Annotated in this window: 31 protein-coding genes and 1 pseudogene (1 of these 32 running past the window's edge); 21 read left to right on the plus strand and 11 right to left on the minus strand. The window is 54.7% G+C overall.

Annotated elements, in window-relative coordinates; genetic code table 11:
* The 3 genes in view from selD to KK078_RS19070 are tightly spaced (at most 58 nt apart) and all read left to right on the plus strand, a layout consistent with a single transcriptional unit that may run on beyond the window.
* Nucleotides 1-164 carry the final stretch of a selenide, water dikinase SelD gene (gene selD / locus KK078_RS19060; RefSeq protein WP_394370577.1) on the plus strand. 886 nt of this gene lie to the left of the window's left edge, so the window shows 164 of its 1050 coding nt (coding positions 887-1050); its start codon lies beyond the left edge, outside the window; it ends in the stop codon at nucleotides 162-164.
* A 58-nt stretch (nucleotides 165-222) separates the two neighbouring features.
* The gene (locus tag KK078_RS19065; protein WP_254091904.1) at nucleotides 223-813 is read left to right on the plus strand and encodes a TetR/AcrR family transcriptional regulator; all 591 of its coding nucleotides are present in this window, start codon (nucleotides 223-225) and stop codon (nucleotides 811-813) included.
* 57 nt (nucleotides 814-870) lie between these two features.
* Complete coding sequence (locus tag KK078_RS19070) at nucleotides 871-1716, plus strand: alpha/beta fold hydrolase (protein ID WP_254091905.1); 846 nt, start codon at nucleotides 871-873, stop codon at nucleotides 1714-1716.
* 33 nt (nucleotides 1717-1749) lie between these two features.
* Here KK078_RS19070 and KK078_RS19075 read toward each other — a convergent pair whose 3' ends face one another.
* Both KK078_RS19075 and KK078_RS19080 read right to left on the minus strand, forming a co-directional pair.
* Complete coding sequence (locus KK078_RS19075) at nucleotides 1750-3012, minus strand: hypothetical protein (RefSeq protein WP_254091906.1); 1263 nt, start codon at nucleotides 3010-3012, stop codon at nucleotides 1750-1752.
* A 5-nt stretch (nucleotides 3013-3017) separates the two neighbouring features.
* Nucleotides 3018-3407 carry a DUF1801 domain-containing protein gene (locus KK078_RS19080; protein WP_254091907.1) on the minus strand — a complete coding sequence of 130 codons (390 nt, stop codon included), beginning with the start codon at nucleotides 3405-3407 and terminating at the stop codon, nucleotides 3018-3020.
* Between the two features lie 103 nt (nucleotides 3408-3510).
* On the opposite strand from KK078_RS19080, the gene KK078_RS19085 reads away from it, so the two are divergent.
* A complete protein-coding gene (locus KK078_RS19085) occupies nucleotides 3511-4359 on the plus strand; it encodes an ATP-grasp domain-containing protein (RefSeq protein WP_254091908.1) in 849 nt (282 codons plus the stop codon).
* On the opposite strand, the gene KK078_RS19090 is transcribed toward KK078_RS19085, so the two are convergent.
* From KK078_RS19090 to KK078_RS19105, 4 genes are all read right to left on the minus strand, one after another.
* The gene (locus tag KK078_RS19090; RefSeq protein ID WP_254091909.1) at nucleotides 4356-4601 is read right to left on the minus strand and encodes an acyl carrier protein; all 246 of its coding nucleotides are present in this window, start codon (nucleotides 4599-4601) and stop codon (nucleotides 4356-4358) included. The two genes, KK078_RS19085 and KK078_RS19090, sit on opposite strands and share 4 nt — an antisense overlap.
* A 29-nt stretch (nucleotides 4602-4630) precedes the next feature.
* The gene (locus tag KK078_RS19095; protein ID WP_254091910.1) at nucleotides 4631-5254 is read right to left on the minus strand and encodes a TMEM175 family protein; all 624 of its coding nucleotides are present in this window, start codon (nucleotides 5252-5254) and stop codon (nucleotides 4631-4633) included.
* Between the two features lie 123 nt (nucleotides 5255-5377).
* Nucleotides 5378-6283, minus strand: a complete 906-nt coding sequence (locus KK078_RS19100; RefSeq protein WP_254091911.1) for a helix-turn-helix domain-containing protein — start codon at nucleotides 6281-6283, stop codon at nucleotides 5378-5380.
* A 59-nt stretch (nucleotides 6284-6342) separates the two neighbouring features.
* Nucleotides 6343-7107: an SDR family NAD(P)-dependent oxidoreductase gene (locus KK078_RS19105; RefSeq protein WP_254091912.1), complete on the minus strand. Its 765-nt coding sequence runs from the start codon at nucleotides 7105-7107 to the stop codon at nucleotides 6343-6345.
* A gap of 165 nt (nucleotides 7108-7272) precedes the next feature.
* Here KK078_RS19105 and KK078_RS19110 point away from each other — a divergent pair, with 165 nt between their 5' ends.
* From KK078_RS19110 to KK078_RS19130, 5 genes are all read left to right on the plus strand, one after another.
* Nucleotides 7273-7851, plus strand: coding sequence for a YdeI/OmpD-associated family protein (locus tag KK078_RS19110; RefSeq protein WP_254091913.1), 579 nt, complete (start codon nucleotides 7273-7275; stop codon nucleotides 7849-7851).
* A 231-nt stretch (nucleotides 7852-8082) separates the two neighbouring features.
* Nucleotides 8083-10671: a DUF4832 domain-containing protein gene (locus KK078_RS19115; protein WP_254091914.1), complete on the plus strand. Its 2589-nt coding sequence runs from the start codon at nucleotides 8083-8085 to the stop codon at nucleotides 10669-10671.
* Nucleotides 10672-10964: 293 nt separating this feature from the next.
* Nucleotides 10965-11360 carry a hypothetical protein gene (locus KK078_RS19120; RefSeq protein WP_254091915.1) on the plus strand — a complete coding sequence of 132 codons (396 nt, stop codon included), beginning with the start codon at nucleotides 10965-10967 and terminating at the stop codon, nucleotides 11358-11360.
* A gap of 95 nt (nucleotides 11361-11455) precedes the next feature.
* Nucleotides 11456-12646 carry a hypothetical protein gene (locus KK078_RS19125; protein ID WP_254091916.1) on the plus strand — a complete coding sequence of 397 codons (1191 nt, stop codon included), beginning with the start codon at nucleotides 11456-11458 and terminating at the stop codon, nucleotides 12644-12646.
* A gap of 116 nt (nucleotides 12647-12762) precedes the next feature.
* The gene (locus KK078_RS19130; protein WP_254091917.1) at nucleotides 12763-13239 is read left to right on the plus strand and encodes an SRPBCC family protein; all 477 of its coding nucleotides are present in this window, start codon (nucleotides 12763-12765) and stop codon (nucleotides 13237-13239) included.
* A 3-nt stretch (nucleotides 13240-13242) separates the two neighbouring features.
* Here KK078_RS19130 and KK078_RS19140 read toward each other — a convergent pair.
* Nucleotides 13243-13939, minus strand: a pseudogene (locus KK078_RS19140) (phosphodiester glycosidase family protein).
* A gap of 218 nt (nucleotides 13940-14157) precedes the next feature.
* On the opposite strand from KK078_RS19140, the gene KK078_RS19145 reads away from it, so the two are divergent.
* A complete protein-coding gene (locus tag KK078_RS19145; RefSeq protein WP_254091920.1) occupies nucleotides 14158-15342 on the plus strand; it encodes an MFS transporter in 1185 nt (394 codons plus the stop codon).
* Between the two features lie 97 nt (nucleotides 15343-15439).
* Entirely contained in the window at nucleotides 15440-16207 is a 768-nt protein-coding gene (locus KK078_RS19150; protein WP_254091921.1) for a 3-keto-disaccharide hydrolase, read from the plus strand.
* Between the two features lie 59 nt (nucleotides 16208-16266).
* Here the strand turns inward: KK078_RS19150 and KK078_RS19155 are convergent, their stop codons facing one another.
* The 3 genes from KK078_RS19155 to KK078_RS19165 all read right to left on the minus strand — a co-directional run bounded on the left by KK078_RS19155 (nucleotide 16267) and on the right by KK078_RS19165 (nucleotide 18358).
* Nucleotides 16267-16713, minus strand: a complete 447-nt coding sequence (locus KK078_RS19155) for an SRPBCC family protein (RefSeq protein WP_254091922.1) — start codon at nucleotides 16711-16713, stop codon at nucleotides 16267-16269.
* A gap of 89 nt (nucleotides 16714-16802) precedes the next feature.
* On the minus strand, nucleotides 16803-17126 hold the full coding sequence (locus tag KK078_RS19160; RefSeq protein ID WP_254091923.1) for a hypothetical protein: 324 nt from the start codon (nucleotides 17124-17126) through the stop codon (nucleotides 16803-16805).
* A 230-nt stretch (nucleotides 17127-17356) separates the two neighbouring features.
* Nucleotides 17357-18358, minus strand: coding sequence for a patatin-like phospholipase family protein (locus tag KK078_RS19165; protein WP_254091924.1), 1002 nt, complete (start codon nucleotides 18356-18358; stop codon nucleotides 17357-17359).
* A gap of 189 nt (nucleotides 18359-18547) precedes the next feature.
* Between KK078_RS19165 and KK078_RS19170 the strand changes: the two genes are divergently transcribed.
* Nucleotides 18548-19420, plus strand: a complete 873-nt coding sequence (locus tag KK078_RS19170; protein ID WP_254091925.1) for a hypothetical protein — start codon at nucleotides 18548-18550, stop codon at nucleotides 19418-19420.
* Nucleotides 19421-19504: 84 nt separating this feature from the next.
* Here the strand turns inward: KK078_RS19170 and KK078_RS19175 are convergent, their stop codons facing one another.
* Nucleotides 19505-20674, minus strand: coding sequence for a toxin-antitoxin system YwqK family antitoxin (locus tag KK078_RS19175; protein ID WP_254091926.1), 1170 nt, complete (start codon nucleotides 20672-20674; stop codon nucleotides 19505-19507).
* Between the two features lie 157 nt (nucleotides 20675-20831).
* On the opposite strand from KK078_RS19175, the gene KK078_RS19180 reads away from it, so the two are divergent.
* The 9 genes from KK078_RS19180 to KK078_RS19220 form a co-directional block, all read left to right on the plus strand.
* On the plus strand, nucleotides 20832-21161 hold the full coding sequence (locus KK078_RS19180) for an ArsR/SmtB family transcription factor (protein WP_254091927.1): 330 nt from the start codon (nucleotides 20832-20834) through the stop codon (nucleotides 21159-21161).
* Between the two features lie 44 nt (nucleotides 21162-21205).
* Complete coding sequence (trxB, locus tag KK078_RS19185) at nucleotides 21206-22147, plus strand: thioredoxin-disulfide reductase (protein ID WP_254091928.1); 942 nt, start codon at nucleotides 21206-21208, stop codon at nucleotides 22145-22147.
* Nucleotides 22148-22539: 392 nt separating this feature from the next.
* Nucleotides 22540-24255, plus strand: coding sequence for a hypothetical protein (locus KK078_RS19190; protein ID WP_254091929.1), 1716 nt, complete (start codon nucleotides 22540-22542; stop codon nucleotides 24253-24255).
* A 94-nt stretch (nucleotides 24256-24349) separates the two neighbouring features.
* A complete protein-coding gene (locus tag KK078_RS19195) occupies nucleotides 24350-31012 on the plus strand; it encodes a fibronectin type III domain-containing protein (RefSeq protein ID WP_254091930.1) in 6663 nt (2220 codons plus the stop codon).
* A 9-nt stretch (nucleotides 31013-31021) separates the two neighbouring features.
* Nucleotides 31022-32086, plus strand: coding sequence for an outer membrane protein assembly factor BamB family protein (locus KK078_RS19200; protein WP_254091931.1), 1065 nt, complete (start codon nucleotides 31022-31024; stop codon nucleotides 32084-32086).
* 22 nt (nucleotides 32087-32108) lie between these two features.
* Nucleotides 32109-33029: a hypothetical protein gene (locus KK078_RS19205; protein WP_254091932.1), complete on the plus strand. Its 921-nt coding sequence runs from the start codon at nucleotides 32109-32111 to the stop codon at nucleotides 33027-33029.
* 30 nt (nucleotides 33030-33059) lie between these two features.
* Nucleotides 33060-37676, plus strand: a complete 4617-nt coding sequence (locus tag KK078_RS19210) for a hypothetical protein (RefSeq protein WP_254091933.1) — start codon at nucleotides 33060-33062, stop codon at nucleotides 37674-37676.
* Nucleotides 37676-39733 carry a fibronectin type III domain-containing protein gene (locus KK078_RS19215; protein ID WP_254091934.1) on the plus strand — a complete coding sequence of 686 codons (2058 nt, stop codon included), beginning with the start codon at nucleotides 37676-37678 and terminating at the stop codon, nucleotides 39731-39733. The genes KK078_RS19210 and KK078_RS19215 overlap by 1 nt, the downstream gene beginning before the upstream one ends.
* 7 nt (nucleotides 39734-39740) lie before the next feature.
* On the plus strand, nucleotides 39741-43231 hold a 3491-nt coding region (locus KK078_RS19220; RefSeq protein WP_254091935.1), incomplete at its 3' end, for a SprB repeat-containing protein.

A 43231-nucleotide genomic window follows, 5' to 3' on the forward strand; every position in this document is an offset into this window, starting at 1 on the left:
TGGCCGACCCGCAGACGAGCGGTGGGTTGCTGGTGGCGGTGGCGGAAGAAGGGGTTGGGAAGTTTGAAGAGCTGTTGCGCGCGCAGGGCTTTTCGGAAGATCGCGTCAGGTCGTTTGGTGTGTTGAAGCCGCGGGATGGTGAGGTGGTCATTAGTGTGGTGTAGATATAGCAGGTGTGAGGCCTGATTTGGAAAGTTAGATACCAATTGGTATCTTCGTGGCATGCGGGATCCGGAGGCTACCAGGGAGACTATTTTGAAGAAATCGGGCGTATTGTTTAATACGCAGGGGTATAAGGCCACGTCGATCAGCCAGATCACGGATGCGACGGGTTTTACGAAGGGGGCGATCTATCGGCATTTTGGGAGCAAGGATGATCTGGAAAAGGAGACGCTGGCGTTTTTGTCCAATATCCTTTTTGAGAAGCTGCGTGTGATCATCGTGCAGGAAAAGAATGCCGTGGATAAGCTGCGGGGCATCTTTAAGTTCTTTGAATCGTATATCTCCAATCCGCCGCTGAAGGGTGGGTGCCCGTTGCTGAATGCGGCGATCGAGGTGGATGATGCCCATCCCGCCTTGCGGAAGGAGGCTGTCAAGACATTGGCGGTACTGAAGAAGTCGCTGGTAACGATCCTGCAAAACGGGATCGATCACAAACAGCTCAAACCGGATACGGATGTGGCGTTCTTTGCGACACTGATTATCGCGGCGCTTGAAGGGGGCATTATGATGAGCAAGCTGGAAGGGAATAACAACGACATCCGGAAGATGATCAAACATTTGAATGATCAGTTAGAAATGATAATGCTTTAATTTTTTTGTTCAGATAGATACCGATTGGTATCTATAGCAAAACGAAATGCAATGCTTATGAAAAAATTAATCGCCAGAACGATCGGGTTATGGATCAACTTCCTGGCCCGGGTAGCGCCGGGCCGGGCGGCAAAGTTTGGGTTCGAATTCTTTTGCAGGCCCTTCCGGGTAAAGATGACGGACAAACACCGGGCGTTCCTTCACTCTGGTGAGCAGTCTACGTTTACACACGCGGGGGAGACGATCCAGGCCTACAAGTGGGGGCGGGGTGACCGGCGGATCCTCTTATTGCACGGCTGGCAAAGCCATACGTTCCGGTGGAAGAGTTACGTCGAGGCGTTTGACAAAGAACGGTATACGATCTATGCCATCGATGCGCCGGGACACGGACTGAGCAGCGGTAAGTTTTTGACGGTACCGTTGTACAGCGAGGTTGTCGAGAAGTTTATGCAGGCAACCGGGAGCTTTGATACGGTGTTGTCGCATTCGATCGGAAGCTTTACGGCCCTCTACACGTTCTATCGGTTGCCGCGGCTGGCACCAGACCAACTTATCGTACTGGCGCCTCCGGGCGAAGCGTTGGATTTCTTTTCCTTCTATATTGGCGAGCTCCGGCTCTCGCCCAAGTCGGTAAAGCTGATCGTTGGCTATTTCGAAACACGCATAGGCCGGTCCCCTTCGTACTTCTCGGCGCCGAAATTTGCGCAGGGACTGAGCAGCCAGGGGTTGCTGATACACGACGAGGAAGATGGCGACGCGCCCGTCGAGAACTCAAGACGCATTCACGGCGCCTGGAATAATTCAACGCTTATTATTACCAAAGGCTTCGGCCATAACCTGCGATCGGAAAAGGTAGTCGACTATGTCCTGGATTTTGCCAACCACGATATCATAGCACGCTGATCGGCTGCCGTGCGCGTATCGCAAATGAGTAGGTCACTTATGCTGCAAAACTGTCTTTAGGATCATCGGCTGCTGCAGTTGGCTCTCATCTTTTAAGTTGCGTTGTTCGTCGTACGCCGACCACTGGCTGTTGGCAATGTAGTAGAACGTGTTGTTTGCGATACAACCGTTGGTGGGTTCATTAAAGGCCGGGTGCCCCTGGTCAATGATCGTGAAATTCGCCAGGGCTGTCTTCTCTTTATTGAGGCGATACACCGTAGTGCGCATAGGATTCGTGCCGTTTTGGATGGCTATCAGGCTATTCTTATACCACAGCAACCCGTCGATGCCTTTCAGCGAGACGTCTTGTGTGTTTGTGAGGAGAATCAATTTCTTTGTTTTCATTTCCAGCCGGAAGATGCCCTTCACATAATCGGCGATGAACAAATAGCGTTCATCGTCTGAGAATGTAATGCCTTGCAGGCTCCAGAGCTCGGACGAGGTAAACCAGGGGGTTAGCTTTTGTGTATTCGGATCCAGCGTCAGGATGGTGTTGTTCCAGCTGTCTGAAATGAAAACGGCTCCTTTGTCTGACAGCAGTAAATCGCCGAACACGGCGTGGTTTTTTGTGGCCATCGGATATTTGCCGAGGAGCTTTCCGGTCGCCAGATCATACTTAAACAAGGCCGACGTTTCGGTGCTATCGAAATCTTTCATCTCGGGTAACGGAGAGGAGCAGGCCCACAGTATGTTTCGCGGATCGTCGACTTTGATGCCGAGAACGGCCGTTAATCCATCCTGTGCCTCCGACGTGAAATCGGTTAACGCACCGTCGCGGAACTGCACGATCTTACGTTGGTGAACGGCCGCACCGTACAGGCCGCCGTTGCCGACGGCGACCGATTCGAGATGAAGCCGGCGATCGGGCAGGACGAAGGCCGTGTCGGAGCGGATTGTGGTAGTCGCGAGTGCTGTTTGCAGGATCAGCAATTTTTTGAAATCCTCCCGGTCGTGTAATCCTTTTAATGCGTCGACTTGAAGGTCGAAGGCTGCGTTGGTAAGGATGGCTCGCTTCAGGAACGTTACTGCTTCTTCTGGTTTGGTTGTCAGCGCGCACGCCAGGCCGCGTTCATATTGAATTCCCTGATGATTGGGATGGAGCGTGCCGGCCTGGACGATCATGTCATAAAACAACGGATAGTTCCCGGTCTTTTTTGCTTCCCGGGCCTGTGCGTAGTAATACGCGAAATCCTTCTTTTGCGCTGTGGCCGGGAGCGACGTGACGACGAGTAGTAGCAACGCAAGTACAGATCTCATGACCCTCATTTTAATCGTTCCAGTTTGCCTTTTCGCTTGATCAGGTTTTTATAGTCCCATTGTATTTCGCGTGCTTTTTTCAGCCAGCGGGCCAGGTCTCGTCTTTTGATCTGATCGGCGGCGGTATAGCGCGCTTCGGCCGCTTTGAACGTGCCTTCTTTTTGCAGGCCGTCTTCTTCGAATGACTGACCGCTCCAAAAGAGCAGCCGGATGCAGCCTTTCAGTTTGCTATAACCAACGATGGGGTTACCGTCCAGGAACCAGACAGGGTGGGCATGCCAGATCTTATTCTCGGCTTCGGGCAGGCCGCGGGTGATCTCGTGCGCAAGTGTATGGCAGATTTCCTGTTCTTCCGGTGCCTGGCTATCGTTGTACGCCTGGATCTCTTTGGTCATAAACGGTGGGTTAGGGGTGCCCTGCGGAGTAAAGACTTTTTGCTAAGATAATGCTGAAATTCCAGTAAATAGTAGATTTTTGGGGGTGAATATAGGGGGATATATGAAAACTATCGCACTACTTACCTGTGAGCGGCTTCCGGACCTTAACCCGGCTGATCAGGCGTTGATATCACTTTTTGCAGAACAGAATATCAGGGCTGTACCGGTCATCTGGAAGGCTGCGGATGTTCGCTGGACGGATTTCGCCGCATTGGTCGTCCGCAATACCTGGGATTATTACAAAGAGGCCGACGCCTTCCGGCAATGGCTGGATGCCATGGACAGAACCGGTGTGCCGATGTTTAACCCCGTGCAGGTTGTGAAAGACAACATGCACAAGTTCTACCTGAAGCGGTTCCAGGAAAAGGGTGTTACGATTATTCCGACGTTATTTTCCTCGGCCACGGCTCCCGTAAAATGGGAGACGCTGCAGACACAGGGTTGGGACAAGATCGTCATTAAGCCGGCGATCTCCGCGGGGTCTTTTCTCACGCAAACCTATGAGGCAAGGACGTTAACCCCCGAGGCCTTGCAGGAGGCCGTTGCACAAGACGACTGGCTGATCCAGCCGTACCTGCCCGAGATCACGACGGAAGGTGAGCTGTCCATGATCTTTTTTAACGGTACCTTCTCCCATGCGGTGTTAAAGAAACCGCAGGAAGGCGATTTTCGGGTGCAACGTCAGTACGGAGGCGTATACCAACGGGTAGACCCCACGCCGGAGCTGCTGGCGCTGGGGCGGCGCATTGCCACGCTGGAAAACCACCTGCTCTACGCCCGCGTGGACGGCGTAATGCTGGACGGCAAATTCCACCTCATGGAGCTGGAGCTGATCGAGCCTGATCTATATTTCGAGTTTGGAGAAGATATCCGCCGCCGCTTTGTAACGAGTGTCGTGGAAAAGATCTAGTCTATTCCTAAGTCGTAGCAGATCCGGTGTTCCAGCTTTATTTCGCCCACGGGGATTCCCGATGACTCGCTAACAATTCCGATGATGATCTTTTCAGTATCCCCTTTGTTCAGGGTTACCTTGGTATAGACACAGTCGGCGAAATCCTGAACCGTTACAATTTCGGCAGCCTCCTTGTCGGGAATGGCGATATCAAAATACTTCTCGACACGGATCACTAATTCTACGCTATCAAGTCCCATAGGCGATTGTTTAATGGATGCGCATTTTATCATCTGGAACCCAGTCGGCGCATGGCAAACGCCATCATCTGTTCGGGAAAGAGGAACGTGGCGAACATGATGCCGGAAAAGCCCAGGCAGATCCAGATGTTTATGAATGACAGTATAAAGATCGTAACCGACATGGCCGGTGCCAGGAAATAATAACGGGTGATCATTTTTAGCAAGGCTTCGGACTCGTGCTTCATCAGATCCATCCGCACGGCATGCAACCAGATAAAATACATAGACGTACCCATCAGGGCAAAGTTGAGCGCATAAACGCCTACCGCCGTGCTCTGCTGGGGTGTGTTGATATACTTCGACAGCAGGGCCGTGGCAAAGGGTGTAAACGTTACGACCAACAGCTTAAAGCCGTTCAATAACAGCAGCTTGCTGTTGTTCTTATAGATATGGTCGAACATATAGTGGTGGTTGATCCAGCACACCAGGATGGTGAAAAAGCCGATCAGGAAAGAGAGGTAGGTGGGCCAGTCGGCCAGAAGCAGATCCAACAGTTTCTGCCCCTCGGTTATGGTGGGAACGTGGATGTCGAGCACAAGCAACGTAATGGCGAATCCAAATACCCCGTCACTGAAAGATTCCAAACGGGATGTTTCTTTTGTAGTGGTCATAAGATAAACTCGGATTTAAAAATAGGAAAACCGAGCTGTTGTATAGCCTGTGTACAAAGAAATACTGGAAGATTGTTGACGGGCTTTACGGCCGCGTAGTGTACCGGTTGCCAGGCGTCTCCGTCACGCCTGCATCCGGAACTCCTTGGGAGCTACGCCCACCTTGTTCTTAAATATCTTGGTGAAGTGGGAGGGATGCTCAAACCCCAGGTCGTAAGCTATTTCGCTGATCGACTTCGGCGTGCCCCAGAGCATGGATTTCGCCTTCTCTACCAGTTGCAGGTGGATATGCTCCTGCGTGGTCTTGCCGGTATATTTATTCAGCAGGTCCGACAGGTAGTTTGGGGAGAGGTTCAGCTGTGTGGCAAAATACCTGACGTCGGGCAGTCCTTCGTTGATCAGGGTGTCTTTGGAGAAGTAGTCCAGCAGGGCGGTTTCAAATTGTTGCACGATGTCGTGGTTTACTTTGGCGCGGACCAGGAACTGCCGGTCGTAGAACCGGGTGCAATAGTTCAACACCAGCTCGATGTTGCTGACGATCAGGTCCTGCGTGTGATGGTCGATGTTTTGCCCGTACTCGCGACGGATGTTCTCGCCGCATTCGCGCAGGATCTTTTTCTCGGTGTCCGACACATGCAGGGCCTCGCGGGTGTCGTAGTGGAAATAAGAGTAGCCCTGGATCTTTTTGCTCAGCGCGGTGCGGTAAAGCAGGTCGGGGTGGAAGAACAGGCCCCAGCCTTCGTTGTAGGTGATCTTGCGCTGCGTGTGGATCGCCTGTCCGGGCGCGGTAAAGACCAGGGTGCCTTCGTCGAAGTCGTATTGCGAACGGCCGTATTTCATGGTGCCCTTGACCTGCTTGAGATATACCGCGTAAAAACCGAGCCGGTATGCTGTCTCGTTTTCGCTGAAGTTGTCGCGGGTGATCTCGTCCAGGGACAGGAATGATACCAGCGGATGTTGGGGCGCCGGCACGCTGTACAGGCGGTGCAGGTCGCTGATGGTGGCTATGTCGACAAAGGAGTTCGTCATCGCTTTGGTTTAGTAAAGATACGGTAAAAATCGGCAAGTAGCTCCGCCAGGCGCAACCGCTACAGGTACATGCCGCCGGAAACCTCGATGCGCTGTCCGCTAACCCACTTTGCGTCGTCGGAACAGAGGAATGCCACCACACTGCCGATGTCGTCTGCCTGACCGAAGCGGGGCAACGCAGTAATGGCTTTGATCATTTCTTGCACCTGGGTGCTGTTGCGCAGCCGGCCGCCGTTGAAGTCCGTGGCGATCGCGCCAGGCGCCACGACGTTGGCGCGGATGAACCGGCCGCCGAATTCTTTGGCCATATATTTTGTCAGCGTCTCGACGCCGGCCTTGACGCTGGCGTAGGCACCGCTGCCGGGATGCGTGAACCGGGTCAATCCTGTCGAGATGTTTACGATCGCACCGCCGTCGTTTATGAGTGGCAGCATCCTGGTCGTCAGGAACAACGGTGCTTTCAGGTGCACGCGCACCAGCTCGTCAAACTGTTCTTCGGTGGTCTCGGCAGTAGCGGGCACTGTAATGCCGTGGCCGGCGTTGTTGACCAGGTAGTCGATGCGTTCCTGCCCGAACGTTTTCAGGACGCTTTGCAGGGCGATAATAAAAGCGTCGTAGCGCCGTGTGTCGCCTGCGTTGAGCTGCAGGGCGGCCGCCCGGCGGCCGGTTTGCCGGATGGTTTCCACCACGGCATCGGCCTCTTCCTTTTTGCTGTTGTAGGTAATGATCACATCGTTGCCGCATTCTGCCAGGCGTACGGCGGCGTCTTTGCCCAGCCCCCGGCTACCACCGGTCACCAGGGCGATCTTTGTTGTCGATTCCATGATTGTTGTGTTTTGATGATTCAAAGGTCCGTACACGGAGGCCGTCTCGCTTATATCTATTCCGGAACGACTTATACTTTTCAACGATATCCGCGCAGACGCCCGGCACTCCTGACATAGCGCTGTCAGGTTCAGCCTGTAGGTTTGTGACGTTAGAACAGCATCATGGGAAAAGAAACAATAGATACCTTTTGCCCGGCAAGCCGGAAGGAGTGGAGACGATGGTTGCAGAAGCACCACCGTCAAAAGCAGTCTGTCTGGCTGGTGTACTATAAAAAGGGGGTTGACATGCCGACCGTTACATACACCGAAACAGTAGAAGAAGCATTGTGTTTCGGATGGATCGACAGCACGGCCAAATCACTCGGCGACGACCGTTTCATGCGGTTCTTCTGCAAACGGAAACCCAAAAGCGTCTGGTCCAAAGTCAATAAATCTCATGTGCAGCGCCTGATAGACAAGGGCCTGATGATGCCCGCGGGGATGGAGAGTATCGAGGTCGCCCGGCAGAATGGCGCGTGGGAGTCGTTGGACGATGTGGAAGAGGTCATAATTCCCAAGGACTTGGCGAAGGCCTTCCGGGAGCACCCCGGGTCAAGAAAGTACTTCATGAGCCTGAGCCGGTCGGGACGTAAGGCAATATTACAATGGTTGGTGCTGGCCAGGCGGCCGGAGACACGGGAAAAGCGGGTCCGGGAGATCGCTATGCTGGCGGCGAGAGGGATGAAGCCTAAGCAGTTTTAGCATCGATAGACGTCTGGACGTGCCATTGCCCAAAAAACAGCGCTTAACCCAATAAATCCGGTTAACAACAGCTAAACCGCCCTAAAGCCTTTGAAATGCAGAATTCTTACGAATACTATCTTATATATCCTTCATTCACCATGATGTTGATAAAAGGAAAGTAAATGAAGATATAAAATAACGCTTATATTTATTAAAGCCTTCTTTTACCCGCTTTAATATTGATAAGCTATGAAAAAGTGTTTTACTGTTCTTTTCGTGGCGCTGCTTCTAACCAGTGCCGGTTTTGCACAACAGAGCGTTACGTACACCGAGTCTACGGCCGAAATTCAAAATCCCGACCGTGGTTTTTACACACCCATTAACGGCGTCGCCAGCGCATTCACGCCGCTCACGGCTACCCAATTGGCCAACCTGCGGAACAACCCCTTCACACCCTGGCAGGGAAATTATACCGTAAGCCCCACGATCATTTTCCGGCATTATGTGTTGGCCATCTTTAAGTCGTCTGCCTTGTCTGCTTCCTTTCTTAGCGGCGTGCAGGCGGACTTTGATGCTGCCAGAACCGCCGGGGTACGTCTGATGATCCGGTTCTCGTATACCATCACCGCACCCTCGGGCTCGTGCGGCAGCTGGATCTGTCCGCCGTATGGCGATGCGCCGAAGTCTGTGGTGCTGGGGCACATCGCACAATTGAAACCGTATTTTCAAAATAACAGCGACGTCATCCTGGCGGTGCAAAATGGCTTTATCGGCGTGTGGGGTGAGCAATACTACACCGACTATTTTGGCGATGCTTCCGTGCAGGGAAAGCTGACCGATCAAAACTGGCAGGATCGCCTGGATGTGCTAACGGCGTTGCTCGACGCGGTGCCGTCCAACAGAATGGTGCAAGTGCGGTATCCGCAGATGAAGCAGAAGCTGATCTATGGTATCAACGCCCCGGTCACTTCGGCGGCGATCACGCCGGCACAGGCGTACAACGGTACGAATATAGCGCGTGTCGGATTTCACAACGATTGTTTCCTGTCGGCGACGGATGACCAGGGCACCTATTGGGACTATGGCACGTCCGCCACGTCTGCGTCGGACCAGACCACCATCCTGAAAGCATACGCCGCCAGCGACAGCCAGTATGGCGCCGTGGGCGGTGAGACCTGCAGCGATGCGTTCAGTCCGCAGAACGATTGCTCCGGCCAGGCAGTGACTGACCTGGATCTGTTGAACTACTCGTATCTGAACTCCGACTATAACAACGAGGTGAACAGCGACTGGCAAGACGGCGGCTGCATGGCCGAGATCAAACGCCGGTTTGGCTACCGGTTTGTGATGCTGAACGGCACGTTCCCGACGGCGGCCACCGTGGGCGGTTCTATCACGGTTGCCTTGAATGTAAAGAACGTGGGGTTTGCAGCGCCCTTCAACCCCAGGACACTCAAGCTGGTACTGCGCAACACCAGTACGTCGACGGTATACACGGTCGACATAACCGGTAGCGGCGCCGATACGCGGTTGTGGCTGTCGGGCCAGACCGCTGCGCTGAACAAGACGCTGACGCTGCCGGCCGGTGTTCCCGCGGGCACGTATGAATTACTGCTCCACGTCAGCGACATGAGCAACAACGGAGCGGTTGCCGCCCGGCCGGAATACAGCATTCAGTTTGCCAACACCGGCACCTGGGAGGCAGCCACCGGCTTTAACAAGCTGAATGCAACCCTTACGGTGAGTGCAGCCTCCAGTGCGCCGGCGGCCCCGGTCAACCTGACGGCCAGCGCGGCGTCTGCCTCGCAGATCAATTTGTCGTGGAGCGCGTCTGCGGGCGCGACGAGCTATAGCGTGCATCGGGCGACTGTAAGCGGCGGGCCGTATACGCAGGTAGCCAGTGGGCTGACGACCACAACGTACAGCAACACCGGATTGTCGGCAAACACTACATACTATTATACCGTCAAGGCGACGAACGCTGCGGGCACCTCGCCGGCGTCCAGCCAGGCCAGCGCCACGACTTCCGGAGGGGGTACGACCGCGATCGTGGTGGACGGCAATGCCGGTGAGTGGAGCGCAGTTCCCACGATCGCCACCAATGGCACCGGTGGACTAACAAGCCTGAAGGTTGCCAACAGTGCGAACAACCTCTACATTCTGGCGCAGGGTACTTCGATCAGTACCAATTACCAACTCTTTATCGACACCGATAATAACACTTCGGGAAGCAATGAATATACCGACAGTGACTGGACGTCGGCGGGATTCAACTTCATGGTCGAGAACGGAACGCTGTATCAGTATACCGGCACGGGCACCAACTGGTCCTGGAACACCCTGGGAGCAGTCACCGCGGTGAAGAATGCGACCGTGCTGGAAGCCTCGGTACCCCGGTCATCGTTGGGTACGCTGGCGGCGACCATACGTGTGGCCGTAGGCTCCATAAACTCCGGCTGGACAATGATCGGCTATGTACCGGCATCCAGCACTGCCGGGGCGCCGTATACGGTGGGCGGAGCACCTGCGGCGCGGACAGCAGCGCCGGTGAACGCGACGGGCTTTGACAAACAGGAGCAACAATCTTCATCGCTCGCGGTATATCCGAATCCGGCGAAGTCTGTTCTGCATGTGCAGTATAGTCTTGGCCGCAAGGGAGTGGTGTATGTGCATATGGTCAATGTACTGGGGCAGGAGGTACGCGCGGTCGATCTGGGCGTGCAAGAGGCCGGTAAGCACGAGGCGACGGTGGATGTACATGGACTGCAAGGGTATTATGTGTTGAAGGTAAGAACACCGGCCGGAATGGAAACGCAGCGGGTGAAGGTTAATAATTAATTGTAATGCTTGCGCCAGATCAAACCTATGTCTGGCGCAAGCATTAGCGCAGATGTCAACCAACGGCAAACATGTGTTAGCCGTGTGTTCGTTGTTTTTTTAAATAATTCTCTGTAACTAGTGCATGCCTTAACCAACCATAGACCCTGAAAAGAGCGTTAGCGATATTCTTTCTGCTAATCTTCCTGTTTCATGCGGGAGGGTACTACGCCGTTTTCCTGGCGTTCTATTACCATGCCGAACAAGAACTGGCCCAGCGGGCAAGCGCAGGTTATTATACCGCCGCAGACGAATTGACCCTGTCGATACCCCTATCGCTGCCCTATCCGGTGCACGAAGGCGAATATAAACGGTCGCCTCAGTCGTTCGAATACCTGGGCGAGCACTATACGGTTGTGCGGCAGAAGGTCGAAGGCAACGTGGTGCAGCTGGTGTGTGTCCGTAACGCGCGGCAAAACAAGCTGGCCCTGGCCATGACCGACTATTCAAAGACCGTTAACAATCTGCCGGGCGGTCACGCTTTGCAGGTCATTGCGAAATTCTTTAAGGACTACCAACCTACCGCCGGTCTGGTCATACCCCATGCCCTGACGGGCTTCTGTATCCAACCACCACTATCGCGGGTTCTCCTTACGTTCCCGGACGTTCATTATCCGGTCATTTCTCCGCCACCGGAAAAGCTGTCGTGATCTATTTTTTTTAGCCCGCGTGTACAGGTCGCCTTCGCCTGTGCGGATCATGCTGGCTGTAGTATTCTCAATCCTTCACGTCAAACTGCTTTTCTATGAACAACAAATTTTACATTCTGGTATGTATCGTATTGGTTTCGCTTGCTTGTATCGATGTCCGGGCGCAAGGCTGCGTGGCGGTTCGTCAAATGGGAGGTCTTAACCCGATGTCGTCGAGTGGGTATACACTTCCGAAGAACGAATTTCAGGTGGGATTGAATTACCGCTATTTCCATTCGTGGCGCCACTTCGTGGGCACCGAAGAGCAAAAGGAGCGTCAGACCACCGGCGGCGGCCACGATGCAAACGGCAAAGAGCGCGGCAACGCCGTGAATATTTATTCGCACGCCGTCGATATCAACGTATCATACGGCCTTTCCGACCGCATTCAATTGAACCTGGCAATACCCTATGTACACAATGAACGCTCACAGGTTTTGAGAACAACCGCAGGCGATACATCGCGCTATAGCGTATATGCGAAGGGCCTGGGCGATGTCCGCCTGAGCGCCAATTACTGGGTGCTCGATCCCAACCACGCCGACAAAGGGAACTTGTCCCTGGGGCTGGGCGTAAAGCTAAACACCGGTAGCCACTCCGTAGAAGACGACGCACCGCAAGCCGACGGCACCACCAAGCGCGTGGTCATGGACCAGGCGATCCAGCCCGGCGATGGCGGCGTCGGCATCTCTGTCGAGCTGCAGGGCTTCCGGCACTTGTATGGAAGGATCTTCGGCTTTGCCAGCGGATACTACCTGTTCAACCCGCGCGAAACGAACGGCTCGTTTAAGTCGGCGCCGACCGTGGTGAAGGATGCCGACGGTAATACCCTGGGTACGCTTTATGGCTACAATGAATATGCGTCACCAGATCAATACTTTGCCCGTGCGGGCTTTATGGCGTCCGTGGGCAAGGCCCGGAACCTGACGCTGTCGCTCGCTGGCCGCTGGGAAGGTATTCCGGCCTACGATGCGTTTGGCGGTCAGGTAGCATACCGACGCCCGGGCTACGTGGTGGCTGTCGAGTCGGGCATTTCCTATCGCACCGGTAAACACAGCATCGCGCTGTTCGTGCCGTATAATTTCATCAAAGACCGGATCAAGAGCGCTGCCGACATCGCACGGCAGAACCTGGCGAACTCGGTAATCACGAACGAATCGGAAAAGGTATCGGTCCAGGGCGACGCGGCTTTTGCCGACTATTCGATCAACATCAATTATACGTATAGATTGGGCCGCTTGTTTTAGACAACGGGTGGGTGTGGTGGCGGTCACGGATCGCCACCACACCAGGCACCGGCGCTAGCGGGTGTAGACGGGCAGGCATTATTATTGTCGCGCCGTTACAAGCAACCTCCGGCAAGATGAATACAACCGCCAAACGTACCGACTCCGCCGCCCGTGTCATTCACGCAACCCCCGAAGCGATCTACGCGGCCTACCTGGATCCAACAGCCATTGCAACGTGGCGTCCACCGCAGGGCATGCATTGCGAGGTCTTCGAATTTAACCCGACACCGGGTGGTAGCTTCCGCATGTCGTTTGGCTATAAAGAAACAGAACATGGCATAGCCGGTAAAACCACCGAGCATGCCGATGTCTTTCACGGTCATTTCGCGGAGCTGATTCCACATCAGCGCATTGTTGAGATAGTAGAGTTTGAGTCAGACGACCCCGCCTTTGGCGGCGAGATGAAAGTGACGACGACCCTGGTACAGGAGCGCCACGGCACGAATGTCAATGTGGTTTGTGAGAATGTGCCCACCGGCATTACGGCCGATGACCACCGGCAAGGTATACAATCGAGCCTGGCAAACCTGGCGCAATACGTTGAACGCTAAGCCCTATTCGGCCACACCGATCATTACACCGAAGTTGCCGTCCAGCTGTGTCCAGTCCTGCGCAGGTAAATAGGTGCGCGACACAAAGCCATCCAGGTACAACGCATTCCTGCAACCTTTGCTGAGGAAGAATGACGCGAAGTCATAGAAGTTCACCGGCTCTTTCGACATGGCAAAGAGCACGCGCCCGTCGCAGTATCCCCACACCGTTGCGAATGTTGAGATTGGCAGATCCTTTTTTGAAAGCGGGGTGTATCGCGCCGTCGATCAGCAACATGGGGCCTGATTGGGTCGCGAACGTAATAGTGTCGTGGGGGATAAATTGTGGTGTGGTACAGACCCCGGCGTGGTGGCGGGTAGTGGTGTAAAATACACCGTTAGGTTTCATGTAAAAGTTGCCGCCGCCGGAGAGGGTGTCCAGCCGTTGCCGGATCGTGCCGTGATCGATGAACAGGCCTTGAGGCGAGTTGTCTGGCCGGTACATGCCGGCGTTCATACCGAACACCAGTGTTTTTCCTTGCTTTCCAATATTTTGCTTTAGGTTCTGCAGGCTCTTGAGTGGTTGACCGTTTGCGTCTTTCCAGTATAACGCAATGGCATCCGGCGTCGTGGTGTAGCTGACAAGGCGGTCGTCGGCCAGTTGGGCAACTGTCACCAGGTGGCTGACTATGAGCAGCGTTGTTAGAAGTATGGTACGCATAGCTAACTATATAACAATGATCAATATAGCAAAGAACGATATTTTTTATCTGCTGGTATTACTGGCGTCGGTGGAAGTGGTATTTTCCCAGACGGTCGACAGTAAATACGTTATCGGTTTTTGAGGTCCATCGGTAGGCGCAGAATGTCCAATATGCCCTCCTGAATGTCTCAATTTACACCCGCGAAATCCCAAAGCAGTCGTAGCTTTGAGGTTATATGAAGACAGCGGAGTTTATTGCCTTGTCAGCCTGTACGATGATGCTGACGGCGTTGGGGATCGATATCATGTTGCCGGCCTTTGGCGAGCTGCGCGGACATTTCGGCCTGCCGCCGGAGTCTACCGCTCCGGCGCAGATCATTGTATTCTTTTTTATGGGGCAGGTAGCCCAGATCATTTTTGGCGTGTTGTCGGACCGTTTCGGGCGGTTGGCGATCCTGCGTATCGGCTTTCCGCTGTATATCGCCGGGGGCCTGGCGGCGGCGGTCGCACCTACGCTGACGCTGATGTACGTGGCGCGGTTCATCGCGGGCATGGGTGCGTCGGCCGTCTTTATGACAACCATTGCCGGTGTGCGCGACCGCTTTGTAGGCGACCGCATGGCCCACATCATGTCGCTCATCCTGACCATCTTTTTATTCACACCGATCTTTGCGCCGTTCTTAGGCATTGCCATCATGTCGGTTGCCTCCTGGCAGATGGTATTCCTCACGCCGCCGCTGTTTGCCGTGGTGGTGTTCTTATGGTCGTTCCGCCTGCACGAGTCATTGCCGCCCGAACGCCGCACCGCGCTGGCGTGGCCGTCCATTCGTAGGAACATCGGGAGCGTGGTCGGTAACCGTGTCTTTCTTCGGTACATGGCGGTCACCACCATACTTTTTGCAGCCCTGAGCTCGTATGTTTCCAGCTCGGAGCATATCGTTGGGGAGATCTATCATAAACCCGAATTGTTTGCGTGGATCTTTGCCGGCATTGGGTTGCTCATGTCGCTGTGTGCCTTTACAAACTCCCATCTCTCGTCGCGCTTTGGCGCGCGGCTTACGGTAAAAGGCGCCCTGATCGTCTACACCATTGTCGGCGCGCTGCTGCTCGTCGTCACGCTTGCGGCCGGCGATCCGCCCGATATGCTGGTGTTCTTTGTCGCCGTGGCGCTGATGCTGGCCATCAATCTGGCGGTTGAGCCCAATAGCAGCGCGTTGGCCCTGGAGCCGATGGGAGAGATGGCCGGCATGGCCGCCTCTGTCTACGGCACGTTATTCTTCTTCGTGGGCTCTTCGATCGGTGCTTTGATCAGTCACTTTATGGTACACAGCGTATTTCCGCTGGTGATCAGCTTCTTTGCCATCGGTGTTGTTACGCTGATCCTGGTGTTTACCGACCGCCGCCCGTCACTCCGGGGCTAAGACAGCCACGGTGATGGTCCTTTGATACCGCAGGTGGAATAAAGCATTGGAGATGGAATACATTTTCATTTACTTGAATGCATCTAAAACCTATGTTATGAAAACAACCGGAATCTCTACGCTGTTTTTTTTGATCGTGCTGACCGCTACCGTGGCCGATGCCCAGGTAGGCGTAGGCGCCAAACCCGCTAAAAAGGCTGAAGTACTTTTTGACGGCTCACGCGCCATGCTCGATGCCAAGTGGACCTATTGGAAAAGTCCCCGACTTTCGGCCACACTGCCCATCAAGTGGCAGATCGTGAAGGATCCCGTAGACAAAGGTACCGTGGTGAACACCAACGACCCTGCTAGCGCCGGCGGTAAATATGGCGCGGCGGATATCGTGACCAAGAAAGAATACCGCGATTTTCGCCTGCACATCGAGTTCCTGATCGAGAAGCCAGGAGGCAACAGCGGCGTATATCTCCAAAACCGCTACGAGATCCAGGTGCTCGACGGCGACTCCACCACCCACGGCATGGCCGCGGTGATCAACGAAGCGGCCGCTCCCTACAGCGCGTATAACGGCACCGGTAAGTGGAATGCCTATGACATCACGTTCCGCGCGGCCCGTTTTGTGAACGGCAAACGCACGGAGCAACCCCTGGTGACCATCTACTTCAATGGCAAAAAGATCCACACCAACCAGGCCATTTCCCAGGTATGGGGCGGACCCAACTCGGGCATCGACGGAGGAAATGATGAAGGCAAAGGAATAACCGACGTACCCGGAGGATTGAAGCTTCAAGCAGAAGGACACGACGTGCTTTACCGGAATATCTGGATCGAGGAACTGGATCTGAAGAAAGCGAACACCGACTTTTAAAAAAACACAGGCAGTGTGTGAGCGCGAAGAAAAACAGAGGACCACTGTTCGCGCTCACGCTATATCCTGGTTGCCGGGCCCTCCACCCATTCTTTCAGCGTCGTTAAAGTAGTCCGCCAATAAAACTCCAGATGGCGTTGAATGCTTTCGGTCGGAAAATTACGGATGGTCAGCTCAAGCTGTGTACGATCGCCTTCCGGCGTTAACGAAAATGTCAGTATAGAATAACTCTCCGCCACATCTGCCAACCGTGACACAGAGCTTCGATGGGTATAACGCAACAACCTGGCTTTATCAAATTGGAGCACAGTCCCATTGTTCTCAAACGGCACATGATGAACTCCGCGCACGACGATCGGCCCGCCCACGTGCCAGTCCGTTACGACGTCGATCTGCATTTCAGGCTCACCCATCCAATGCGTCATACATGCAGGCATCGTCAGGGCATCCCACACGGCCATGGGTGCAGCGTTGATTCCAATGGAAGCAGCAAATATGTCCGTCATAACCTGGCGCGATGATGTTTATCGTGAAAAAAAAAGTTGCAGGAAATTAGTTCCTGCAACTTTTTCAATGCCGTTGTTCGACAGGCAGATTATTGTGCTTCTTCTACCGATTCGGCGACAACCTCTTCGGCAGCCGTAGCCTCGCTTCCGTTATCTTTTGCGGGCTTAACTTTCTTGGCAGATTTTTCGATGATCTTTTCCAGCGCACCGATCGCCTCCTGTAAAGGCTTCAGCTTAGCTGTCAGTTCTGCTTCTTCTTCTTTGAGTTTTTTCAGTGCGTCCACCACGGGATTTTCCTTTGCTGCAATTTCCTTGGCCATAGATTGATTTTGTTTAACTGTAAAAGACCTTTCCGGTTCCATGGCAACAAGGCCTGCCGGGCACCAGGAAAAAATCGGGTCGCTAAAATACATGCAAAATCGTTATCTCAAAGCACCCGGTCGACGACTTTGCGCCAGCCACCAAACTTTAACAGAATATGGGGTGATGGGCTGACAGTGCGTGGGTTAACGATGTCGATCTGTTTTTTGCGTAGGTTCCTAACTGGTTGTCTGCCAGTTTATTTATCGGTCGGTCTTGAATCTGGAAAAATCGAAGAAATGTTTGCAACCTTCCGCCAGACAGCGGTCAAAGATTCCCCCGGTTACGGCGACGCGTCGAGATAACGCCGCAGGGCCGCCCGTCCGTTGTTCATCAGTGTGTCTTTCTCTCTTACGGAAAGCTTCCGGATCTTGGGGCCGATGGCGCCGCTGCTAATGGACACGGTGCGTTTCCAGTCGGCGTCTGTCAGGCCCGAGCGATTCAGGTTTTCGATCACGTAGTTGTAAAATGCGCCGATGTATTGGTTAAGCCGGCCGATGTCAATGGGGGCCAGTCCGTTGCGGCTTGTGTCATAACGGATCTGTTCGGGCGTGTCGATGCGGAAGCCGAGCGTATTGGCGGTGGCCGTGCGGTGGCCCGCGGCCGGTATCGAGTCGAAGAGGAAGATGGGATAGTTGCCCATAAAGCCGCCGTCTACCATGATGTCGTCGCGCGTGGTGGCCTGGCGATGGTCTACGACACGTCCCACGGAGTCGATGCATACCGCTTCGAAATACAACGGAATGGACATGCTGATGCGCACGGCGTCTTTGACCTTCATGTCCGGATAGTGCTCGTGCGAGAAGACCACCAGTTTCTGGTGATTAAGGCTCGTGCCGGTTACATACAGGTCGCGGAAGTGGCGGGCGCGGAGTTGTTTAAAGGTGATGTTGGCATCGCCTGTCTTGGCGGCAATGATGTCTTCCAGCCAGCGGGTAAACGCTTTGCCCCGGTACCAGCCATACCGGTGGCGAAGGCGTGACATGCCGCCGATGAAGAAGAATCTGCCGTCGTTGAATCGTTGCAGCTTGACGTTGTAGATAATGTCTTCGATCTCTTTGCCGGTATAGCCCAGTGCCAGCGTCATGGCCGCGATCGCGCCTGCCGACGTACCGCCTACACGCTCTACACGGACGAGCAGGTTGCGCTGTTCTAATTCCTGGATCACGCCGGCATAGGCCACACCGCGAATGCCTGCGCCTTCGAACACCAGGTTGGTATATTGTCCCAGCGCACAGGGGCTTGTGCAGCCGATCGTCAGCAGTATAAAAAGAAATCGTTTCATGGCGGTTGCCGCGAAGGTATAGAATTTTTGCGATCGAACGGTGGTAATTGTATAAATCGGCTCGGGACTGCCGCAGGGGGCATACCTAAAAACACCGGAATATTACATCCGTCATGTTACAGACTGCCTGGTAGCGGGGCGCCTCCTGTATAATAATACCTTTACACCCGTAAAGCCCAAGCAAAAAAAATGAAAAATCTATCGTATCTCGTCGCCGCCATCGTTCTGGCGTCGGCACCGGTTTTCGCGCAGGAAAAGGAATATCACGACATCGACGTAAAGAAGGATGTTATCCTGAGAGACAAAAATCCCTATGCGAAGTTTGCCGGCAAAGTCGGAATGTCTAAAACCGATTGCGCCGTACTTTCGCTCAACGGCGACACCCTGATCTCGATCAAGGGATGGGACTACAACACCGAGAATCCGCAGTTTTCGCTGATGCACGGCTACAAGATCGTATTCAAGCCGTCGGGCAAATCGATGATCAAGCTGTTGCCCAACGTCTCGCTGGTCTCCAAGAACCACGTCGTCGACTTCGTGTTGCAGAACCGCAGCTTCAGCTCCTTTAAGCGCGACAATGAGTTCAGGAAAGACCTGATCGCGGGCAATGCCCTGGATGAAGCCGTCGTGGACGAATATATCAGCTTGTACAACGGTGAGACGGAGATCAAAAACGCCGACGAATACCAGGCCCGGGAGAAAGAAATGATCCTGAAGTATTATCCGGTGAAACGCGACCTCAACATGCCGGTAAGCTATAAATACGAGGGTGGTGTTACAAACGTATACCAGGACGGCACCCTGCTGATCTCTATCAAAAAGGAACAGAAGGCCAACTCCATGAGTGAAGAGTGGGTATATACCTTCTACAAAGAACTGACGGAGCCTTTCCACGCAGGCGACAAAAAGATCTACAACATCACCGTAGCCACCGCGACCATGAACAGCTTTCCGAAGCTGTACGTAAATGCAAAGGGAAAAGCACAAAGCGTAAAGGCGCCGTCGCTGGGCAGCGCGGAGCGCGCGCTGGTAGAGATTCTGGTCGCCAACAAAGATCTGTAGGCTGACAATGCACCCTGGCAAGGGCTGCTTCGATACGTCGGGGCGGCCTTTTTTTATGCCCTGAAGGCGGAGCGATCGCTATTCTTAGCGCTGCTCGGTTTCGAGCAGGTCGCCGTCCTGGTAATATTCGATGGCGATCAGTTGCCCGGCATCGTTATATAGTTTCAGGGAACCGGTGCCATTCCTGAGCGTACCCTTCTTCTTTTCTTTGCCTTGCGGGTCGAAGCAGGATAACGCCGTCCACGGCTTGTCGTCCTGGATCATCACCTCGCCGGCGATCTGGCCGTTGCGATGGTAGCGTATGCGCCGGCCGTTGGAGCGGCCGTTGACAAAGGTTTCGGTCATCATGCGGTTGCCGTCTTCGTAGAAGTAGTGGGAGGGGCCGTCGAGCACTCCGACCTTATAGGTCTGTTCCAGGATCAGGATACCCCCCTCGTTATACGAGCGATAAATGCCGTGCGGGTTATGGTCGATGAGCAGGCCGCGCGATGCCACGGTGCCGTTCCGGTGGTAATAGATCGTCTCCACCTGCCGGCCCCTTTCATATACCCGGTCGAAGCGGCCGGTGGCCATCGTGTCGTATCGATAGTGGAAGAGGCCCTGCTCGCGGCCGTTGGCCAACTGGCCCGTCACCAGGGTGTCGCCCCATTCGTTGAACTCAAATACCGGCCCCTGCGCGATGCCGTTCTCCAGGTATCGTTTGCCGGATATATACCGGCGTGGTGTGAAATGGCCCAGGGTGGTGTCGGGTGGTATATAACTATAGATAAGCTGCCAGCCGTTTTGTTTATCGTTCCTGTATGTGACTTCGCCGGTCAGCGACCACCCAAACGGAGGACTTACGCGATAGGATTCATACGTATACCAAATGCCTTCGCGCTTACCTTGCTGGTACGCACCGGCTTCTTTGGTCAGCAACACACTGCCTGGATCCTGGGTGTTCCATTTGACCAGGGAATCGTAGTGCAGCGGCGCAGCAGGACAGGTGGCGCACGGTTGACCGTGGTAGTGATTCCACTGTCCGGTCTTCTGCTGAGCTTGGGTGGCGCCACTGTCGGCCAGCAACGTCATGATGTCGGGGTGAAGCGTGCCGTACGCTTGCGCGAGCAGTGTCTGGGCGAGGGAGTCCCGCACATCGACGGCGGCACGGCCGGCGGCGGATGCGGGAGCCGGGGTCCGCTCGCCCTGGCTCAGTGCCGGGGAGGCAAGAAGCAGAAGGGCAAAGGCAACAGCAAATACACGATCGTATAACATAGTTTCGGGTCTTTAATTACAGGGTGGCGCCAAAGCTACAAAAGTTGATGTTTTCTTTTTGTTTGATATTCAGCTATTTGGATGGATCCGTCAACAGATTTTTATTCTGTTTTGCCTGGGGAATCTATTTACCGTAATATTACGTTATAACAGCAGTATGGGCATCACAAAATCAGAACTATTCGAAAAACGCCAGAATCGCATGGCCCTGCTGGCCAAGGCATTTGACCATCCGGCCCGGGTAGCGATCATGGAGTACCTGCTAAACAACCAGACCTGCATTTGCAACGACCTGGTAACGGAGCTGCCGTTGTCGCAGTCGACCATCAACCAGCATCTAAAGGAGCTGAAGCAGATCGGCATCATCAAGGGCGAGATAGAAGGGCCCAAGGTGAACTACTGCATCGACGTAGCAGTGTGGGAGGAAGCACGCGACATGTTTATGAATATGTTCTCCAAGCCGGTAGCGGCCAATCTATGTGACTAATTTTTTTTTGTAGATAACCTAACGAAATATTACAATAATACAGTATGGAAACGATTAAGACGCTGATCATTGGCTCAGGCCCAGCCGGATATACGGCAGCCATCTATGCCGCCCGTGCCAACCTGAAGCCGGTAATGTATCAGGGCATGGAGCCTGGCGGTCAGCTGATGACGACAAACGATGTGGAGAACTTCCCGGGATACCCCCAGGGCGTTATGGGCCCGCACATGATGGAAGACCTGAAGAAGCAGGCTGAGCGGTTTGGTACGGACATCCGCATGGGTATGGCCACCAGCGTAGACTTCTCGGGCTACCCGTTTAAAGTGACCATTGACGAGCAAACGGAGCTGCTGGCCGAGAGTGTGATCATTTCCACCGGCGCATCGGCCAAATGGCTCGGTATACCTTCGGAGAAACGCCTTAACGGCGGCGGTGTATCAGCCTGCGCCGTCTGCGACGGATTCTTTTACCGCGGCCGCGAGGTAGCCATCGTGGGTGCCGGCGACACTGCCTGTGAGGAAGCGCTCTATCTTTCCAAGCTGGCCACGAACGTGCACATGATCGTACGTAAAGACCATATGCGTGCGTCCAAGATCATGCAGGACCGTGTGCTGAAGACGCCGAACATTCATGTATACTGGAATTCTGAAACCGACGAGGTCCTGGGTGATGCCGTAGTGACGGGCGTGCGTATTAAAAACAGTGTCACCGGCGAGGTGAAGGAAGTACCCATCGAAGGTTTCTTTGTGGCTATCGGTCACAAACCGAACTCCGACGTTTTCAAGGACTATATCACGCTCGACGAGCAGGGATATATCGTGACCACTCCCGGCACGACCAAGACGAATGTTGAAGGTGTGTTTGCCTGTGGTGACGTACAGGATAAAAATTACCGTCAGGCCATTACCGCCGCCGGCACCGGCTGTATGGCGGCTCTGGAAGCAGAACGCTTCCTGGCAGCGAAAGAAGTTGAAGTCGTTTCGTAATACACACGAACTACGATAACGAAATACGGCCGTGCTTCGTGGGAATAAAACCACGGAGCACGGTTTTTTTATGACCGCAACGTAAACGTGCATATTCGAAAGTATACCCCCGCTGCCTTTGTTTATGAAAGGGCCATGTATGAGCATCATGGTCAATGTAATATTTTGATGGGGCCAAGACACGCCGCAGGAATAAAAACCCGATAAATCCGGTGTGTATACTTTTGGGTTAATCTGCTTAAAAACGATCCATTTTATAGATAGTTTACGATAGTATACTTTTTTTGAACGGTCGGCCTACACTAAAAATACGCACGTAATAAACGTCCTGGTTTTTTTGAGATCACCGCATTCGAGTGCACCATCTTTACATAGGTTAGCACCTAGACTTCATGAAACCCTACCGTGTAGTTGTCGTCATTTGTTTGATCCTGTTGTATGTGCCCCTGGCCGGGCAGGATCTGGCTTCGATTGGAAAAGAGAGTCCCTTTCGTGTTAGCGGTGGCGTTTCGCTCAGCCAGATCGCATATGCAGTGCGCGGCATCGAATCACGGCGTGATCCTTATTCGTACTATGCGTCGGGTAGCATCAATTTTTCCTTATATGGGTGGAGCTGTCCGTTGAGCTTTTCGCTCTCCAACCAGGGCGTTTCTTATCAACAGCCTTTCAATCAATATAGTCTTCATCCTACCTATAAGGCGTTTACCGGTCATGCCGGTTATATCTCCATGTCATATTCGCCCTACACCGTGAGTGGCCACACATTTCTGGGCGGAGCGGTGGACGTGGCGCCAGCCGATAGCAAGTGGAAGTTTAGCGGTTTATACGGCCGTTTTCTGAAGGCTGTCGAGCCCGACACGGCTGAGTATGGCGGAACCGCTGCGTATGAACGCATGGGCTACGGGGCGAAGGTGAGCTATGGAAGCGGAAACGATTTTGTAGATATCATTCTTTTTCACGCTGAAGACGACGTCAACTCGATCCGGGCGATCCCCGACAGCATCGGTCTTTTGCCTGAAGAGAACCTGGTCATGAGCATTGGCGCGGGGAAAAGCCTGGGTAAAAACTTTGTGTTGCGGGGTGAACTGGCCTCCAGCGCGCTGTCACGCGATACGCGGTCGGTCGAGTCCAACCAATCGCATCCCCTGGCCAATACGGGGTTTCTCTATACGTCCCGCATTTCGTCATCGTACTATCAAGCCTTCAAAGCATCGCTCAACTATCAACAAGAGGGATATGTTTTGGGCGTAGGTTACGAGCGTGTCGCGCCGGGGTACCGCACGCTGGGCGCATACTACTTCAACAACGATCTGGAAAACATCACAGCCAACGGTGCCGTAGCCTTGCTGAAGGGCAAGATGAACGTCGGGATCAACGCCGGCGTACAGCGCGACAACCTTGACAAAGCTAAGATCAGTACCATGCGCCGTGTCGTGACCGCGGTAAACGTTGCCTATGCGCCCTCGTCACGTGTGAACCTGGGGGTGATGTACTCCAACTTTCAGACCTATACCAACATCCGGTCGCAGTTCGTCGACATCAACCAGGCGACGCCGTACGACAACCTCGACACCCTGAACTTCACCCAGATCTCGCAGAGTGCGACGGCCACAGCCATGTTTATGCTGGGGCATAACGAGCAGAAACGGCAGACGTTGAATTTTAATCTCACCTATCAGAACGCCGCCGACAAACAGGAGACCCAGCAGCAGAATGCCGGCACCTCGTTCTACAACGGTAACGTGGCCTATGCAGTGAACTTTGTGCCGCAGAACATGATGGTCTCGGGATCGTTCAATGCCACCGTGAGTGAAAGTCCCGGGTCTACTTCGCGTACGTTCGGCCCGACCGTGTCGGTAGGCCGTTCGTTTTTTGAAAAGAAACTTCGTACCACACTGTCTTCGTCGTACAACAACACGTACGCGAACGGCCGTCGTACGAATACTATTATCAACGGCAGGCTGAATGGCAGCATGACCGTGCAGAAAAAACATGCCATCAACCTCGGATTAGTGGTGGTGAACCGCAGCAGCAACGTAGAAGGGGCCGCGCAGGCCTTTACCGAATTTACCGGTACGCTGGGGTATAGTTATAGTTTTGGTATGTAAAGCTACGGGCACCCGGCAGTCGTGTCGTCGAAAAGATGTTGGGAGGGTGCTTCCGTTGTAGCGCAAGGAGTAGAGCGTTATTAATTGTTATATCGTGAGAAGGATCGTTATTTTAATCCTGGTCATTGCTGCAAGCCTGTTCCGGGCGCAGGCACAGACTTATCCCGTGCAGGCGACCACGCAGCTGATGCCACCGTACTCGCTGTATCTGGCAGACTACGTCAGTGCCGGCAGCGAGCGAATCGCCCTGAACCTATACCTGGCCGACATTGCGCGGCCTACGCTCGACGTGCGATTCCGGCTACGCATCGTGGGTCAGGGCGTTACCCTCGAAACCAAAGCCGAATATATACCGGCACCGGTATCCGTGCAGGGCGGCGTGCCCTTACGCCTGATCAGCACCGACCTGGCCGAATATTTCAACCCGAACAACCTCAACTTCCAGGGCATGAGCCGGCAGGAATACAACCGCGCCGGAAAACTGCCGGAAGGGGTATACCAGTTCTGTTTCGAAGTGCTGGAATATAACCGCGGCGTAAAGATCTCCAACACTGCTTGCGCCATGGCCTGGCTGGTCCTCAACGATCCTCCGATCATCAACCTGCCGTCCAACGGCGCCAAGCTCAAGGCGCAAGACCCGCAAAACGTACTGTTGCAATGGACACCGCGCCATACGGGTTCGCCGAACTCCGCCTTTAATACTGAATACGATGTGCGCATGGTCGAGATCTGGCCTGCCACGCGCAACCCCAACGATGCCATTCTTTCGTCGCCGCCGATCTTTGAGACGACCACGACCAACACAACCGTCATATACGGCCCCGCCGAGACGCCGCTCGAACCGGGACGGCGTTATGCTTTTCGTGTACGCGCCCGCAGCATCGTCGGTCTCGACGAGATCGACCTGTTTAAGAACCGCGGCTACAGCGAAGTGTTCACCTTCACCTATGGCGATCCCTGCGACCTGCCCACGGGCATTACGGCGGCATCGATCAGTCCGACGCGCTTCAGCCTCAGCTGGCAGACGATGTTCAGCCACACCGCCTACCGCGTGCGATATCGCGAGGTAGGTACCACCAACTGGTATGAAAACAACGTAACGCTCAACTCGTCGGAGATCACCGGTCTGAAACCCGGCACGCAATACGAATACCAGGTGGCGGCGAATTGTGGTTTCTATAGCGGCCAGTACTCCGAGGTTGCGCGTGTCACGACTGCCGAGACGCCCGAGGCGGAATATGCCTGCGGCGTGCCGCTGGAGACGTTCAAGCTCGACCCGGCCGCACTGGCCGGCTCCCTGAAAGTGGGCGACATCATCCAGGCGGGTGACTTCGACGTCAAGCTGACCAGGGTCAGCGGTGGCAACGGTGTGTTTACAGGTGAAGGTATCATCGAGGTGCCTTATTTTAATAAGGCGAAGGTCAACACAACATTCAGCAGCATCACTGTCAATAAAGAGCTGCGCATGGTCAACGGTCATCTCAATGTGACCGGCGCGGCCGTGGATGTTATACCAGAGAGGGTGACGGATTTTATTGAAGATCTGAACGAGACGCTAGATGTGATCGATTCTGCTTTGAATACGATTGAAGAAAACTTACCGGAGTCATTTGATCCAAACTCGTTTGTAGCCGACACGTTGATCGATGTCAAAGACGGAATCCATTCGGTTTATAAAGACGACGATGGCTCCATCGTTATTGTCGATAAAAACGGAAATACACAGACGTTGCCGCCAGGCACTGCCGCTGCAATTAAAGACGATAATGGTAAGGGCTTCCTGGTTGATAAAAAAGGAAATATTCATCCGACAACATCCGATGTCGCGGCGAAGGCAGGCAATCGCACCTACAATCTGGTGTTGACGTTCGCCGATCATGCCAACGCACGGTATGGCTTTGATAAGAAACAATATGAGCTGCTGGCTAAACAGTATGAAACCCTGAAGTCCGGCTATAACGTATCGTGGAAAGCGGTGGCCTCGGGTGCAGCGGATGTGGTGAATGCGACCCTGGATGCATCAGGCATTGACGCCAGCAAGATCAAATTTGAGAAGGGTGGAATGGCTGTTGCCGCAGCGCCAATGACAACGGGTAGCCCGGCGGCCATTACGGTGCAAGGTGGCCAGGCAGGAGACGAAGAAGGCCTTCTGGCAGTATACGCGGCCGGTGATTCGACCGGGAAAGAGCAGGTGTTGGGGAAGTTGAATGTGGTGACATACGACGAAATTCAACGACACTTGGTCGTTGTTGCGGTGAACAACGTCAAATATCCAGCCGATAACGTTACGTACTTGCAGCAGCGCCTTAACAAGATCTACGGCCAGGGTGTTGTACATTGGACCGTTACGTTGGACAATCAGGGTGTTACGGGGGTGGAGTTCGGCAACCCGTTCGATGTGGGCGAGACCGGATTGATGAGCAACTATACCGACGACATGAAAGCGGTTATCCGGGCGTATAAAGACCAGATGGATGATGATAAATATTATCTGTTCCTGGTAAGCAATCCCAGCACCGCGACAACGTTTGGCTATATGCCCCGAAGCAAACAAGCCGGCTTTATCTTTATGGATAAACACGGTGGCAGCGAAGACCTCCTGGCCTATACAATGGCTCACGAGCTTGGACACGGTGCTTTTAACCTGGATCACACCTTCAAAGAATACTCCGCACTGTCCAAGGGCTCGACCGACAACCTGATGGACTATACTGACGGCGCCGGTACCCGACTCTACAAATATCAGTGGGACCGCATGCGTTTTCCCGACATCGTGGTCGGGATGTTCGAAGAAGATGCAGACGCAGGTCTGGGCGTCCGGGGCAAATATGCATTGGAGGATGAGTTTTTGAACGACGATCAGGCAACCTTTACATTCCTCACACCCGCAGGTACCTATATTACACTACCCAAGCGCATTAAAAAAGTCGGGTTTCAGCATGGATTTTCAACGATCGAAGAAGCCAAAGACAGCCGCATACTGGTAGGTTCACTGCTCGGCTTTGAACTGGACGGCGTTGCGTACAATGCACTTAATGGTGGAGGCGGGCGTTTTTACCTCGGCGAAGGTGGCAGCGACAGTAAGATCTATGATGATCCTACGCTGAAGGATCACGTGCCAAATTATGTCATTGCTGCGATCAACCGGGGGGATGGTCTTAATATCACCAAGTATGCGATCAATACTCCATTGACGCCGTATACACCGTCGCAGGAGCTCAAGGTACGGGATCAGGATTTCGATGCATCGATCTTTGTCGAAGCCAACGAGCGCTTTAAGCGCAGTATTGGTGATGAAGAGGAGGAAGGTCCGGACGGTGAGGAGCTACCGGAAAATCAATATAGTGTCACGTCGGGGGAAAACGATCTGACGGAAGATCATGCAGACAAGCCTACTATTTTGCTGGTCAACAAGATTGCGCAAATTCGGAATCTTTACCCTATGTATTTCAGCAGTTTCACCAAGAAATGGGAAAACTGGAACGAACTTTCTGAGGAGGGTCAGAGCGGCGGTGGAGGCTATAATCCGACGACGGGCACAGGTCTCGATATGAGCTCGTTTACTTATGGTCCTTGGGATATTAAAGTAGGAGGGGACGGGGAATTGTTCCGCAAGTGGGATGCCGGTACACCACAGGAGAAGCTCGAATTCTATCGTGTCATGTTGCAGGAACTTTGCGACCATGTAGCGGGCGAAGTGTCGATTCGAAAAGATTTCTGGCGGATGTTGAACATTAATACGAGTTGGGTGTCACTGGTCAATGCGCTGGGATATTTGAACGAGGAAGATTTTAAAGCCCTGACAATCGACCAGCGTATCATCGCGATACAGATTCTGGCGGATAACGCGATCTACAGCCAATACGAGGATTACACACTAAAACTATTTTCATCAGCACCTACCGACGAGGATAAAAATGCGCTGCTGGACGCGCTGGTGTCGATTAAGACTCCTACGAGCAAAAAGTTCCTGCTTCCCGCCTTGTGCAGGGATGGTGGTGGCGGTCTTGACAACCCTCAGTTTTCCGAGTTTGCCGCGTTGATAGTAGGATGGGTGCAGGAAAAGCGCGCGAAGCCGGACATCGGCGATCTTATGACTTTGCTGACAAATCCGAATCCTCCGCAGTTTCGTCAAATCCCATTCTCGGGTAACTTCTTTGATGGTAACGACGAGTCGTTCGATGAAAACGGAAATATCAATCTGAGCACGAAGATCTGGCAGGAGGGATGTATGTCGATCTCCAGTGAGATGACCGGCCAGGAGTATGACAAGGACAAGTGTTATCGTTTCTATTCGTTAAACTCGGTGCCTCCCTTTGAGTATGTGTCGATTAAGTTTATGAAGCCGTTCACACTGGGTGATGTTACGTATAAAACAGGAAGCAGCCTGTATGTACCGGCGATCTTCGCCTATATGTTGTTCAACAACGAGAACCTGGAGCGTATTGTGAAGTCGGTGAAGTTTACCTTGGACGCGGTGATTATTGCAAGCTCGGCTGGTTCCATGACCGCCGCGGTGATAGCTTGGGAAGGCGGCGTTGAACTGTCAACTGCGTGGATGTTTGCCAAGGCGACAGCCGACATGGGCATTGCCGTCGCAGACATTACGGCAATCGTCAAACAGGGTGATCTGGAGCAAACCAAGGAAGGCCGTCAGCTTTTGCATGACTGGAACGAGTTCACGCATTTGTATTGGAACATTCGGTTAGGTGGAGATATGGCAGCGAATGCTAACGCGAAGTTGCAGGATTTTGCTGCCCTGCTTCGAAAGGCGATGGCCAACAACCGAACGCTGGGCGGTGTACAACTCACCGAAGAGATGATCGCCAATTTGAGGAATATGTGTAAACCCCTGATCGGGAAAGAAGGTATTACACTGACGGAGGAGATGCTTAACGGCGTGTCGGGCGGTTCCAGTCCGCTGCGCAACGGCTTTAACGATTTCAAAAACCAGTTCAATACATCTTGGAAGGATATAAGCCGCGGGGGAGGCGGTGGTGGTGGCATGGGCATGGGCCGTTATGAATTCCCTAACGGCATTGGTAGCTATGGCCAGCGCGGTGTTACAATTGCCAATATCCCACGCGGTACGGGGGGTGGAGGTGGAGCTGTCGCGGCAAGCACGGAAACCGCTACCGCTGTGCTGGTAGAGACCAGTGTTCAGACAGCAGCGGGAACACAAGCGGCCACCAAGCCCATGCTGGAAATGGTGTCTGGTAGTGCCCTGAAGGATGCTCTGGCGTTGCGAGGTTTTAAGACACAGATGGCTGAATCGGGCATAGGTGTCGTGACAGTACCTACCGTGACTGAGCAGGTAGAGGTTGGCCTCATGGAGGGGTCGATGTTCGTGAACCAGCAGGGGAAGCTATACTTAATGAAACCGGCCGAGCGGTTGAATGAAGCGGGCAACTGCGCACTCTTCTACGAATTCGGCGGCGTGGTTCAAATGGTCGCTGCCGAAGGCTTGGCGCTGGCCGCGGCGGAGGAAGTGGCGACACAACTCCAGATGCAGCCCCGGCCACAACCGGGAACACAACCGCAGCCTTCTCCGGAAGAAGATCCAAACCGTGCGTGTACAATATGTACGCAGCGGGCCAACGACGTTTGTGTGTTGCTGGAAGATATCTGGATCCAGAAGACGTCCCGTTCGGCGGTAGCACGTACGGGCATCGGAAGGATTTGTCTTTCCATACTGACGGATGCTGATATTCGCACAATCGGGTTGAAGCTGCTGGGCGAATCCAACGCTGAGACAACTGCATTCCTGGAAGACCTCACCCGCGACTTGAGCAATCGGACAGACGCATTGGGCAATAATCTGGGAAGCATCGACGAGGCTTTGATCAATGCATACCTGGCCGAGTACAACGCGTTCAGCGGCGTCGATACCCGACTTAGAAGGGATATCAATACACTGTTTACAATTCGCGATATCATGACGGAACAGGCGCAGACTGCCCGCCTCAACAGGATGTACGCCATCATGGCTGTCGGTGAATCGAACGCACGGCTAAACAATGCTAAGAACGGGAATTTCGAGACTCGGCTGAACGTGTTCCTGGATACGTATCGGGATGTGGCGTGCGGTCTGGCCGGCAATATTGCTACCAACGAATTGGGTACCCTGGAGTACGTATGGGATAATATTCAATACTTTATACAAACCTATGATGGTAAGCCGGGTGTGGACAGGACCCTAGGTGGGCGTGCCGTGATGAATAGCAATTTCGTAGCCCGCAAAGGGGCGCACCATATGTTGCGTCACCTACGGGAGCAACGGATCACGGCAGCGCAGATTAACACAATAGACGGTGTCTTTGAAATAAATTTGGATGACATCTGCGGTGGGCAGGGTTGTGAGTATGATGTTAAGTTTACTAATGGCAACTACTGGGAATACAAATCGTATAACAGCGCCCTGGTGAATCGTATTGCCACAGCGGGCCGAGGGTCGAAATTCTTCAATCAGTTTCTCTCTTATCTGGGGCAGAACACTGTTAATAGCTTCGATGACATGCAATATGTCTTCGAGCTTACGAGCGGCGTCAACGAGTCGGACGTTCGGCGAAAATTTAAGGATATGTTTATTCTCAATGAAGATGATATTTTTAATGCCATAGACGCGAAGGTTGATTTCCGTACAGACTTGTTTCCGAACAATGTCAGTGCCGAGCAGGTAGTCGTACGGCGTCGGCTTTTTGCAGCGATGATACGGGATGAGGAAACAGAACTATTCGATTTCGTCGTAGTACAATAAATTTGCAACATGCGTGAGGTTATAAAGACATATGAGAACGTGACGGACTTCGATGTAAAGTCCGGAAATGCGCTGATACACTATGAGAACGAAGAAGTGTGGATAAACGACCGTCTCGTGACGACAGGTTTGCGAGGGGTGGCATACTCGCTGTGTGCCGACCGTGTCTTTTATGCTGTACAGGAGACGCGCACGACCATGTATGAGATAGAAAGCCAGGCCGTGAAAACATTCGACCACTTATACGAAGATGGATCATTTATAAATGGTTTGGCTGTTTTCAGAGAAGGCGAGCAATATGAAGAGGTTTCGATTGCAAGCGGTGCCGTAAATCCCCTCGCACTGCGAAGGGGAGCAGGAGGTAGCTTTTTCACCTCTGACTACATCGTACACGGATCGTATGAACAGAACAAACGAGAACGTATTCTTTGCTATGATAGGGCCGCACGGAGTTATATATGGGAATACGATGTAAAAGCGCTACGATATTCGCATGAACTTAAAGCGAATAAAGAATACGACGGTGAAATAAAGACCATCCTTGGTTTTTTTCGTGACATCGTGATCGTTGCGGTGAAGGGGGAGAAGCTACTGGCCCTTGATGCGAAGACCGGAGAACTGCGCTGGCGAATTGACTTTGTAGAAGGTGCCACACCCGAATTTATGCGATCCCCAAGGTTGCCGTCGGCCGGTGCGTTCCGGATAGATCACGAGACGGGCAAGCTTATTTCCTTCTATCAGAATATGTATATCCGAATCGATATTGAGTCTGGTAAAGCGGAAGTTTTGCTTAACGTTTTTGACGAATTTCAAAACAACGGCTTACTGCTTATGCATAATGATTGGTATCAGGAAGGCAATCTGATCTATTATTTCGTTTCTGGTTTTGATCTGGCGCCGCCGCAGGTTATCGCCTATGACCTTGCGCAGGAGAAAATTGACTGGACACATGTATTCGAAGCCCGAAGCACAAACCCGATTTTTCCTAAATACTTCCTCAAAACGATGCGATATGACAGCGGTCGTTTTTTCGTGTTGGACTCAAATAATGTTTTAACCGTGTTAAAAAACTAGCATGACAATAAAAGTGCCTCGTATGACCAGGGTGTTTTTTGTTTTAACACTCATGCTGACCTGCTGGAGCGTGGACGCACAATCCTTGCGGAAAGCGATGGATGGCTATTTTGATATGGTTCGTTCCGGCAAGTCCACCCGTATTCCGTCGGACATACTTCAGGCAAAAAAGACAGAAGAAGTACTGGCGCTACTGCCTGCCTACGCCGCCGATACGATGCCGGTCGTTCGAGCACAGGCATATGGAGTGGCAAAAGCTGTGGGACTAGAAGCCGCGAGCACTTCCTTGCGGCAAAAGGCCGTACGGCTTTTAGTGGCAGGATGCCGCGATGCGCATAAAGGAAATGTCGGCATGGCCATTCGTGCGTTGACGGAGTTCGACCGTTCGTCTTATTCAGACGATGCCAAGGACTCGCTGGTGAGCCTCTTTCACCGGAAACCAGCGCATATCGACAAGTATATGTTGTTGCTGGGCTATCTGGAGCTCACCACGGTGCGGAATGACCTGAGGGAAATTGCACAACAGAAAGACTATGCGCGCAAGGACCGGTGGGCGGCGCTGCTCGCCCTCGCCCGGATGGGGGATTCGTTTGCAACGAACGACATACTACGACGCGTTCAGAAATTGCCCGTGACCGACGACGTGGTCTACGAGATATTTCCCGATCTGATCTATACACGACAACAAGCTGTATTGAACGTATTGCTGGATGCTTTAAAAAGCGATGCACGGAATTGCGCTTCAGCAGATGCCGAGCAGGATACCCGCATCCCCTGTGGCTATCGCATTATGGAACAGCTAGCGCCCGCGATACAGGATTACCCGTTGAAGCTGGACGCCAGTGGAGACATTCAAACAACGGACTACGGGGTAGCACTGCAGACGGCGCGCGACTGGTTCGCCAAACACCCGGATTACAAGATTTTGAAAGACCGGTATTGACCGGTACGTTTTAGATGAATCGTTAAGAGCATGAAGCGACTTTACAGTTACTGTTTACTGATCCTGAGCCCCTCGTTGGTCTTCGGAACGGCGCATACCCCAGGCGATAGCACGCGCTATGCCGGAAAGGATTCTGTCTTTATGTTCTCGCCGCAGCCGATCGAGATGGCACTGCTGGGCGAGGCGTCGGACATACTCTATGAATACGACGGCGTGGCCTCTGCCACGGGTACAATGTCGAACGACAGCCTGCAGCGCCAGATCGACCTGGCGCGCACCGTTATACAAAAGGTACGCGACCTGGGCAACTGGATCACCAACATCGACCAGGCCACAAAAGTCGAGCTGCCCGTGGGCATCTCGCGCAAGATCGGCGGTGTGTCGTACGACATCGCCATCCATGCTGTCCGCCTGAAACCGGCCTATGCCGAGATCGACGTCTTTATGCAGGTGGATGTTCCGCAAGGGCAGACGCTCACGTTCATGGCCCGGAGTATCAAGTTCACCAAGAAGGGGGGCATCGTCGGCGATGCCAAACTGGAACTGCTGGGCGACTACGGTATAAACTTCAACGGCGACAAGGTCCAGCTCATCCTGAAGGCGGGCACCTTCGCCGTAATGGACTGCGACGGCTTCCGCGAGCTGTCGCTGGACGCGCAGGTTAAATTCTCTCGCGACCTGCTTCGCCCCGAGAACCCCGACGGCAGCGTCGGTGCGGGCAATGTTACCGCCGACTTCAAAACACAACTGACCGACTGGAACGACCTCGTCGTACAGCTTAGTCTGCCGGCGTTCCAGGTAACGGGTCTGAACGGCGTCAGCTTCGCTGTGCGCGACGCAGTATTCGACTTCAGCGACCTGCGCAATGCCCCGGCCGTGGTATTTCCCGAAGGATACCAGACGGCGGCCTTCGCCGACGGTAACCAGAATCTGTGGCGAGGCTTTTACCTGCGCCAGCTGACTGTCAGCCTGCCGCCCGAATTCAAGACCAAGGGCAGCACCGGGCGGACCAGCTTCGCGGCCGAGAACGTACTCATCGATAACCTGGGTGTGACGGGTAAATTCAGCGGACAGAACCTGATCTCCCTGCAGCAGGGGTCCATGAACGGTTGGGCCTTCTCGATGGAGACCCTGTTCGTCGAGCTCGAGGCCAACCAGTTGGTGGAAGCCGGTTTCAGCGGCGACATCGTTGTACCGGTCGGCAGCAGCACTTCGCCCTTCGAATACAACGCCGTGATCAACACCGGCGGCAACTACCTCTTCAACGTATCGCCGACCCAGGACATGACGTTCCCGCTGTGGGGCGCTGGCAAGGTCGAGATCTACGAAGCATCGTACCTCGACATCCAGATCCAGGATGGCAGGTTCCTGCCCAGGGCCGTACTGCACGGACGCATGAACATCAGCCCGACGCCCGACGGTGGCGGACAGGCGGTATCGCTGGCCGACATCACGTTCGAAGACCTGCAGCTGCAGTCGGTCAAGCCATACCTCAAGATCGGTAACTTCTCCTTCGGTTCGGAGGCGCTGCAGCAGAAAATGGCCGGGTTCCCGGTCAGCATCCAGGACATCGGTCTGCGCTCGCTGAACGACACGCAGGTCGGTCTCGACTTTACGCTGAAGCTCAACCTGGTAGGCGAGGGCAGCGGTGCATTCGCCGCCGATGCCGGACTCACGGTGGTGGGTGAGCTGCGTGCAGACGAAGGGTGGCAAAGCTGGAAATATAAAACGATCAATGTACGCGAGATCGGGGTCGACATCGACGGCGGCGCCTTCAAGATCAAGGGGCGGCTGATCTTCTATAAACACGATGCCATGTACGGCGACGGCTTCAACGGCACCGTACAGGCCGAGTTCACACCGGGCATCAAAGTGACGGGCACGGCCATCTTCGGTAACGTCAATGAAATGCGCTACTGGTATGCCGACGCCATGATCAAATTCCCGACGGGTATTCCCATCTTCACCGGGGTCGGCATCTTCGGCTTCGGTGGTGGTGCTTACTACGGCATGAAGATGGACAACGAGGGCGTCGGCAGCGAGCTGGGCCGCACGGCCTCGGGCGTGACGTATGTTCCCGACACCAAAGCGGGGCTCGGCCTGAAAGCCGTCGTCTCCATTGCCTCGCATCCGAAGCCGGAAGCGTTTAACGGCGACATGACGTTCGAGATCGCCTTCTTTAAAGGCGGCGGCGTGCGGTATATCTCCTTTGGAGGCAACGGCTACCTCGTAACGCCAGGTCTGGATCTCGACATGGGCAAAATGGCGAAAGCGACCAACAAACTGGCCGGTCAGGTCAAGAAACTGGAAGGACAGATGGCCGGCGCCACCAAGGGGCTGCTGAGCAGCGGTGGCGACGAAAACTCCTTCAACGAATTGTATGGCGAGATCGGCGAGAAGGCCGGCAGCAAGGGATCGATCTCGGCGCGGGTGATGATCAGCTACGACTTCGAGAACTCTGTGCTGCACGGCAACTTCGAAGTATTCATCAACGTAGCCGGCGGTCTGATCCAGGGTATCGGCGCGGGCGGACGTGCCGGATGGGCCGTGCTGCACTTTGCGCCGAAAGAGTGGTATGTATATGCCGGTACACCCGACGACCGGGTGGGCGTCGCACTGGGGGTCGGCTCGATCCGCGCCCAGGCCACCAGTTACTTCATGGTCGGTACGCGCATCCTCGACAGCCCGCCGCCGCCTCCGGAGGTAGCCCGCATCCTCGGCGGTGGTAACTACGATTATATGAGCGACCTGAACTCGCTGGCCGACGGCGGCGGTTTCGCTTTCGGCGCTTCGCTCAGCATCAGTACCGGCGACCTGCAGTTCCTGATGTTCTACGCCAAGTTCGCCGCGGGCCTGGGCTTTGATATCATGCTGAAAGACTATGGCGACACCCGTTGTAAAGGAAGCGACAAGCGGATCGGTATCAACGGCTGGTATGCCAACGGGCAGTCCTATGCGTACTTTGAAGGCGAGATCGGGATCCGCGTGAAAGTCTTCGGTAAAAAACGAAGCGTCAGCATCCTCGAGATCGGCGCCGCCGTTCTGCTGCAGGCGCAGCTGCCGAACCCGATCTGGGTACAGGGCACCGTGGGCGGATACTTCCGCGTGCTCGGCGGCCTCGTGAAAGGAAATTGTAAGTTCCAGGTAACGCTGGGCAACAAGTGCGAGATCGAACGCTCGTCCAACGCGATCCTCGACGACATCAAGGTCATTGCCGAGCTGACGCCGGCCAACGGCGAGACCAATGTGAATGTGTTCAATACACCGCAGGTGATCTTCAATATGCCCGTGGACCAGCCGTTCGAGCTGATGGACGAGGGAGAAATTAAACGTACGTTCCGCGTGAAGCTCGACCACGTGAAACTGACCGGTGCCAAGACCGGCGCCGTGGCCGGCATACTGGAATGGAACGAAGCGCACGACGTGCTGGCCTTCAACTCGTACGAAGTACTGCCTCCCAAGAACGAGGTGAAGATGTCGGTACAGGTGAGCTTCGAGGAGCTCAAGAATGGTAACTGGGCGGCGGTCGTGACCGACGGTGTCCGCGTGACCGAAAAAATGGAGCAGGCCTTCGCGACCGGCGAGGCGCCCGACTATATCCCGCACGACAACATTGTGTATAGCTACCCGGTGATCGGGCAGGTGAACTACTACAAAGACGAAACCCGCGAAGGGTACATCACCCTGCGCAAAGGACAAACCTACCTGTTCGAGCCCGGTCCTGAATGGAAACAAAAGGGGCGGTTCAGCGCGGCGAATGGTAAAGTATCATATTTCGACTTCGCATATTCATCGGGTTCCAAAACGGTGAGCTACTCGACGCCGTCGGACCTCGTAGCCGGCCAGCTCTATACCTTCGAGCTCGTCAACCTGCCGGCCCAACAGGCCCTGGCGGTAGACCGCAACGTATCACAAGTGAACAACAAGGTAGAAGGCGACGCGGCGGTCGACATGGAAGTAACGACCAAGAAAGCCGAGGGTACTATCGAAAGTTTACAGGAGAAGGCTGTCTTCACCGCATATTTCCGCTCGAGCCTTTACAACACCTTCCTGCAGAAGATGAGCGCGCTGACCTATTCGAAGGGATACTCGTGGATGATCGCCAACGGCATTCACGAGCTGAAAGTACAGCTCTCGGGCAACGAGCTGTTCGACCGCTTCGAATCCGGGCCTTCGGCCGAGTTCGACGCACTCGTCGAGTGGGAGGCCACCGGCAGCGAGCCCTGGTTCCAGAACAAAGTGAAGCCGCTGGTATACGATGGCTACCCGATCCTCGGACAACTACGCCTCACGCGCCGCGCCATCGAACCGCTGGGACTGCCGCCGTTCAAGGGAGTACACATGGACCGCCAGTACGATTACACGGTGCCGCAGGAAGACGCCAGCACCATGGCCAACCCGACCTTCAGCGACATACCGGTGTTGGTATACGACCTGCCAGAGCACATGAGCATTGACTACCTCGACCTGATGGTGCAGGCGGCTAACTCGTCGCTGTCGACGTCCGATCCCCGCATCAACTACCTGCTGAGCGTGCCGTTCCCGGTGTTGTTGTTTGACCACTACAGCGTCAAGGTGCGGTATGTGCTGCCGGGTACGAAGAAGGTTACGTCCGAGAAACAGATTACGATAGACTATAAATACTGATGAGCCGAATAAAGAGATATGGGTTGATGTTGCTGGTACTGGCCGGGGCGTGGACACGCGCTGTCGCGCAGGATGAGCCGGCTAAACCTGCCATTTTTGTTACGGCTATGGCCGCCGGTGATTCCATCGTACTGCGGTGGGCGCCGTCCAAAGGAACAGCCTGGCAGATGCTTAACAAGTATGGCTACAAGATCGAACGTTTTACGATCCTGAAAGACTCGACCGTACTGTCGACAAAACCGTCTGTCGTCGTGGCCCCGCTCGTGAAGCCAGCCGCACAGGCGGCGTGGGAACGGGTGATGGACCAGGACGACTATGTGGCCATCGTGGCACAGGCAATCTTCGGCGATGACTTCGAGCTCGATAAAAAGACCACGGACGTGATGTCGATGTACCTCAAGTCTACCGAGACCGAATCGCGGTTCTCCTTCGCCGTCTTCGCCGCCGACATGTCACCGCGCGCGGCGCAACTGTCGGGTCTCCGGTTTGTCGACCGTACGATCCGCAAGGATGAAAAATATCTGTATAAAATATACTCGCTGGTACCCGAGAAAGTGATGTCCATCGCGACGGGCATGGCCTACATCGGCAGCCGCGACTACGCGCCGCTTCCGAAACCCGCCGCGCCCGTGGTAACGATGAAGGCCAACCAGGCGCTCGTATCGTGGGACGGCTATTCCCAGCAGCGGCTCTTTACGGCCTATCACCTGGAGAAGTCGGTGAACAACGCACCGTTTAAGCGCGTAAACCGCCGCCCCATGATCAACACAACGTCGCTCGCCAAGCCGCACCTCATTTGGTTGGACACAGTACCCGAAGGGTCTTCGTATCGCTACCGGCTCATCGGTATCACGGCGTTCGGCCAGGAGAGCCCGCTCTCGGAAGTCGTCGACGGCCGCGCGAAGAAGAAACTGGCGGCGCAGGTAGCCATCCACCGTGCCAATGTCATCGACCAGATGTCCGTCGCGCTGCAGTGGAAAGTCGACACGAAGACCCCGGACGAGATCCGCGGCTTTGTTATCGAGCGGAGTCAGAGCGCCAACGGCACGTATAGCCCTGTAGGCGAGGTGTCGGGCAGCGCAGTACGCACCTATACCGATAAGCAACCCATGGCCACGAACTACTACCGCGTAGGCGCCAAAGGCGACGACGAGACGGTGTTTTCGTTCCCGTACCTGGTGCAGCTGGAAGACAGTATTCCGCCGGGGGCGCCGTCGGGGCTCACCGCCGTGGCCGATACGGCAGGGCTGGTGGCTGTGGCGTGGTCGGCCAACCGCGAGCCGGACCTCCTGGGCTATCGTATTTTCCGCTCGAACTTTCGCAACTCCGAATTTTCGCAGATCACGATCAGCCCGCTTTCGGGGCAACAATACCAGGATACCATTAACCTGAAGACCCTGAGCCGCTCGGTATTCTACAAGATCGCGGCCGTGGACCGCCGTTTCAATACTTCCGAGTTTTCGGAAGTGATCGAAGTAAAGCGGCCCGATGTTCTGCCACCCATGCCGCCGGTGATCTCCGGGGTAAAGTCGGTGAAGGAGGGCGTGGAGATCCAGTGGAAACGAAGCCCCAGCGAGGATGTCGCCTTGTATAAACTGTATCGGCGTCACAGCTTCTCCTCCGGCTGGAACGTGGTCCGCACGTTGCAGAAGAACGACACCACGGTGTACGTCGACCCGGTAGGCGCGCAACATCAATACGAGTATTATATGATCGCCATCGACGAAGGCGGGTTGCAGTCGGCGGCCACAAAGAAGTTCCTGGGCCGCGCGCTTCCCGTACGGGTTCGTCCCGCGATCGAACAGATTGAAATACTGCCCGACCGTACGGCCAAACGCGTAAAACTGACGTGGCAATACAACGAGGCGTCGGTGGCCAAGTACCAGGTATACCGGGCCTTGCCGGACGCGCCGCTGGCGTTGTACAAGACGGTCAGGGAGCCGGGCGTTTATGACGACCAGGTAACGAACAACACCCGCTATATATACCGGGTGAAGGCCATCTTCCGGGACGGCAGCGAGTCGGAATTCAGCAAGGAAATGCAGGTAGATTATTAACACAGCGATGCTCGCCAGACTGTATAAACATTTCGTAAACAGCCGTTCCTTCGCCCGCAGCGTATGGCCGGCGCTCCTGTTGTGCATGGCCACGCCGGCAATGGCACAGCTGAGCGTACGGAATGTTTGTCCCGGTGTGACCTACACCTACAATCTGGATCTCGGTCAGGAATACGACGGTTGTACGCGGACAACACGTTCGGCTACCGTGACGGGACAGCAAAGCAGTCAGCGAAATGGCGGGAGCCTCGAGATCGTCTGGGCGATGAACGACGTACCGAAAACTATCGTTCTGACGATCACCCAGGTTGGTGAACGCGATGCGCGGGGAACTTGCATCAGAACCACCCGTGAAAACGATATCACGTATAACTTTACCCTGAAGGTACCGATCGTATACCCCGACAAGCCCGTCAACGTGACGTATGGTTCGAATAACCTCTGCGTTGGATCGGTCGCCAGGATCAGTGTAGAGCCGGTGTCCGCGCCGGCGCCGATAGAATATTATTGGGAGTACCAGGTGAATGGTAGCGGCTTCATCGGCTTCACGACCTCAACCGCCAGCGAGATCGACTTTCCCGTGCCGTCGGTGCCCTACGACAAAAGCGAGATCCAGTTCCGGGTCAGAACGCAATATGTTGCCTGCACCAACATTCAGTCGGACTGGTTTTACACCGGTACGCTATTTGCCAATGCCGCGCCGCCGGACCTCACGCTCGGCGTGATCGATCCGCAGATCTGTAAGGACGCGGCGCTCGTACGGATCAACATCGCCGGTGGCGGTGCTTCCACGCGTTATATGCTGAATTATGCTAACGGGACGACGACCAATAACGGCGACGGCAGTCAGGCACTGGTGGGTGCGGGCGCGCACGATGTATACATTCCGTTCGACCGGACGAGGGGGACGGTGCCGTTTACGTTTTCCTATGACCTTGCCTACATCGTTAAAGACGAAAACAATCTCGATGCACCAGCCGCGTGCGCGGATCGCGGTACCTTTCAGGTGACCGACGCATCGTATACGCTGAGCCTGACGGCGATACCGACGGCCGAGCGTTGCCACAACACCGGCGACGGCCGTGTAGACCTGACGTCGGCAAACGGTACGGCTCCCTTTCGGTACACCTGGACCAGCAACAAAGATACCGTGACACGCCGGACCGAAGACCTTACGGGCATACCGGGCGACGCGACATACGCTGTTACCGTCACCGATAAACACGGCTGTCGGGGAACGGCCTCGGCCTCCGTGACCAAACCGGTTCCGGTGGTTGTCACCAAAGCCTTTATGGCATCCGACCACTTCGAATTCGGCGTGAGCTGTCATATTAGCAATACCGGTGGTATAAAGAACGACGGCATTATCACCGTCGAGGCATCCGGTGGAACGGGCGCTTTGCAGTATGAGCTTAGCGGTCTGGCACATACCGTCGCGTACCAGGATTCGGCGAAGATCCGCAACTTGTACGCCGACCGGTATACCGTCCGGGTACACGATTCCCGGAATTGCGGTGCCACCTACACATCTCCGGTAGACGTCACGTCACCGGAACCCATCACCTTTGGAAGCATCGCAAAGACGGACCTGTTGTGCGCTGGAATAGCCGGTGGTAAAGTGACGATTGTCGACGCCGACGGCGGGATCGACGACCTGCTGTACGCCGTCACGGGACGGGCCTTTCAGGCCTCGCCGTTGTTCGAGAACCTCTCCGCGCGGTCGTATACCGTCACGATACGCGACACGGCCGGCTGCACCAAAGAGACGAGCGTAACGCTCGGTCAGCCCGATCCGCTGGTGATCGGCGCCATCGGCAGCACGGTTCAAAGCTGTGCAGAGAAGACAGACGGTGTGATCACCTTGAAACCCGCCACCGGCGGCACGGGGCCGCGTATGTATTCACTCGACAATGTGCGTTATCTGGAAGAAGATGATCCGGTTATTTTCTCGGGTCTTGCGTCCGGACCCTATACCATCCATGTACGCGATTCGAATCACTGTCTGGTAACCAAACCCTATGTGCTGGGCAGGCGCGCCGTGATCACCGGCGACTTCTCCGAGCCGCAGCTCATCAGCTGCCAGGGAAAAGCCGACGGCGTTCTGCGCGTGACGGCAGGCGGGGGCGTGGCTCCGTACCAATACACCTGGTCGACCGGCGCCACTACGCGCGACATCAGTGGCGTGCCGGCGGGTAGCTATTCTGTAACGATCCGCGACAGCCTGACCTGCGAACAGAGCTTTACACACGAATTCAAAGAGCCGGCACGGCTGATCGCGAACGCCGCAGTCACCGACTATCACGGCTATGGCGTGCGGTGCGCAGGCAGTGCCGACGGTGCGATCGACCTGACTGTCGGCGGCGGCACGGCACCGTACCGGTATGCATGGACCGACGGTCAGACGCAGCAGCAGGCGAGTAACCTGGCGCCAGCGGCATACGGCGTTACCGTCACCGACGCACACGGCTGCGAGGCCACGCTGGCCGGTCTGACGATAACCCGGCCCGAGGTATTGGTGCCGGTATTGGGAACATTAAAGAACATTGCTTGCCATGCCGGCTCCGACGGAGCCATTGCCGTATCCGGAACCGGCGGCGTCGGTGGTTATGATTATTCGCTCGACGGCATAGCCTGGCAGGAAGAAGGCCTGTTTACCGGTCTGACGGCAACCGCCTATTCGATACGGGTCCAGGACGCGAACGGCTGCGAAGCATCGGTCGGAACAACCCTCACGGAGCCTGCAAAATTATTGCTGGACCTGGTCTCGAAGACCGAGACTACCTGCGGCCAGGCCAACGGCGGTGCCGAAGTACTGGCATCGGGCGGTGTCGGAAGCTATGCGTATACCTGGTACGATGGATCGGCGCAAGCTGTCGCGCAGACGGCGGCAGCGGGATCGCTTCGCAGTGGCGACTACCAGGTCAGCGTGCGCGATGGCAACGCCTGTGAAACCCAGCTGACGGTGATCATGAATGACTCCGACGGTCCCCGGATCGAGACAACAGAGCTTACCGCCCTGACTTGCTACGAAAGCAACGACGGGGTGATCCGGATCAACGTCACGCAGGGCGCCGCGCCCTATACCATTGCCTGGGATATCGCCGGGCAGACGGATGTGTCGGTCACCCAGGTAGCGGGCGGCGAGCACTGGGTAGAAGTTTACGATGCCAAGGGATGTCGCGCGAAGGAAGTCTTTAACGTGCCGTTCCCGGCGCCGCTGGAGATCGATTATATCCTGACGGAACCTTCCTGCCGCGGTTTAGCCGATGGCAGGCTGGAGGTTAGCGCTACGGGCGGAAATGCCGGCGGATACCAGTACACCTGGGACACCGGCGCGGTAGGCGTTCTATTGGATGCTATCGGCGCGGGAACCTATGTCGTCACCGTTGTCGACCCCCGTTCCTGCACCGGGCAGGAGGCAATCGTCGTCGCGGACCCTGTTCCGTTTACCGTCGATGCGGGCGGCGATCGCACGATCTGCGTCGGGCAAACAGTAAC

It is taken from the genome of Dawidia soli, from assembly GCF_018598185.1.
GTDB classification, from domain to species: domain Bacteria; phylum Bacteroidota; class Bacteroidia; order Cytophagales; family Cyclobacteriaceae; genus Ohtaekwangia; species Ohtaekwangia soli.

Excerpts from the sequence above, each read along its gene's own strand:
- KK078_RS19065 (WP_254091904.1), top strand. The coding sequence starts at position 223 with ATGCGGGATCCGGAGGCTACCAGGGAGACTATTTTGAAGAAATCGGGC.
- KK078_RS19070 (WP_254091905.1), top strand. The coding sequence starts at position 871 with ATGAAAAAATTAATCGCCAGAACGATCGGGTTATGGATCAACTTCCTG.
- KK078_RS19075 (WP_254091906.1), bottom strand. The coding sequence starts at position 3,012 with ATGAGATCTGTACTTGCGTTGCTACTACTCGTCGTCACGTCGCTCCCG.
- KK078_RS19080 (WP_254091907.1), bottom strand. The coding sequence starts at position 3,407 with ATGACCAAAGAGATCCAGGCGTACAACGATAGCCAGGCACCGGAAGAA.
- KK078_RS19085 (WP_254091908.1), top strand. The coding sequence starts at position 3,511 with ATGAAAACTATCGCACTACTTACCTGTGAGCGGCTTCCGGACCTTAAC.
- KK078_RS19090 (WP_254091909.1), bottom strand. The coding sequence starts at position 4,601 with ATGGGACTTGATAGCGTAGAATTAGTGATCCGTGTCGAGAAGTATTTT.
- KK078_RS19095 (WP_254091910.1), bottom strand. The coding sequence starts at position 5,254 with ATGACCACTACAAAAGAAACATCCCGTTTGGAATCTTTCAGTGACGGG.
- KK078_RS19100 (WP_254091911.1), bottom strand. The coding sequence starts at position 6,283 with ATGACGAACTCCTTTGTCGACATAGCCACCATCAGCGACCTGCACCGC.
- KK078_RS19105 (WP_254091912.1), bottom strand. The coding sequence starts at position 7,107 with ATGGAATCGACAACAAAGATCGCCCTGGTGACCGGTGGTAGCCGGGGG.
- KK078_RS19110 (WP_254091913.1), top strand. The coding sequence starts at position 7,273 with ATGGGAAAAGAAACAATAGATACCTTTTGCCCGGCAAGCCGGAAGGAG.
- KK078_RS19115 (WP_254091914.1), top strand. The coding sequence starts at position 8,083 with ATGAAAAAGTGTTTTACTGTTCTTTTCGTGGCGCTGCTTCTAACCAGT.
- KK078_RS19125 (WP_254091916.1), top strand. The coding sequence starts at position 11,456 with ATGAACAACAAATTTTACATTCTGGTATGTATCGTATTGGTTTCGCTT.
- KK078_RS19130 (WP_254091917.1), top strand. The coding sequence starts at position 12,763 with ATGAATACAACCGCCAAACGTACCGACTCCGCCGCCCGTGTCATTCAC.
- KK078_RS19145 (WP_254091920.1), top strand. The coding sequence starts at position 14,158 with ATGAAGACAGCGGAGTTTATTGCCTTGTCAGCCTGTACGATGATGCTG.
- KK078_RS19150 (WP_254091921.1), top strand. The coding sequence starts at position 15,440 with ATGAAAACAACCGGAATCTCTACGCTGTTTTTTTTGATCGTGCTGACC.
- KK078_RS19155 (WP_254091922.1), bottom strand. The coding sequence starts at position 16,713 with ATGACGGACATATTTGCTGCTTCCATTGGAATCAACGCTGCACCCATG.
- KK078_RS19160 (WP_254091923.1), bottom strand. The coding sequence starts at position 17,126 with ATGTATTTTAGCGACCCGATTTTTTCCTGGTGCCCGGCAGGCCTTGTT.
- KK078_RS19165 (WP_254091924.1), bottom strand. The coding sequence starts at position 18,358 with ATGAAACGATTTCTTTTTATACTGCTGACGATCGGCTGCACAAGCCCC.
- KK078_RS19170 (WP_254091925.1), top strand. The coding sequence starts at position 18,548 with ATGAAAAATCTATCGTATCTCGTCGCCGCCATCGTTCTGGCGTCGGCA.
- KK078_RS19175 (WP_254091926.1), bottom strand. The coding sequence starts at position 20,674 with ATGTTATACGATCGTGTATTTGCTGTTGCCTTTGCCCTTCTGCTTCTT.
- KK078_RS19180 (WP_254091927.1), top strand. The coding sequence starts at position 20,832 with ATGGGCATCACAAAATCAGAACTATTCGAAAAACGCCAGAATCGCATG.
- trxB (WP_254091928.1), top strand. The coding sequence starts at position 21,206 with ATGGAAACGATTAAGACGCTGATCATTGGCTCAGGCCCAGCCGGATAT.
- KK078_RS19190 (WP_254091929.1), top strand. The coding sequence starts at position 22,540 with ATGAAACCCTACCGTGTAGTTGTCGTCATTTGTTTGATCCTGTTGTAT.
- KK078_RS19200 (WP_254091931.1), top strand. The coding sequence starts at position 31,022 with ATGCGTGAGGTTATAAAGACATATGAGAACGTGACGGACTTCGATGTA.
- KK078_RS19205 (WP_254091932.1), top strand. The coding sequence starts at position 32,109 with ATGACCAGGGTGTTTTTTGTTTTAACACTCATGCTGACCTGCTGGAGC.
- KK078_RS19210 (WP_254091933.1), top strand. The coding sequence starts at position 33,060 with ATGAAGCGACTTTACAGTTACTGTTTACTGATCCTGAGCCCCTCGTTG.
- KK078_RS19215 (WP_254091934.1), top strand. The coding sequence starts at position 37,676 with ATGAGCCGAATAAAGAGATATGGGTTGATGTTGCTGGTACTGGCCGGG.